Origin of the sequence: Aeromonas sp. 601039 (assembly GCF_049174415.1) — a bacterium.
GTDB lineage: Bacteria > Pseudomonadota > Gammaproteobacteria > Enterobacterales > Aeromonadaceae > Aeromonas > Aeromonas veronii_A.
In genome coordinates, this window is record NZ_JAAKTL010000004.1 from 1 (window position 1) to 57,671 (window position 57,671).

At 59.7% G+C, this 57,671-nt stretch carries 49 protein-coding genes, 2 tRNA genes, 1 pseudogene and 1 riboswitch (1 of these 53 running past the window's edge); of the genes and pseudogenes, 26 read left to right on the forward strand and 26 right to left on the reverse strand.

The genetic code is table 11. The features are described from left to right. Position 1 precedes the first annotated feature (1 nt). From G5195_RS04900 to pncC, 8 genes are all read right to left on the reverse strand, one after another. Positions 2–78 (reverse strand) — tRNA-Arg (locus G5195_RS04900). A 3-nt stretch (positions 79–81) separates the two neighbouring features. Then, a tRNA-Ser gene (locus G5195_RS04905) sits at positions 82–174 on the reverse strand. Positions 175–387: 213 nt separating this feature from the next. Continuing rightward, positions 388–576, reverse strand: a complete 189-nt coding sequence (csrA, locus tag G5195_RS04910; RefSeq protein WP_005336053.1) for a carbon storage regulator CsrA — start codon at positions 574–576, stop codon at positions 388–390. Between the two features lie 103 nt (positions 577–679). Then, complete coding sequence (locus G5195_RS04915) at positions 680–1,918, reverse strand: aspartate kinase (protein WP_421222713.1); 1,239 nt, start codon at positions 1,916–1,918, stop codon at positions 680–682. A 16-nt stretch (positions 1,919–1,934) separates the two neighbouring features. Beyond that, complete coding sequence (gene alaS / locus G5195_RS04920; protein ID WP_421222715.1) at positions 1,935–4,559, reverse strand: alanine--tRNA ligase; 2,625 nt, start codon at positions 4,557–4,559, stop codon at positions 1,935–1,937. Positions 4,560–4,854: 295 nt separating this feature from the next. Next, positions 4,855–5,364: a regulatory protein RecX gene (locus tag G5195_RS04925; RefSeq protein WP_120416317.1), complete on the reverse strand. Its 510-nt coding sequence runs from the start codon at positions 5,362–5,364 to the stop codon at positions 4,855–4,857. Between the two features lie 44 nt (positions 5,365–5,408). Continuing rightward, complete coding sequence (gene recA, locus G5195_RS04930; protein WP_005348744.1) at positions 5,409–6,473, reverse strand: recombinase RecA; 1,065 nt, start codon at positions 6,471–6,473, stop codon at positions 5,409–5,411. Positions 6,474–6,553: 80 nt separating this feature from the next. After that, positions 6,554–7,045, reverse strand: coding sequence for a nicotinamide-nucleotide amidase (gene pncC, locus G5195_RS04935; protein WP_005357800.1), 492 nt, complete (start codon positions 7,043–7,045; stop codon positions 6,554–6,556). 250 nt (positions 7,046–7,295) lie between these two features. Here pncC and mutS point away from each other — a divergent pair, with 250 nt between their 5' ends. Next, positions 7,296–9,887, forward strand: coding sequence for a DNA mismatch repair protein MutS (gene mutS / locus G5195_RS04940; RefSeq protein ID WP_421235903.1), 2,592 nt, complete (start codon positions 7,296–7,298; stop codon positions 9,885–9,887). Between the two features lie 104 nt (positions 9,888–9,991). Here mutS and ydiK read toward each other — a convergent pair whose 3' ends face one another. Further along, complete coding sequence (gene ydiK / locus G5195_RS04945; RefSeq protein ID WP_216952793.1) at positions 9,992–11,083, reverse strand: AI-2E family transporter YdiK; 1,092 nt, start codon at positions 11,081–11,083, stop codon at positions 9,992–9,994. Further along, the gene (locus G5195_RS04950) at positions 11,080–12,468 is read right to left on the reverse strand and encodes a bifunctional NUDIX hydrolase/phosphatase PAP2 family protein (protein ID WP_421222719.1); all 1,389 of its coding nucleotides are present in this window, start codon (positions 12,466–12,468) and stop codon (positions 11,080–11,082) included. Before G5195_RS04950 ends, ydiK begins: the two co-directional genes overlap by 4 nt. Before the next feature lie 185 nt (positions 12,469–12,653). Here G5195_RS04950 and G5195_RS04955 point away from each other — a divergent pair, with 185 nt between their 5' ends. The 9 genes from G5195_RS04955 (at position 12,654) to G5195_RS04995 (ending at position 20,796) form a co-directional block, all read left to right on the forward strand. Continuing rightward, on the forward strand, positions 12,654–13,034 hold the full coding sequence (locus tag G5195_RS04955) for a hypothetical protein (protein ID WP_005340143.1): 381 nt from the start codon (positions 12,654–12,656) through the stop codon (positions 13,032–13,034). 256 nt (positions 13,035–13,290) lie between these two features. Further along, positions 13,291–13,689: a ribosome-associated heat shock protein Hsp15 gene (gene hslR / locus G5195_RS04960; RefSeq protein ID WP_005340141.1), complete on the forward strand. Its 399-nt coding sequence runs from the start codon at positions 13,291–13,293 to the stop codon at positions 13,687–13,689. A gap of 77 nt (positions 13,690–13,766) precedes the next feature. Further along, positions 13,767–14,651, forward strand: coding sequence for an Hsp33 family molecular chaperone HslO (gene hslO / locus G5195_RS04965; RefSeq protein WP_042052605.1), 885 nt, complete (start codon positions 13,767–13,769; stop codon positions 14,649–14,651). A gap of 149 nt (positions 14,652–14,800) precedes the next feature. Continuing rightward, positions 14,801–16,426, forward strand: a complete 1,626-nt coding sequence (pckA, locus tag G5195_RS04970; RefSeq protein WP_005340139.1) for a phosphoenolpyruvate carboxykinase (ATP) — start codon at positions 14,801–14,803, stop codon at positions 16,424–16,426. A 193-nt stretch (positions 16,427–16,619) separates the two neighbouring features. Continuing rightward, positions 16,620–17,285 carry a GntR family transcriptional regulator gene (locus tag G5195_RS04975; protein ID WP_005340138.1) on the forward strand — a complete coding sequence of 222 codons (666 nt, stop codon included), beginning with the start codon at positions 16,620–16,622 and terminating at the stop codon, positions 17,283–17,285. A 33-nt stretch (positions 17,286–17,318) separates the two neighbouring features. Then, positions 17,319–19,121 (forward strand): aminopeptidase P family protein, encoded by a 1,803-nt coding sequence (locus G5195_RS04980; protein ID WP_421222722.1) that lies wholly within the window; start codon positions 17,319–17,321, stop codon positions 19,119–19,121. Between the two features lie 88 nt (positions 19,122–19,209). Next, positions 19,210–19,620: a nitrous oxide-stimulated promoter family protein gene (locus tag G5195_RS04985; protein ID WP_421222724.1), complete on the forward strand. Its 411-nt coding sequence runs from the start codon at positions 19,210–19,212 to the stop codon at positions 19,618–19,620. A 112-nt stretch (positions 19,621–19,732) separates the two neighbouring features. Beyond that, entirely contained in the window at positions 19,733–20,209 is a 477-nt protein-coding gene (locus G5195_RS04990) for a GNAT family N-acetyltransferase (protein ID WP_266134593.1), read from the forward strand. A 119-nt stretch (positions 20,210–20,328) separates the two neighbouring features. Next, positions 20,329–20,796 carry a glycine zipper 2TM domain-containing protein gene (locus G5195_RS04995; RefSeq protein ID WP_266134592.1) on the forward strand — a complete coding sequence of 156 codons (468 nt, stop codon included), beginning with the start codon at positions 20,329–20,331 and terminating at the stop codon, positions 20,794–20,796. Between the two features lie 82 nt (positions 20,797–20,878). Here G5195_RS04995 and amt read toward each other — a convergent pair whose 3' ends face one another. Beyond that, on the reverse strand, positions 20,879–22,306 hold the full coding sequence (gene amt, locus G5195_RS05000) for an ammonium transporter (RefSeq protein ID WP_266134591.1): 1,428 nt from the start codon (positions 22,304–22,306) through the stop codon (positions 20,879–20,881). Positions 22,307–22,811: 505 nt separating this feature from the next. Between amt and G5195_RS05005 the strand changes: the two genes are divergently transcribed. Further along, positions 22,812–23,735 (forward strand): GGDEF domain-containing protein, encoded by a 924-nt coding sequence (locus G5195_RS05005; RefSeq protein WP_216979592.1) that lies wholly within the window; start codon positions 22,812–22,814, stop codon positions 23,733–23,735. A gap of 91 nt (positions 23,736–23,826) precedes the next feature. On the opposite strand, the gene G5195_RS05010 is transcribed toward G5195_RS05005, so the two are convergent. Then, positions 23,827–24,450 carry an outer membrane beta-barrel protein gene (locus G5195_RS05010; protein ID WP_216954511.1) on the reverse strand — a complete coding sequence of 208 codons (624 nt, stop codon included), beginning with the start codon at positions 24,448–24,450 and terminating at the stop codon, positions 23,827–23,829. 251 nt (positions 24,451–24,701) lie between these two features. Between G5195_RS05010 and G5195_RS05015 the strand changes: the two genes are divergently transcribed. Beyond that, on the forward strand, positions 24,702–25,340 hold the full coding sequence (locus G5195_RS05015) for an exopolysaccharide biosynthesis protein (protein WP_257725762.1): 639 nt from the start codon (positions 24,702–24,704) through the stop codon (positions 25,338–25,340). Positions 25,341–25,406: 66 nt separating this feature from the next. Here G5195_RS05015 and G5195_RS05020 read toward each other — a convergent pair whose 3' ends face one another. Then, positions 25,407–26,528, reverse strand: coding sequence for an amino acid permease (locus G5195_RS05020; protein ID WP_421222727.1), 1,122 nt, complete (start codon positions 26,526–26,528; stop codon positions 25,407–25,409). A gap of 217 nt (positions 26,529–26,745) precedes the next feature. Here G5195_RS05020 and G5195_RS05025 point away from each other — a divergent pair, with 217 nt between their 5' ends. Beyond that, positions 26,746–27,000 carry a hypothetical protein gene (locus tag G5195_RS05025; RefSeq protein WP_257725760.1) on the forward strand — a complete coding sequence of 85 codons (255 nt, stop codon included), beginning with the start codon at positions 26,746–26,748 and terminating at the stop codon, positions 26,998–27,000. A 152-nt stretch (positions 27,001–27,152) separates the two neighbouring features. On the opposite strand, the gene G5195_RS05030 is transcribed toward G5195_RS05025, so the two are convergent. Further along, positions 27,153–28,043 carry a sensor domain-containing diguanylate cyclase gene (locus G5195_RS05030; RefSeq protein ID WP_159158084.1) on the reverse strand — a complete coding sequence of 297 codons (891 nt, stop codon included), beginning with the start codon at positions 28,041–28,043 and terminating at the stop codon, positions 27,153–27,155. Positions 28,044–28,392: 349 nt separating this feature from the next. On the opposite strand from G5195_RS05030, the gene G5195_RS05035 reads away from it, so the two are divergent. After that, positions 28,393–28,710, forward strand: coding sequence for a DUF6968 family protein (locus G5195_RS05035; RefSeq protein ID WP_421222729.1), 318 nt, complete (start codon positions 28,393–28,395; stop codon positions 28,708–28,710). 23 nt (positions 28,711–28,733) lie between these two features. Beyond that, positions 28,734–29,369 (forward strand): Vat family streptogramin A O-acetyltransferase, encoded by a 636-nt coding sequence (locus tag G5195_RS05040; protein WP_421222731.1) that lies wholly within the window; start codon positions 28,734–28,736, stop codon positions 29,367–29,369. 89 nt (positions 29,370–29,458) lie between these two features. On the opposite strand, the gene G5195_RS05045 is transcribed toward G5195_RS05040, so the two are convergent. Further along, positions 29,459–30,040, reverse strand: coding sequence for a penicillin-binding protein activator LpoB (locus G5195_RS05045; RefSeq protein ID WP_421222733.1), 582 nt, complete (start codon positions 30,038–30,040; stop codon positions 29,459–29,461). Between the two features lie 286 nt (positions 30,041–30,326). On the opposite strand from G5195_RS05045, the gene G5195_RS05050 reads away from it, so the two are divergent. From G5195_RS05050 to G5195_RS05060, 3 genes and pseudogenes are all read left to right on the forward strand, one after another. Beyond that, the gene (locus G5195_RS05050; protein ID WP_421222735.1) at positions 30,327–30,743 is read left to right on the forward strand and encodes a GNAT family N-acetyltransferase; all 417 of its coding nucleotides are present in this window, start codon (positions 30,327–30,329) and stop codon (positions 30,741–30,743) included. Between the two features lie 65 nt (positions 30,744–30,808). Further along, positions 30,809–31,015, forward strand: a pseudogene (locus G5195_RS05055) (GNAT family N-acetyltransferase); the annotation flags it as partial. A gap of 372 nt (positions 31,016–31,387) precedes the next feature. After that, positions 31,388–33,181 carry a retron Ec67 family RNA-directed DNA polymerase/endonuclease gene (locus G5195_RS05060; RefSeq protein WP_421222736.1) on the forward strand — a complete coding sequence of 598 codons (1,794 nt, stop codon included), beginning with the start codon at positions 31,388–31,390 and terminating at the stop codon, positions 33,179–33,181. A 566-nt stretch (positions 33,182–33,747) separates the two neighbouring features. On the opposite strand, the gene thiH is transcribed toward G5195_RS05060, so the two are convergent. The 9 genes from thiH to G5195_RS05105 form a co-directional block, all read right to left on the reverse strand. Next, a complete protein-coding gene (gene thiH / locus G5195_RS05065) occupies positions 33,748–34,974 on the reverse strand; it encodes a 2-iminoacetate synthase ThiH (protein WP_421222765.1) in 1,227 nt (408 codons plus the stop codon). Positions 34,975–34,991: 17 nt separating this feature from the next. Next, the gene (locus G5195_RS05070; RefSeq protein ID WP_139429564.1) at positions 34,992–35,759 is read right to left on the reverse strand and encodes a thiazole synthase; all 768 of its coding nucleotides are present in this window, start codon (positions 35,757–35,759) and stop codon (positions 34,992–34,994) included. 85 nt (positions 35,760–35,844) lie between these two features. Next, entirely contained in the window at positions 35,845–36,051 is a 207-nt protein-coding gene (gene thiS / locus G5195_RS05075; RefSeq protein ID WP_421222740.1) for a sulfur carrier protein ThiS, read from the reverse strand. Further along, a complete protein-coding gene (locus G5195_RS05080) occupies positions 36,048–36,842 on the reverse strand; it encodes a HesA/MoeB/ThiF family protein (protein WP_159158076.1) in 795 nt (264 codons plus the stop codon). Before G5195_RS05080 ends, thiS begins: the two co-directional genes overlap by 4 nt. Further along, positions 36,832–38,439 (reverse strand): thiamine phosphate synthase, encoded by a 1,608-nt coding sequence (gene thiE, locus G5195_RS05085; protein ID WP_421235904.1) that lies wholly within the window; start codon positions 38,437–38,439, stop codon positions 36,832–36,834. Before thiE ends, G5195_RS05080 begins: the two co-directional genes overlap by 11 nt. Beyond that, positions 38,436–40,427: a phosphomethylpyrimidine synthase ThiC gene (gene thiC, locus G5195_RS05090; RefSeq protein WP_421235905.1), complete on the reverse strand. Its 1,992-nt coding sequence runs from the start codon at positions 40,425–40,427 to the stop codon at positions 38,436–38,438. Before thiC ends, thiE begins: the two co-directional genes overlap by 4 nt. Before the next feature lie 279 nt (positions 40,428–40,706). Continuing rightward, a riboswitch (TPP riboswitch) is annotated at positions 40,707–40,819 on the reverse strand. A 271-nt stretch (positions 40,820–41,090) separates the two neighbouring features. Further along, complete coding sequence (gene aerA / locus G5195_RS05095) at positions 41,091–42,554, reverse strand: aerolysin AerA (protein ID WP_421235906.1); 1,464 nt, start codon at positions 42,552–42,554, stop codon at positions 41,091–41,093. 260 nt (positions 42,555–42,814) lie between these two features. After that, a complete protein-coding gene (locus G5195_RS05100) occupies positions 42,815–43,300 on the reverse strand; it encodes a hypothetical protein (protein WP_421235907.1) in 486 nt (161 codons plus the stop codon). 86 nt (positions 43,301–43,386) lie between these two features. Continuing rightward, on the reverse strand, positions 43,387–43,809 hold the full coding sequence (locus G5195_RS05105; RefSeq protein ID WP_100654676.1) for a hypothetical protein: 423 nt from the start codon (positions 43,807–43,809) through the stop codon (positions 43,387–43,389). 88 nt (positions 43,810–43,897) lie between these two features. Between G5195_RS05105 and G5195_RS05110 the strand changes: the two genes are divergently transcribed. Together G5195_RS05110 and G5195_RS05115 are read left to right on the forward strand one after the other, a co-directional pair. After that, positions 43,898–44,566: a response regulator transcription factor gene (locus tag G5195_RS05110; protein WP_421235908.1), complete on the forward strand. Its 669-nt coding sequence runs from the start codon at positions 43,898–43,900 to the stop codon at positions 44,564–44,566. Next, positions 44,563–45,807: a sensor histidine kinase gene (locus G5195_RS05115; protein WP_421235909.1), complete on the forward strand. Its 1,245-nt coding sequence runs from the start codon at positions 44,563–44,565 to the stop codon at positions 45,805–45,807. Before G5195_RS05110 ends, G5195_RS05115 begins: the two co-directional genes overlap by 4 nt. A gap of 99 nt (positions 45,808–45,906) precedes the next feature. Here the strand turns inward: G5195_RS05115 and rimK are convergent, their stop codons facing one another. Beyond that, positions 45,907–46,803, reverse strand: coding sequence for a 30S ribosomal protein S6--L-glutamate ligase (gene rimK, locus G5195_RS05120; RefSeq protein WP_005340088.1), 897 nt, complete (start codon positions 46,801–46,803; stop codon positions 45,907–45,909). 231 nt (positions 46,804–47,034) lie between these two features. Then, a complete protein-coding gene (gene metH / locus G5195_RS05125) occupies positions 47,035–50,730 on the reverse strand; it encodes a methionine synthase (protein WP_421235939.1) in 3,696 nt (1,231 codons plus the stop codon). A 216-nt stretch (positions 50,731–50,946) separates the two neighbouring features. Between metH and G5195_RS05130 the strand changes: the two genes are divergently transcribed. The 6 genes from G5195_RS05130 to melR form a co-directional block, all read left to right on the forward strand. After that, positions 50,947–52,224, forward strand: coding sequence for a cation:proton antiporter (locus G5195_RS05130; RefSeq protein ID WP_019446508.1), 1,278 nt, complete (start codon positions 50,947–50,949; stop codon positions 52,222–52,224). Positions 52,225–52,730: 506 nt separating this feature from the next. Beyond that, entirely contained in the window at positions 52,731–52,907 is a 177-nt protein-coding gene (locus tag G5195_RS05135; protein ID WP_005340085.1) for a hypothetical protein, read from the forward strand. A 270-nt stretch (positions 52,908–53,177) separates the two neighbouring features. Then, positions 53,178–54,200, forward strand: a complete 1,023-nt coding sequence (locus tag G5195_RS05140; protein ID WP_421235910.1) for a LacI family DNA-binding transcriptional regulator — start codon at positions 53,178–53,180, stop codon at positions 54,198–54,200. Between the two features lie 114 nt (positions 54,201–54,314). Further along, positions 54,315–55,778, forward strand: a complete 1,464-nt coding sequence (nhaC, locus tag G5195_RS05145) for a Na+/H+ antiporter NhaC (RefSeq protein ID WP_421235911.1) — start codon at positions 54,315–54,317, stop codon at positions 55,776–55,778. A 1-nt stretch (position 55,779) separates the two neighbouring features. Further along, on the forward strand, positions 55,780–56,961 hold the full coding sequence (locus tag G5195_RS05150; RefSeq protein ID WP_421172684.1) for a MalY/PatB family protein: 1,182 nt from the start codon (positions 55,780–55,782) through the stop codon (positions 56,959–56,961). A 193-nt stretch (positions 56,962–57,154) separates the two neighbouring features. After that, a protein-coding gene (melR, locus tag G5195_RS05155; protein ID WP_421172683.1) for a transcriptional regulator MelR crosses the window boundary here: on the forward strand, positions 57,155–57,671 show its 5' portion. Its footprint extends 404 nt past the window's final position; 517 of the gene's 921 nt are visible here — the first part of the coding sequence; it begins with the start codon at positions 57,155–57,157; its stop codon lies off the right edge, out of view.

Consider the following 57,671-nt stretch of genomic DNA (forward strand, 5'->3'; position numbering starts at 1 on the left):
ATGGTGCGCCCGAGAGGATTCGAACCTCTGACCACCTGGTTCGTAGCCAGGTACTCTATCCAGCTGAGCTACGGGCGCAAATGGCGGAGAAGGGGGGATTCGAACCCCCGATGCGGGTATAAGCCGCATACTCCCTTAGCAGGGGAGCGCCTTCAGCCTCTCGGCCACCTCTCCGTTTGCGGGGCTGATAATACTTCACAAGGATTTTTAGTCAAACACTTTTTTGGAGAAAAAAGTGCGTTCGCTCAGCATTTGGCCAAAGCGTGGAATATTCAAACAATATTGGCACTTATCCCGCAGTTTCGCGCCCTGCAGGGCGATTTCAGGGGGCCGGAAAAACAAAAGGCGACACATGAGGTGTCGCCTTGTCACAGCCATGAAAGTGGCTTAGAAGCCCGGTTGGCCCGGAACTTTCTCGGCCTGGATGCGCTGGTAGATCTCTTCGCGGTGTACGGAGACCTCTTTCGGCGCGTTAACACCGATACGGACCTGGTTGCCTTTAACGCCCAGTACGGTGACAGTTACTTCATCACCAATCATCAGGGTTTCCCCAACACGACGAGTCAAAATAAGCATTCGCTTGCTCCTGTATCCTGTTTTGTTTTTATATCGATATGCGACATTATCTAACAAAGATACCGATATGGTAAATGGTTGAAACTAAATCAATCAGAGATTGTTAGCCCAAGGGCTGCTCTTGCGGTGCCTGATCCAACCCGAAAGCCGCGTGCAGGGCTCGCACCGCCAGCTCCAGATACTTCTCGTCAATCACCACAGAGATTTTGATTTCAGAGGTCGAGATCAACTGCATGTTGATCCCCTCCTCGCCCAATACCTTGAACATGGTGCGCGCAACACCGGGATGGTTCCACATGCCGACACCGACAATGGAAACCTTGGCAATTTCGCCATTTCCCTGCACGCAGGAGGCGCCAAGTTCGGTGGCGGTCTCCTCCAGCAGTGCCCGGGCACGGCGATAGTCGTCACGATTCACCGTGAAGGTGAAATCAGCGGTGCCATCGCCCAGCGTGTTCTGCACTATCATGTCGACATCAATGTTGGCGTCGCTGATCGGATTCAGGATCTGCGCTGCCACGGTGGGCCGGTCCGGCACACCCAGAATGGTCAGGCTGGCTTCGTTGCGATTGAACGCTATCCCGGATACCAGGGGAGCTTCCATCCTCTCACCTCCATATGTGATTAACGTTCCCTCTCCCTCGACAAAGCTCGACAGCACCCGCAGCGGCACGCGGTACTTGCCCGCGAACTCCACCGAACGGATCTGCAGCACCTTGGCGCCCAGGCTGGCCATCTCCAGCATCTCCTCGAAGGTGATGGTGTCGAGACGACGCGCCTTGGGCTCGATGCGCGGATCCGTGGTATAGACCCCGTCCACGTCGGTAAAGATCTGGCACTCATCGGCCTTGATGGCCGCCGCCACGGCGACCGCCGTGGTGTCGGAGCCACCGCGCCCCAGGGTGGTGATGGCATTGTGCTCGTCACGACCCTGGAAGCCCGCGATCACCACCACCTTGCCCGCGCCCAGTTCAGCCTGAACCCGGTCGGTGTCGATGTGGGTGATGCGCGCCTTGCCATAGGCGGAATCGGTGTGAATGCGAACCTGATCACCGGTCATCGAGACCGCGGGGCAACCGCGTTTGTTCAACGCGATGGCCAGCAGCGCTATGGTGACCTGTTCACCGGTGGAGACCAGTACATCCATCTCGCGCCGGTTGGCATCAGGATCCAGCTGCTGGGCCATGCCCAGCAACCGGTTGGTTTCGCCCGACATGGCGGAAACAACCACCACCACGTCATGTCCCTGGGCGCGGGTCTGTTCGACCCGCTCAGCTACCGCCTCGATCCGCTCCAGCGTGCCGACCGAGGTGCCGCCGTACTTCTGTACATAGAGTGCCACAGATCACCTCGCCCGATTACAGGCGCTCTTCCAGCCAGGAGTGTACGGATTGCAGGGCCGCTGGCACTGCCTCAGGCTGGGTACCACCCGCCTGGGCCATGTCGGGACGACCACCGCCCTTGCCACCCACCTGCTGGGCCACCAGATTGACCAGCTCACCGGCCTTCACCTTGCCGGTCAGGTCGTTGGTGACACCCGCGATGAGGTTGACCTTGCCCTCGCCGGTGGTGGCCAGCAGCACCACGCCAGACTTCATCTGGTTCTTCAGTTCGTCCAGCATGCCGCGCAGGGATTTCGGATCGGCCCCTTCCAGCGCTGCAACCAGCACCTTCTGGCCCTTGATCTCGATGACCTGACCCAGCAGGTCGTTACCGGCCTGGGCGGCCAGCTTGGCCTTGAGCTGCTCCAGCTCGCGTTCCATCATCTTGGCCTTGTCCAGCACCTGGCGAACCTTGTCAGCGATGCTGAACTGATCGCCCTTCACCAGCGCGGCAGCCTCTTCGATCTGCTCACCGACCTGATGCATGAAGTCGATGGCGGCCTTGCCGGTCACCGCTTCGATGCGGCGCACGCCGGCGGCGATGCCGCTCTCGGCGATGATCTTGAAGAAGCCGATGTCACCGGTGCGCTTGGCGTGGGTACCGCCGCACAGCTCGGTGGAGTAATCGCCCATGCGCACCACGCGCACGTCGTCTTCATATTTCTCACCAAACAGCGCCATGGCACCGGCGGACTTGGCCGCTTCCAGATCCATCAGCTGGGTGGTGATTTCGTGGTTGGCGCGGATCTGGTTGTTGACCAGCTCCTCGACCCGGCGAATGGTCGCCATGGTCAGCCCCTCGAAGTGGGAGAAGTCGAAACGCATGCGCTCGGCCCCAACCAGAGAACCTTTCTGGGTGACATGCTCGCCCAGAGCCTGACGCAGGGCAGCGTGCAGCAGGTGAGTCACTGAGTGGTTCAGGGCGATGGCCTGACGACGATCGCCATCAACCACGGCTTCCACTTCGGCGCCCTTCTCCAGAGTGCCCAGCTCCATGTAGCCCTTGTGGATGATCGCCTTGCCTGCTTTCAGGGTGTCGGTCACGGCAAAGATACCGTCGTCCACTTTCAGGGTACCGCTGTCGCCAATCTGGCCGCCGGACTCGGCGTAGAAGGGGGTCTCTTCCAGCACGATGACCGCTTCGTCACCGGCGATAAGACCGCTTACCTCTTCCACACCCTTGTAGATACCGACCACGCGGGTGCGCTCGGTCAGGGTCTTGTAACCGGTGAAGGGGGTCTCGAAGTCGAGCTTGAGCATCTCGTTGTAGTTCACGCCGAAGCTGGAGGCCTCTTTGGCACGAGCACGCTGCTTCTCCATCTCGGCCTTGAAGCCCTCTTCGTCGATGCCGATCTCGCGCTCGCGCACCACGTCGGCAGTCAGGTCGGCCGGGAAGCCGTAAGTGTCATAGAGCTTGAATACCACTTCGCCCGGAATAACCTTGGCATCGCCCAGGTTGGCCAGAGCCTCTTCCAGCAGCAGCAGACCGCGATCCAGAGTGCGGACGAACTGCTCCTCTTCGATACGCAGCACGCGCTCGACCAGCGGCAGCTGGGCGATCAGCTCGGCAGCAACATCCTTCATCTGCACGGCCAGCTCGGCAGCCAGTTTGTAGAAGAAGACATCGGTAGCGCCCAGCTTGCGACCGTGACGCACGGCGCGGCGGATGATGCGACGCAACACATAGCCACGGCCTTCGTTGGACGGCATCACGCCATCTGCCACCAGGAAGGCGCAGGAGCGGATGTGGTCAGCGATGACGCGCAGGGACTGGTTGCTCAGATCGGTGGTACCGACAATCTCGGCCGCTTTCTTGATCAGCGCCTGGAAGATGTCGATTTCGTAGTTGGAGTGGACACCCTGCATGATGGCGGAGATACGCTCCAGACCCATGCCGGTATCCACGGACGGACGGGGCAGCGGCTCCATGGTGCCGTCAGCCTGACGGTTGAACTGCATGAAGACCACGTTCCAGATCTCGATGAAACGGTCGCCATCCTCTTCCGGTGAGCCGGGACGGCCACCCCAGATGTGATCGCCGTGGTCATAGAAGATCTCGGTGCAGGGACCGCACGGGCCGGTATCACCCATCGCCCAGAAGTTGTCGGAAGCGTAAGGGGCACCCTTGTTGTCACCGATACGCACGATGCGATCGGCCGGGACACCGACCTCTTTTTCCCAGATATCGAAAGCTTCATCGTCAGTCGCGTAGACGGTCACCAGCAGGCGATCTTTCGGCAGCTGCAGCACCTCGGTCAGGAAGCCCCATGCAAACTTGATGGCATCCTGTTTGAAGTAGTCACCGAAGCTGAAGTTGCCCAGCATTTCGAAGAAGGTGTGGTGACGAGCGGTATATCCGACGTTTTCCAGATCGTTGTGCTTACCACCGGCACGCACGCAACGCTGGGAAGTCGTCGCGCGATTGTAGGCACGCTTGTCTGCGCCAAGGAACACGTCCTTGAACTGGTTCATACCCGCGTTGGTAAACAACAGGGTCGGGTCGTTATGCGGTACCAGCGAGCTGGAGGAGACAACCTGGTGCCCCTGGGAACGGAAATACTCGAGAAACGCAGCGCGAATCTCTGACGTGGACATATACATGGAAAATCCTGCTTGATTCGAATACGGACTTTTAACCGCATTAATGTAAGTTTTCTGCGGGGTAAAGTAAAACAGACAGGGCCGCCACGGGCGAAAAAGCGCACATAAACGGGCCAGATAAGAGCGCCGCTGCCCACAGTGGCTTTTTTCACTGTCGAGAGGCAAAAAAGCAGCGCAGAAAGAGGGATGAGATAAACAAAAGGTGGCTTTTTCGGAATTGCGCTCGCAACCTACTGAGCCGGCAGGAAAAACCTGCCACCAGGAGAGGTGAAACGACGTTTGCCACGCAGTGGCGTTACTCTTCCTGCTCCTGCAGGGCAGAGATGGCGTAACGTGCCTGATCCTGGGTAAAGCCGCGCCCCAGCAGATATTTGAGCCACTTCATCCTCAGCTTGAAATCGGCCAGATCGGCCACCCGGGCGCGCCGTTCGAGCAGGGCAAACGCCAGTTCGAACCAGTCCAACTCCGGCTGATCGAATGCGGCATCAATCTGCATATCGTCGAGCCCCTTGCGGCGCAGATCGAAACGGATCTTGATGGGGCCATGGCCCTTGGCGGCACCGGCCCGTACAGCCATACCGCCGTAACGTTCGTCATTGACCCAGTTGTAACCGCGGCAGTAGTCGACCACCGCCTCGATCACCTCTTCATTGAAGCCCTGCTGGCGCAGCCGGTTGGCCAGCTCTGACTCGGCACTCTCGCGGCGGGCCAAACTGCGCATGGCAAAGGCGCGGGCGGCGGCAAGCTGCTCGGCAAAGGTCGGTTCGGCAGGCTCGACCGGTTCGGTAACGGATTCATCAACCATCATAAATAACAAGGCCGGGTATCTACCCGGCCTTCCTTTGTTCCTTATTCGAACTCTTGTTCGCTTTCGGCATCGAACTCGTCTGCCTCAACCGGTGCAGCCTTGTCATCGACTGGCACGGCACCGGAGAGCAGCAGCTCGCGCAGGCGGGCTTCCACTTCGCCAGCCATCACTTTGTTCTCGGCGAACAGCTTCATCACGTTGGCCTTGCCCTGACCGATCTTCTCGCCGTTGTAGCTGTACCAGGCGCCGGCCTTGTCGATCAGCTTGTGCTTGACACCGAGATCCACCAGCTCGCCCTCTTTGGAGATACCGGCGCCGTAGAAGATCTGGAATTCAGCCTGCTTGAAGGGCGGGGCCACCTTGTTCTTGACCACTTTGACGCGGGTCTCGTTACCGACCACTTCGTCGCCTTCCTTGATGGCGCCGATACGACGGATATCCAGACGCACGGAGGCGTAGAACTTGAGCGCGTTACCACCGGTAGTGGTCTCCGGGCTACCGAACATGACGCCGATCTTCATCCGGATCTGGTTGATGAAGATGCACAGGCAGTTGGCGTTCTTGATGTTGGCAGTCAGCTTGCGCAGCGCCTGGGACATCAGACGAGCCTGCAGGCCAACGTGGGAGTCACCCATCTCCCCTTCGATTTCCGCTTTCGGCGTCAGGGCAGCCACGGAGTCGACGATGATGACGTCAACGGCGTTGGAGCGAACCAGCATGTCGCAGATCTCCAGCGCCTGTTCGCCGGTATCCGGCTGGGAGATGAGCAGGTCGTCGACGTTGACGCCCAGCTTGGCAGCGTAGATAGGGTCGAGGGCGTGTTCCGCATCAACGAAGGCACAGGTTTTGCCTTTCTTCTGGGCTTCGGCGATCACCTGCAGGGTGAGGGTAGTTTTACCGGAAGATTCCGGGCCGTAGATCTCGACGATACGGCCACACGGCAGACCGCCAATGCCAAGCGCCACGTCCAGCGAGAGGGAACCGGTAGAGATGGCTTCGATATCCATGGTCTTGCTGTCGCCCAGACGCATGATGGAACCTTTACCGAACTGCTTTTCAATCTGACCCAGCGCAGCCGCCAGTGCCTTCTGTTTGTTCTGATCCATGCCAATCTCCGCTGGAAATCGTGAGTAAGAAGTGAAGTTGGGCTAAGTATACTGTCTATTCATACAGTATCAAGCCCAATTTATCTGAGCAGGGCCAACAGACCCGACAAGGCCTGTCTCACCGCCTGCTGGCGCACCTGTCGGCGATCCCCGTCGAAGCGGGCGAGCAGGGAGTGGTGACGGCCGTTGCGGTCGGCCCAGGCGAACCAGACGGTGCCAACCGGCTTGCCCTCGGTGGCGCCGCCGGGGCCGGCGATGCCACTGATAGCAACGCTGATGGAGGCAGACGAGTGCGCCAGCGCGCCGCGGGCCATCTCCAGCACCACGGCTTCGCTCACGGCACCGTGCTGTTCAAGGCTATCGCTGCTCACCCCCAACATCTGCTGCTTGGCCTCGTTGGTGTAGGTGACAAATCCGCGATCGAACCAGCCGGAGCTGCCCGCGATGTCGGTGATGGCGCTGGCCACCCCGCCGCCGGTACAGGATTCGGCGGTCGCAGCCAGCCAGCCCCGCTGGCCAAGGGCCCGTCCCAGCTCGATGGCAAGGTGCTCTATCTCTGCATCCAGTTTCATCACGACTCCTTCTGATCCGCTCAAGAGGCACATTATGCGATCCCGCTAGCGCCGCCCGCAACCACGGCAGACCGCCCTTGCCTGCCGCAATGTGAGGTGCCGCACCTGTGCCATGCCTTCAATAGTGCAGAACAACCGCGCCCGGAACACCCGCTCCCCCGGCGCGGCGCTTATGTGTAGAATGGCGCCATCAAGCTCAAGGCTCATCACCGCAGACACTGGCCCGCAGAGGCCCCTTCTGGAACAGAACATGACCGCACAACACCAAGCCAGCGGCGCCACAGGCTCCGCTCCCGGCGCCAATCTGAGCGCCCACACGCCTATGATGCAGCAGTACCTTGGCCTCAAGGCCGAGAACCCGGAGATCCTGCTGTTCTACCGGATGGGCGACTTCTACGAGCTGTTCTATGACGATGCCCGCAAGGCCTCCCAACTGCTCGACATCTCCCTCACCAAACGCGGCCAGTCGGCGGGCAGCCCCATCCCGATGGCGGGGGTGCCCTATCACGCCATCGAGGGCTATCTGGCCAAGCTGGTGCAGCTCGGCGAATCCGCCGCCATCTGCGAACAGGTGGGGGATCCCGCCACCAGCAAGGGGCCGGTGGAGCGCAAGGTCATTCGCATCATCACCCCGGGCACCGTCTCCGACGAGGCTTTGCTCAGCGAGCGGCAGGACAACCTGATCGCCGCCGTCTACCACGATGGCCGCCGCTTCGGCTACGGCACCATGGACATCGGCTCCGGCCGCTTCTTCATCAACCAGTTCGAGAAAGAAGAGACCCTGCTGGCAGAGCTGCAGCGCACCAATCCGGCCGAACTGCTCTATCCCGAATCGTTCGAGTTCCTGCACCATATCGAGGGGCGCCGCGGCCTGCGCCGCCGTCCGGAGTGGGAGTTTGAGCTGGGCACCGCCCGCAAGCTGCTCTGCCAACAATTCGGCACCCAGGATCTGGTGGGCTTTGGCGTCGACAAGAGCGAGACCGCCCTGTGCGCCGCTGGTTGTCTGATGCAGTACGTCAAGGACACCCAGCGCACCGCCCTGCCCCACATCCGCAACGTGCGCCTCGAGCAGCCAGATCATGCGGTCATCATGGATGCCGCTACCCGCCGCAATCTGGAGCTGACCCAGAATCTGGCCGGTGGCTATGAAAATACCTTGGCCGAGGTGCTGGATCGCACCGCCACTCCCATGGGCAGCCGGCTGCTCAAGCGCTGGATCCACCAGCCGATCCGCGATCGGGTGATCCTGAAAGGTCGCCAGAGCACCATCCATACGCTTATCGAGCAGAACCTCTACGATGAACTGGGCAGCCTGCTGCGTCAGGTCGGGGATGTGGAGCGAGTGCTGGCCCGTCTCGCCCTGCGCTCGGCCCGTCCTCGCGACCTCACCCGCCTGCGTCAGGCCTTCGCCCAGTTGCCCGAGCTACAGCGCCTGCTGGCGGACAACGAGCACGAAGCGGTGCAACAGCTGGCCGAGCGGGCCAGCACCTTCCCCGAGCTGCTCGACCTGCTGGAGCGCGCGGTGATGGAGGTGCCGCCGGTGCTGATCCGCGATGGTGGCGTCATCCGTGACGGCTTCAATCAGGAGCTTGACGAGCTGCGGGATCTCGCCAATGGTGCCACCGCCAGCCTCGCCCGCATCGAAGAGCGGGAAAAACTGCTGACCGGCATCAACACCCTCAAGGTGGGTTACAACAAGGTGCACGGCTTCTATATCGAGGTGAGCCGGGCCAACAGCCATCTGGTGCCGGCCCACTACATCCGCCGCCAGACCCTCAAGAACAACGAACGCTACATCATCGACGAGCTGAAGAAGTACGAGGACAAGGTACTCACCGCCCAGTCCCAGGCGCTGGCGCTGGAGAAACGGCTCTACGAAGAGCTGCTCGACGCCCTGCTGCCCCACCTCGGCGATCTGCAGGATTCCGCCGCCGCACTGGCGGAGCTGGACGTGCTGGCCAACCTGGCCGAGCGGGCCGAGACCCTCGACTATCGCTGCCCCACCCTCATCGACGAAGATCAGATCATCATCGAGGCGGGCCGCCATCCGGTGGTGGAGCAGGTGATGACCGACCCCTTCATCGCCAACCCCATCCGGCTGGAGCGGGAGCGGCGGATGCTGATCATCACCGGCCCCAACATGGGCGGTAAATCGACCTACATGCGCCAGACAGCGCTGATCGTGCTGCTGGCCCATATCGGTGCCTTCGTGCCTGCGGACAGCGCCCGCATCGGCCCCATCGACCGCATCTTCACCCGCATCGGAGCATCGGATGATCTGGCCTCAGGAAGATCCACCTTTATGGTGGAGATGACCGAGACCGCCAATATCCTCAACAACGCCACCGCCCGCAGCCTGGTGCTGATGGACGAGATCGGCCGCGGCACCAGCACCTACGACGGCCTCTCGCTGGCGTGGGCCTGCGCCGAACAGCTGGCGAGCAAGATTGGCGCCTACACCCTGTTTGCCACCCACTACTTCGAGCTAACCCGCTTGCCCGAGCTGATGAGCGGGCTGGCCAACGTCCATCTGGATGCGGTGGAGCACGGCGACACCATCGCCTTTATGCACGCGGTGCAGGAAGGCGCGGCCAGCCGCTCCTACGGTCTGCAAGTGGCAGCGTTGGCCGGGGTGCCGAAATCGGTGATCCAGCAGGCCCGCCACAAACTGCATGAGCTGGAGAGTGCCACTCCGGTCGCCGCTGGTGAAAACCGCCCGGCTCCGGTGACTCTCGCCCCGCAGTCTCATCCGGTGGTGGAAGAGCTGGAAGCGGTGCGCCCGGACGAGCTCACCCCGCGCCAGGCACTGGACCTGCTCTATCGCCTCAAGCAGATGCTGTGAACAACCGCTGCGGCTCAGGTATGAAACAACTGGCCTGACGCTGTCATCATCAACAAAAGAGCCGCCCATCGGGCGGCTCTTTGCATCGTCTTTTTATAGAACCGTCAATCTATACTGGGCGCTGCCGCGATATGGGTCGCCTCTGACTGGTGGTCACCCTCCTTGATCCAGGCATCCAGCAAGGTATAAGCCACAGCCAGCACCACGGGGCCGATAAACAGACCGATGATCCCCATCGCCAGCAGGCCGCCGATAACCCCCACCAGAATGAGAATGAGGGGCAGATTGGCACCGCGCTTGATGAGGAAAGGGCGCAGGAAGTTGTCCATTGTGCCGGCGATCAGCGACCAGACCAGCAGGAAGGTGCCCCAGGTAGTATCACCGCTCCAGTAGAGATAACCGACACAGGAGATCAGCACCGGAAAGGGACCTATCTGGGCGACGATGAGCAGGAACATTACCACCACCAGAACCATGGTGTAGGGGATGCCAGCGATCCACAGCCCCACCCCGGCCACCGAGGATTGCACCAGCGCAGTAACCACCACCCCCATGGCCACGGCGCGGATCGCCTGGGAAGCCAGCACGGTCGCATTGTCACCGCGATCCCCGGCCAGCCGGTGGGCAAAGCGGCGAATGCCGGTCGCCACCACTTCACCGGAGTGATAGAGCAGACCACAGATACCGACCGTCAGCAGGAAGTGGACCAGCAGCATGCCCAGATTACCGGCCTGAGCAGCCAGCCAGCGCGCCGTCTGGCCGAAGTAGGGCGCCAGTTTGGCAAACAGCACCTGACCACCGCTCGCCAGAATTTGCTGCCAGAAGTCATAGAGCTTGCCGCCCACCAGCGGGATCTGCTGCAACCAGAGCAGCTCGGGCGGAGGCGACTGGCTGATATTGGTCCCCAGTTCGATCAGCATGGGGGCTTTCTCCGCCACATTGGCCAGTGTCATAAAGAGCGGAATGACAAACATCAGCAATAGCACCAGGCTCATAAAGAGAGCGGCCAGCGCACGCTTGCCCCACAGCAACCGCTGCACCATCAACATCAGTGGCCAGGTAGCGATGGTGATCATGGTGGCCCACACCAGTGCGGGCAGGAAGGGGCGCAGCACCATAAAGCAGGAGATGATCAGGAGGCTGAGAAACAGCACCCCCAAGGTTATCTTGGCCAAATCCACTTTTTTCATATTCATAGAGTTCCCCTTGCAGGGCGTCCGCCCCTGGGTCGTGAGTCTTGTTTCAAGAGAGAGAGTATCCACCAGAGGCCGACGCTCAACCAGAGCCCCAACCCGAAAAAGAGCACAAACTGTCCGAGCAGTATGATCAACGAGCTACTGGTTAGCAGCGGCAACAGCCACAGGCCGGCACCGATCAGCAAGCCGCCCGCCAGCACAACGCCCCCTGTAAGCAGCGGGGGATAACCAGCACGAACGAGGGCAGCCTTTCCCCCGAGCCAGAGGCCCAGCGCTACCAGCCCGATACCGGTCAGATGGGCCGATTGGGTCATTCCCCCGAGCGCCAGCGCCGCGGCAATCAGCAGCAACCAGCCTGCCCCACCCCCATCGGTACGCCAGCAGGGACAAGCAGCCAGCAGTATGGCGCCCATCAGCAGGCCAACCGCCACATCGGAGATAAAGTGCACCCCGAGCCAAACCCGCGCAAGACCTGTAGTCAGTGCCAGTAGCAGGGCCAGCGAGAGCACCCGCCAACGGTGCGTCGGCCACAGCCAGCCAAGCAGCGCCCCCCAGAACAGCAGGGCCGACGCGGTGTGACCGCTCGGCATGCCAAAGCCCTGGGCACTGTGAGTCGCCAGTTCAGGTTGCAGATGGAAGGGGCGCGGCCAGCCGATCCCCTCCTTGCTCGCCTGCACCAGCAGACCGAGCCAGAGCATGGCAAAGAGCAGCTGGCGCAGTCGCGGCCACCCCAGCAGCGGGAGCAGCAAAGGTATCAGGGCAAGCTGAAAGCCGCCTGAACCAAACAGATTGCTGACCGACAGCCACCAGACATCTGGCCCCAGCCACTGTTGCATGTGCAGCATCAGCGGGATCTCGACCTGATGCAGCGCATTGCCCTGCGCCACAAAATCGGCCTGCCAGTGCACCTCGCTCTCGGGCACCTTATCCAGTCGGGATTGCAGCCAGTCGAGCTGATCCGGGAAACGGCGCTGCTCGCGGGGGAGCTGGTCGATGGCGATCAGCCGGGCGTTAAGGATCTCTCCCCCCAGATTGGGAGCTTTCAGCAGAGAGACAAAATCGGAATCTTGCTGGGCGACGATAGGCTCCAGAGTGCGACAAGCGAAGATAAGCGCCCGCTGCCAGCGGCCCAACTCCTGCACCACCTCCCCCCGCAAGCCGGTCTCTTCATAGAGTTCGCGCAGTGCCGCCTGCTGCGCGCTCTCGCCGCCATCTATATAGCCACCGCTCAGGCTGTAGCGGGAGGAGATGCGATCCTGCACCAGCAGCAGTTGATCCTGATGGCGGATGGCGCAGGCCGCTGCCGTGGGGGCTGCCGGTTCGGCGCTCAGGGCTGGCAGAGCGGCAAACAGCGCCAGCAAGAGTAAAAAGAGGGTTCTCGACATCAATTTGCTTTCCCTATGCACAATGGCGACAAGCCTCCCAGAAATCAGATAGTTGGGCAACGGTAGCGGCCGGATCGCCGCCGTTCCCGCCGCGCTGGCGGTGCACGGAAGATTGCGATGAAGCAGGGCACTCCCTACTATTGGCGGCTATCTTCAATTTCATGCAGCAAACGCTGGAGCCCTCCATGAGACAGTTCGGCTTTTTCCTCGGCATCGCCATCGGTGTCATTTTGATCCTGTTCGGCAGCATCGTCATCTTCCAGGCGCTTCCTGCCGCACTGGATGTACTGGAGATGCCAAGCCGCATCCCGTTCGTGCGCGAGGTCTACACCTGGCTGATGACCAGCGCCAACGGCCTGACCGCCCAGCTGGAGCAGAACTTCCTGGAAGCGTTCCAGACCGTGCTCAAGCTGATCCTGCTCATCACCTTCATGTGGGTCTGCGTCAAGCTGGTCAACATGGGGGTACTGATTATCCGTGCCGGGGTTGACCTCATCCGTACCGCCATCGCCCACAGCGAAGGGCCGCACGACCAGAAGAAGCCGGATCAGCACGATCACTTCTGACTCTGACATGGTCAACGGATTTGAACGCTGCCGCCCCCAACCGGGGCGGCAGCTTTATATGCGCGGTATGAAGGCCCTTCCCAGCCCCCATGGATACCCGATAAAGCAGCGGCTTTCCCTTGTGAATCAGCAAACTGCCCATATGTTGCATCACCTTGACATGGTTTGCGCCCCGCGCGGCGGCGGCCCGGTTTCTATCCCGACCCCGTGCTCTGGTATAATCGACCACCTCTTTTCCCCGTTATGGAGCCTGTTCATGCCCAATCATGCAGAAAGTGCCCTCGAGGTTCGTCTCGACAAGTGGTTGTGGGCGGCCCGTTTCTACAAGACCCGCTCCATTGCGCGGGATCAGATAGACGGGGGCAAGGTGCACTACAATGGTCAGCGCAGCAAACCGGGCAAACAGGTGGAAGTGGGGGCACTGATCCGCTTCTGGCAGGGGCAGGACGAACGCGAAGTGCGGGTGCTGGCCTTGAGCGAGCAGCGCAAATCGGCCCCGCTGGCCCAGCAGCTCTATGAAGAGACCGCCGAGAGCCTGAAAAAACGGGCCGAGAACAGCGAGGCGCGCCGCTTCAATAGCCAGTTTGCCCCCAGCCCCGAGCGCCGCCCCGACAAGCAGGAGCGACGCCAGTTGCTCAAGGTCAAACAGTACTGACCGACCCCGATTTGATACCGGGCTGGCATCAACCCCAGCCCGCCCGATTTACCTCACCGAAAAGCCAGGAATACATGATGAGCAACCAAGATCTGCTGTATCGCTATCTGTTTGAAGAGTACGAAGTGCGTGGCGAGCTGGTCCAGCTGGATCACACCTACCGCCATGTGGTGGAAGCCCAGAACTACCCGGTGCAGGTGCAAAAACTGCTGGGCGAGCTGCTGGTCGCCACCAGCCTGCTGACCGCCACCCTCAAGTTTGAAGGCTCCATCACGGTTCAACTGCAGGGCGATGGCCCGGTGCGTCTGGCCGTGATCAATGGTGACAACAACCAGCAGCTGCGCGGCGTGGCCCGCTATGAAGGCGAGCTGCCGAGCGATGGCAAGCTGCAGAGCCTGATCGGTAATGGCCAGCTGATCATCACCATCACCCCAGAGCAGGGCGAGCGCTATCAGGGCATCATCGCGCTGGACGCCGATACCCTGGCGGGCTGTCTGGAGCACTACTTTGCCCAGTCCGAGCAGCTGGCCACCAAGCTGTGGATCCGCACCGGTTACCACGAGGGCGAACCGCGCGCTGCCGGCATCATGCTGCAGGAGCTGCCCGCCCAGAGCGAAGATCACAGCAACGACTTCGAGCACCTGACCCAGCTCACCAGCACCATCAAGGATGAAGAGCTGTTCGGTCTGGAAGCCGAGGAGATCCTCTACCGTCTCTACCATCAGGACAAGGTGCGGGTGTTCGATCCGCAGGCGGTCGAGTTCCGCTGCACCTGCTCCCGCGAGCGCTGCGAAGGAGCCCTGTTGCAGATAGAAAAGGAAGAGGTCATGGAGATGGTGCAGGAGCTCGGCAAGATCGACATGCACTGTGATTATTGCGGCGCCCAGTACCAATTTAATGGGATCGATGTCGAAACCCTGTTCAGCAGGGCTCCCGGCAATGATGCAAACCAGTTACACTAATTAAAGGCGGGCAAAACCCGCCTTTAACTTTAATAACAAAAAAATACCCTATTTTATAAAGTTTGATGGCGATCGCTAAACTCTACCACCTAAGTGATAGGATGACCGTCAGATAGAACCCTACCAACCTCTGAACCCAGGAGAATACAATGACAATCGTGGCAGAACCCACCCTGGCCCAACAATTAGGACTGGACCAGTACGGCATCAAAAACAGCCAAGAAATCGTTCGCAACCCCTCTTACGAGCAGCTTTTCGCGGAAGAGACACGCCCTGACCTGGAAGGGTTCGAGCGCGGTGTGGTGACCGAGCTGGGCGCCGTCAACGTAAACACCGGTATCTTCACCGGTCGCTCCCCGAAAGATAAATATATCGTCAAAGATGCCACTACCCAGGATACTGTGTGGTGGTCTGACCAGGGTAAAAACGATAACAAAGCCATTACCCCGGAAGTGTGGTCACATCTGAAAGGGCTGGTCACCAAACAGCTCTCCGGCAAGCGCCTGTTTGTGGTCGACGGTTTCTGCGGTGCCAACCCGGATACCCGCCTGGCCGTGCGCATCATCACCGAGGTGGCCTGGCAGGCACACTTCGTGAAAAACATGTTCATCCGTCCGAGCGATGAAGAGCTGAAAACCTTCAAGCCTGACTTCGTGGTGATGAACGGTGCCAAGTGCACCAACCCGAACTGGAAGGAGCAGGGTCTCAACTCCGAGAACTTTGTTGCCTTCAACATGACCGAGAAGATGCAGCTCATCGGTGGCACCTGGTACGGTGGCGAGATGAAGAAGGGCATGTTCTCCATGATGAACTACTTCCTGCCCCTGCGCGGCATTGCCTCCATGCACTGCTCCGCCAACGTGGGTCAGGACGGCGACGTCGCCATCTTCTTCGGCCTCTCCGGCACCGGCAAGACCACCCTCTCCACCGATCCCAAGCGTCAGCTGATCGGCGATGACGAGCACGGCTGGGATGACCACGGCGTGTTCAACTTCGAAGGGGGCTGCTACGCCAAGACCATCAAGCTCTCCGAAGAGGCTGAGCCGGACATCTACCACGCCATCCGTCGCGATGCGCTGCTGGAGAACGTGACCGTTGCTGCCGATGGCACCATCGACTTCGATGATGGATCCAAGACCGAGAACACCCGCGTCTCCTACCCCATCTATCACATCGACAACATCGTCAAGCCGGTCTCCAAGGCAGGTCACGCCACCAAGGTGATCTTCCTGACTGCCGACGCCTTCGGCGTGCTGCCTCCGGTCTCCAAACTGACCAAGGAGCAGACCAAGTACCACTTCCTGTCTGGCTTCACCGCCAAACTGGCCGGTACCGAGCGCGGCATCACAGAGCCGACTCCGACCTTCTCCTCCTGCTTCGGCGCAGCCTTCCTCTCCCTGCACCCGACCAAGTACGGTCAGGAGCTGGTAAAACGGATGGAAGCGGCAGGTGCAGAGGCCTATCTGGTCAACACCGGCTGGAACGGCACCGGCAAGCGCATCTCCATCAAGGATACCCGCGCCATCATCGATGCCATCCTGGATGGCTCCATCGAGAAGGCCGAGACCAAGGTGCTGCCGATCTTCAATCTGGAGATCCCGACCGCGCTGCACGATGTGAACCCGGCGATCCTCGACCCGCGCGACACTTACGCTGACAAGGCCGAGTGGGATGCCAAGGCCGTCGATCTGGCAGGGCGCTTCATCAAGAACTTCGAGCGCTTCACCGATAACGACGAAGGCAAACGTCTGGTTGCGGCAGGCCCGCAGCTGTAACAGGCTCGCTTCGTATCAGTGACATCATGCCGGTCAGCCACGCTGACCGGCATTTTTGTTTTTGTGGAGCCCCGAACGCTGCCATCGGCCCCATTCAAGGGGCCAAAACCTTGCCTTTGCCCATTGTGACAGGTTAGATTCAGCCAAACTTTATACAATATACAATTCTGTAACGCCCAATCGTGACCCGACCATGACCCCACCCTACAAGACCCGAACCCAGATGGTGATGGAAAACCTCCGTGGCCGGATCCTCCGTGGGGAGTTCCCCGCTGGCGCCCCCTTGCGTCAGGATGCCATTGCCAAAGAGCTGGCCGTGAGCCGCATTCCGGTGCGCGAAGCCCTGATGCAACTGGAAGCGCAGGGGCTGGTGAAGTTCGAAGCCCATCGCGGCGCCGTGGTCACCATGCTGGACGCCTCGGCCATCGAAGAGCTCTTTTATTTGCGAGCGCTGCTGGAAGCCGATACCCTGTTTCACGCCGTCGACAAGATGACGGAAGCCACCTTCGCGCAAGCGGAGGCGATCCTCGCCCAGTTTGATCACGCCCTGGAGTCAGGCACCCAGATCGAACATTGGGCCGAGTTGAACCACAGCTTTCACGCCACCCTCTATCAGGCAGCCGGTCGCCCCCAGGCACTTGAACTGATCGCCCAGATCAATCTGAGCTGTGACCGCTATGTCCGCTTCGAGCTGCTCTTTGCCAGCGACGGAGTAGACAAGGCGGAACGTGAACACGCCCAATTGCTGGAACTGTGCCGCGCCCGGCGCAAGCACGAGGCGGTGGTGCTGCTCAGGCAGCATATCGAAGCGGCAGGTCAGTCGATCAAGCGGATCCTGGCCAGCGGCCATAAAAACTGAACACTCATATAGCAACCATCTGGCACTAACGACATGAATAATTTCGAGATAATTGAAACCCGCGTCGCCCAAGTCAGGGCCGAGCTGGCCATGCAGGAGTTGGACGCCTTTATCATCCCCCACGATGATGAGCACCTCGGCGAGTACATCCCCGCCTATGCCGAGCGGCTTGACTGGATCACCGGTTTCAACGGCTCTGCCGGGGTCGCCATCATCATGGCCCAGCAGGCAGCCCTCTTTGTCGATGGTCGCTATACGGTGCAGGCGCGGATGCAAACTCCCGCCGAACTGTTCGAATTGCTCCACCTCATTGAAAATCCTCATGTGCAGTGGCTGGCCGAACAGCTGCCGTCAGGCTCCCGGGTTGGCTTCGATGCCCGCCTGCACAGCCTGACCTGGTACAAGAATGCCAAGGCCGTGCTGGCCGACCGCGGTATCGAGCTGATCCGCGTCGAGCAGAACCCCATCGACCTGAACTGGAGCGATCGCCCGGAGCCGACCAAGAGCCCGGTCATCCTCTACAGCGAGGAGTTGGCGGGCCAGTCCAGCCAGTCCAAACGTGAACAGCTGGCGGCCGACCTGCGCAAGCGCGGGCTGGATGCCGTGCTGCTGACCCAGGCCGAGCCCATCAACTGGCTGCTCAACCTGCGTGGCCGCGATATCGACCGGCTGCCGGTGGTGCTGGGCTTTGCGGTGCTCTACGCCAACACCACCATGGATTTCTTCGTCGATACCGACAAGATCGACTGCTTCGCCTTCAGCCAGCACGTGGGGCAGGATGTCTCCGTCTACCCCATCGACAAGCTGGAAGATGTGCTGCAGCGCATCGGTGAAGATCAACAGAAGGTGCTGGCCGATCCGGACAGCGCCAACGCCTGGACCCAGCTCATCATGGAAGAGGCGGGCGCCATTCTGGTGGCTGGGCAAGACCCCACCATGCTGCCGAAGGCATGCAAGAACGAGATCGAGCTGACCGGCATGCGCGCCGCTCATCTGCGCGATGGCGTGGCCATGACCCGCTTCCTCGCCTGGCTGGATCGGCTGATCGCCTCCGGCGAGTTTGAAGGGGTGGATGAAGGCACCTTGGCCGATCAGGTGGAAGCGTTCCGCCGCGAGCAGGAGCACTACGTCGAGCCGAGCTTCGATACTATTTCTGCGCTTGGCCCCAATGCCGCCATGTGTCACTACCACCACACCAACGGCGCCCCCCGTTCGTTTGGTCAGGACAGCCTCTATCTGCTGGACTCCGGCGCCCAGTATATGGATGGCACCACCGACATCACCCGCACCATCAAGGTGGGTGAGGTGACCGACGAGCAGAAAGCGATGTTTACCCGCGTATTGCAGGGCCATATCGCGCTGGATCAGGCCCGCTTCCCGCGCGGCACCGCCGGTATCCAGCTCGACGTGCTGGCCCGTATGCCGCTGTGGCAAGCCGGTTACAACTACGATCACGGCACCGGTCACGGCGTCGGCCACTTCCTGAGCGTCCACGAAGGGCCCCAGCGCATCGCCCCGAAAGGGAACATGGTGGCACTGCAACCGGGCATGGTGCTCTCCAACGAGCCGGGCTACTACCGCGAAGATGGTTTTGGCATCCGCTGCGAAAACCTGGTGGTGGTGAGCGAGCTGGAGCAGATCGGCGAGTTGCCGATGCTGGGCTTCGAGCGTCTGACCTATGTACCGTTCGATACCCGCCTGATCGACCGCAGCCTGCTGAGCCCGGCCGAATTCCGCTGGATCAACGAATACCACGCCGAAGTGTTCCGCCGCCTGAGCCCGCTGCTCGAGGGTGAGGATCTCGCCTGGCTGGAGCAGGCAACCAGCCTCATCTGATGACACAGGGCCTGCGGGCCCTGTTTTTTTGTCCCCCCTTTTGACCTGTATCAACACCCTGCCCGGGCTGGTCAGGAAAATGGCGACCATGAAAATTCATCAAGCCAACCCAGCAAGGGGCGCGCACGCCAGCACCGGCAAAGCGGCAAGCGTTCACCCCAGACTGGTGCGCGAGCAGCGGACGGTCAGCGCCATGATCCGCCTCTACTGCCAGCACCACCATCAGGATCCCCACTGCCGTCACTGTCGCAAGCTGCGAGATTTCGCCCACCAGCGGCTCGCCCGCTGCCGTTACGGCCACGGCCACGGCCACAAGCCCACCTGCGCCAACTGCAACATCCACTGCTACGCGCCAGCGATGCGCAAACAGATCCAGCAGGTGATGCGCTGGAGTGGCCCCCGCATGCTGCTGCGCCACCCCTGGCTCACCCTTCGCCACCTGCTCGACGGCTTTCGCAAGGCTCCCAAACTGCCCCACAGCAGACCGCTGCCGCCATAACCGCCAATCCCTTGCATCCGGCAGGGGATGACCACTACCCTATGACTCCTTTTCTGCCGTTGGCCCCAAGGTCAGCGGCGTTGCCGATCCGTTTGCTGCCGATGGAGTCCTGATGCACCACAACCCGCCCCTGCTACGCACCGCCACCCACAATGACATGCACGCCATCTGGCAGATCGATGCCAAAGTCTTTGGTGAAGATGTCTATCCCGCCTTCTTCTTCCGTCAGGCGATGGATTTATGGCCCGAGTTGTTGCTGGTGGCCGAATACGAGGGGCAACTGGTGGGTTATGTGCTGGGTGGCTTTGGTCAGGAGCGGTCGCAAGGCTGGGTGCTCTCGCTGGCGGTGCTGCCCGAGGCGCGCGGTTTCGGCCTCGCGGAGCGGATGATGCGCCAGATGGAGGCCAACCAGCAGGCGCTGCAGATAAGCGAACTGCGGCTCACGGTCGATCCGGCCAATCCGGCCCAGCGCCTCTACTACCGTCTTGGCTATCAACTGGTTGAAGAGGTCGCCGACTACTTCGGCCCCGGCGAGGATCGGCTTGTGCTGGTTAAAACCCTCTCAAGTACAGCTGCGATTCAAGGATAAAACCGGTTACAGAACGCATAATTGGTTACATTTTGCCGATTTCATGTCCCGCTTGCTTGGAGTAAAGTTCAATTCATCAAACTGATTGTTTGAATTCTATTCAGCCTTGGAGGCCCATCATGTTGAAACGTATGACCCTTATTGCCCTGCTGGCCGCCACTACCGTCACCGGTTGCGCCAACAGCGATGTCTACTCTGGCGATGTCTACACCAAAGACCGTGCCAAGCAGGTACAAACCGTCAGCTATGGCACCATCATCTCCACCCGCCCGGTGAAGATCCAGGCCGATGAGAACTCCCTGATTGGCACCATTGGCGGCGCCGTAGTCGGCGGCCTGCTGGGCAGCACCATAGGCGGCGGCACCGGCCGTGATATCGCCACAGCAGGTGGTGCCATTGCCGGCGCGGCAGCCGGCAAGGCCGCTGGCGACAAACTCAACCAGGTCGACGGCGTCGAGCTGGAGATCAAGAAAGAGAACGGCGAAGCCATCGTGGTCGTGCAGAAAGCCAGCCCCACCTTCACCCCGGGTGCTCGCGTGCGCATGACCCAGGGCAATGGCAGCATCAACGTGGCCGTCGTGAACTAAGCGTGTGAACTCAGGCTTTGCAGCTTTAGAGTCATAAAAAAACCGCCGGTTCCGGCGGTTTTTTGTTGTCTGGCATTCGGGATTACATGCTGTAAGCCTTCTCGCCGTGGGAGGTGACATCCAGCCCTTCCCGCTCGGCATCGCCGTTCACCCGCAGACCCACCAGCATGTCGACCGCCTTGAAGGCAATCGCCGCCACGGCACCGGACCAGAACAGGGTGACACCGACCCCGATGGCCTGGATCTTCACCTGAGTCAGAATGGAGTAGCCATCGGCAACCTGATTGGTGACATAGTCCCACACCCCGGTGCCGCCCAGATCCGGGCTGGCAAAGACGCCGGTCAGCAGGGCGCCGAGAATGCCGCACACCCCGTGCAGACCGAAGACATCCAGGCTGTCATCGGCCCCCAGCAGACGCTTGAGACCGTGGACGCCCCACAGACCGGCCACACCACTGACAAGACCCATCACCAGCGCGCCACCGACACCGACAAACCCGGCCGCCGGGGTGATCATCACCAGACCGGACACCGCTCCGGACGCCGCACCCAGCAGGGAGGGACGCCCCTTCATCACCCACTCGGCCAACGTCCATGACAGAGCTGCCGCAGCCGGTGCCACCCAGGTGTTGATAAAGGCGAGCGCAGCCACCCCGTTGGCTTCCAGCGCGGAGCCCGCGTTGAAACCGAACCAGCCGAACCAGAGCAGGGAGGCGCCGATCATGGTCATGGTCAGGCTGTGGGGGGTCATGGGATCACGACCGTAGCCCAGACGCTTGCCCACCAGATAGGCCCCCACCAGACCCGCCACGGCGGCGTTGATGTGCACCACGGTGCCGCCAGCAAAGTCCAGCGCACCATGCTGGAACAGATACCCGGCAGTTGCGGTCGCGGTTGCTGCGGCTTCGGCGCTGGTATAGGCATCCGGACCCGCCCAATACCACACCATATGAGCCAGCGGGATATAGGCGAAGGTGAACCAGATCACCGAGAAGAGCAGCACGGCGGCAAACTTGATGCGCTCGGCAAACGCCCCCACGATAAGGCCGCAGGTGATGGCGGCAAAGGCCCCCTGGAACACCACATAGATCAGCTCGCTGATCCCGACACCCTTGCTGAAGGTGGCGGCGATGGAGTCAGGGGTCACCCCCTTGAGCAGCACCTTGCTGAAGGAGCCGTAGAAATTGCCCCCCTCGGTAAAGGCCAGTGAATAACCGTAAATTACCCAGAGCACGCAGATAAGGCAGAACAGGGTAAAGACCTGCATCAGCACGCTCAGCATATTCTTGGCCCGCACCAGACCACCGTAGAAGAGGGCCAGACCGGGGATCGACATCAGGATCACCAGGGCCGCCGAGAGCAGCATCCAGGTGTTGTCACCCTTGTTGATTGTCATGGCGGCAACCGGTGCCACCGCCGCCTGTACCTGAGCGACCTCTTCGGCCCAACTTGGGGTAACCAGCAAGGCAGGCAACATCGTCAGACCCGCCATCATCCATTTTTTGACCATAGAGCACTCTCCTTCCCTGTCGTACCGGTACAAGACCGGCTCCGTTTCCCTGATTGAATCTGTGGCGAACCGCAAGGTGTTGCTGCAACCCGCCAGAATCACACCCGCGCCCGGCACGGGGATGCCTCTTGCCACTTCCTCATCACTGCGTCTGCCGCCGATGAGCGCAAGAGACCGTCTGACATGTAAAAAGCATAAAGTGGGCCATAATTTTAAATCCTTAAAAATCATTAAATTAACTATCTCAGCCATCGTTAACGCACCAAAATGGCGCACGCTCTGCGCTAACCGGTACTGAACCGCCCTGTCACAGGGCAGGCGATACGTCGCGCACCAGAAGTGCGCAAACCCTGAGCCAGCCCACAAGCTGACGTCATCGATATCGCGCGCTGCGGGCCCGCTCGTTTACACTGACAGACCAGCCGTTTCCTGTTATCCGACCACGGCATGCCATTACACAGCCCCTTGTTTGCAAGCTGATGGCGGGCCCAATCCGAGGAACACCATGCAGTTTGATCGTCTCGATATCAGCCTCTCCCACTACCATCAGCTCGATCGGGAGCATCGTTCCCACATCTTGTTGCTGGGGGGATTGATGCTGGCCATCATGACCCTTCATCTGTTGCTGCTGCCCCACTTCCCCTACGAGCGCTTTTACGCCGTCAGCTTTGGCTTCGAGGTGATCAACTGGCTCACCATGCTGTTCCTGTTCTGGGTGGTGCAGTGCGCCCACCTGCCCACCCACACCTACCGCATGCTCTCCTGCGGTCTGATGCTGTGGATCATGGGGGCCACCGCCGACATCATGGATGAGCTGGTGGCGCAGCCGCTCTGGCTCGCCATCTATGCCGAGGATCTGCTGCGCTCCAGCGGCATCCTGCTCAGCAGCATCGGCATCCTGAGCACCATGCACCACCTCTTTCATATCAATACCCGGCTCAGAGAGCAGGCGCTGTTTGACGATCTGACCAAGCTGCCAAACCGGCGCTACTTTCATCAGCAGCTGTTTCTGGAGCAAGGGGTTTGCCATGCCCTCATCCTGCTGGACCTGGATCACTTCAAGCGGATCAATGACAACTACGGCCACGATATCGGGGATCGGGTGCTGCAGCAGTTTGGCGAGCTGTTGCAACAGCACTGCCCACCGGGTGCGCTGGCGGCCCGTGTCGGTGGTGAAGAGTTTGCCCTGCTGCTGCCCGTCGCTCACGAAGCCGATTTGCAGCAACTGACCAACACCCTGCTCACTGCGACCCGCACCATAGCCCCCGACCCGACCCATACCATGACGGTCAGTCTGGGGATGGGGATCCGCGAGCCCGGGGAGCCGGCCGTCTCGCTGTTCAAACGGGTGGATCAGGCGCTTTATGGCGCCAAGGAGGCGGGTAGAAACTGCGCGGTATGGGCGACGCCGACTAATAAAGAGGCGTGAAGAGCTGCCGGTTGATTGCCGGTCACTGCGGAACATTGCTGCTGAAACAGGGGCCCAGGGGCCCCTGTTTTATGGGGGGAAATCCCCCCACCTAAAAGCGGAAGGTAAGACCGATATTGGCCTGCCACTGGGTCACCAGCTCCCCGCGCACCTTGAACACGCACTGCTCCGGGTTGCAGAGAAACTGGTTGTTGTCGTTGACCAGCGAGCCATAACCGCGCACCTCGGCCCGCAGGGCCAGATGCTCGGCGAGGCGCGGTTGCACCCCGAGCGCCAGCGACATGGAAGGGGTCACCTCGCTGTCGTAAGCGGCAAAGCGGGTCACCCCGATCCCGGCGCCGATATAGGGCGCCATCAGGTTGTCAGAGAGGGTCAAAGCACCGGCAAAGTGCAGGATGTCCACCGTCAGGCGATCCGGCTGGTCGGGAGAGAGGGTGGTGGACTGATGGCTGTAGAGCAGCTCGATCATGCCCGGATCATCCACCTCCTTGCTGATAAAGAGACCCCAGCTGCCGGAACTCTGCCCCTGCAGTGAATCAAGCGATGCAGAAAGCGGCACCGGCTGCACCACCTCGTCACCCTTCTCGAAGTCGATGGCTGAGCTGTAGCCGAAAAACGGCGTCACCTGCCAACCAGATGTGGTCGCAGCCTCGCTACTCCAGGCCTGCCCCAGTGGCAGCAACAGCCCCATCATCGCTATCCCGGCTCTCTTCATCATCGTCCCCTGCTCCCTGTGTGATTGTGCAGAAAGCATACCAGAGGCATCCTGCGCCCATCCTAAATGGCGGCTGTACCGGATCACTTTCATCGCGGGATTTCCCTCTCGCCGGAACCTCTGCCGAGCCGCCCCACTGGCGCCGCTATGCGCCCCTGCCACCATTCATCGACGGTTAACCTCTGCCACGTATGCTGGCGCCAAATCGGGTCATCGGGGCCCGTTATCACTACTCAAAAGGACATCAGGGAATGGTTGCCGCGCAACTTCACGACCCCCAAACCACCCTCGCGGATACCCTGCGGGCCACCGCGCATGCCATCGACGAGAGCCACATCAGCCTGCGCCAGATGCTGGAGCTGGTGGGCGAACAGGGCATGCTGCTGTTTTGCGTGCTGCTCACCGTCCCCTTTCTGCTGCCGGTCTCCATTCCCGGGGTAAGCACCCCGTTTGGCCTGTTGATCCTCTTTATCGGGATCGGCATCACCCTCAATCGGGTGCCCTGGCTGCCTGCCATGCTGATGGAGCGCCGCTTCGCCGCCGACCAGCTCAAGCCGACCCTGCACAAAGGGGCGGATCTGCTGGCCCGGGTCGATCGCGTTATCCGCCCGCGCCTGCTGGTGCTGACCGGCAGCAGCACGGTCAACCGCTGCAACGGTCTGCTGATCATGCTGGCCGCCCTGCTGCTGATGCTACCCCTGGGCGCCATCCCCTTCACCAATGCCATGCCCGCCTGGGCCATCCTGCTGCTCTGCACCGGCATGTTGCAGCGGGACGGTCTGTTCGTTGCCAGCGGCTATCTGCTGGTAAGTGCGACCCTGGTCTGGTTCAGCGTGCTGGCCATCGGCTTGCTGATGGCGGGCCAGAGTGCCACCGGCCTGCTCGGCTAACCCCGATGCACAGAAAAAGGGCGACCAGATGGTCGCCCTTTTGGATTTGTGCGGGATACTGCCCGGTCAAAGCAGATCGTAGATAAGGGCCGAGATGGCAAGCAGCCCCATCACCAACACAAAAAGGGTACTCGGCCCGCGATAACGCTTGAGTGCGGGTAAGCGATAGATGGAGCAGGCCGGCAGCAGAAACAGGATCACCGCGATCAGCGGGCCACTGACGCGCTCGATGATGTCGAGCACATTGGGGTTCAGATAGGTGATGAGGGCGGTCACCATAAACAGGATCACCGACGACACCCGGACGATGGTCGACTCCTTGAGAGAGAGCCCCAGCCCCTGACAGGCACCGCTCACCATGCTCACCGTCCCCTCGCTAACCCCCATGGAGGTGCCGAGGAAGGATTTGGACATGGCCAGAATGGCGATAAGCGGCCCCACATAGGCGATCAGCGGATTGGAAAACTTGTTCGCCAGCGCCGACAGCACGGAGATATTGTCGGTGCGGGCCAGCGCCATCTCGGCCTGACTCAGGCTCATCACGCAGCTCACCACGAAGAAGAGCACGCTGCCGCAAATCAGCATGCTGCTGTACTTGATGATCCGCTTGGCACGCAGGTCGGCACTCTCCTGACAGCGCTTTTTCTGCGCCGCGCTGAAGGAGGAGATAATGGGCGCATGACTGAAGGAGAAGACCATCACCGGCACGATCAGCCAGAGGGATTTCCAGAACGCCGGGTCACGCCACTCCACTGCCTGACTCTCTGTGAAATAGGAGAGGCTCCACTGGGGCAGCAGATAGATCGAGAGGCCAATCAGAAAGGCGACCATGGGCAGCGCCAGCACGCTGATGGCCGACACCACGATCTGTTTGCCGGCCAGCAGCACCAGATGCAGGCCCAGCATCACCCCCAGCACCAGCAAGCCGCGGGGAAGCTCGGCATCCCCCAGCTGATGTACCACGAAGCTCTGGATCGCATTGGTGATGGAGATGCTGTAAACCAGAATGATGGGGTAGAAGGCCATCAGATAGACCAGCATCAGCAGCTTGCCCGCCCTGGCACCGAAGTGCTCCTCCACCACATGGGTGATATCCCCTTCCTTATGGGAGCTGGAGAGCACAAAGCGGCTCAATGCCCGGTGGGAATAATAAGAGAGCGGGAAAGCCAGCAATAATATAAACAGCAAAATAACCGGGGAATTACTGCCAACAGTAATAGGGAGAAATAACGTACCGGCACCAACAGCAGTGGCATATAAGCCCATGGTCCATACCGAATCGCTTTTCTCCCATTTCAATTTTGAAACAGGGTGACTCTTTTCAGCAATAGAAACACTCATTGCAATATATACCTTATTAGTCTGTCATCATTATTTTTATTGGCCCGAATAACAGGCTGGCGATATGTCATGGCAGATCGCCCTGCACATGAAAAAACAACGCCGCCAGTGGCCAACAGGGCCACCGGAAGGAAACGGAGCTGCCACGCTACCATCGTTGAAATCGCCAACCTGGTCAAGGTTAATAATTCATGACCGTTTGAATCGGATTGTTTCAAAAGACAATGAAATGTGTCACATTCGTCATCCAGAACCAGATCCAAACCCTTTTGATAACATACCGATAAAACCTCATGCTGTTGCCCAACAACACAAATAAGACCAGCGATCAGGCCGATAATATTAACACCTTAAGCTGTGGAATATGAGTGAAATAATTCGGCCAACTTTTCGACTAATTGACAGTGATGTCAGCCAATTTATTTATGGCAAAAGGAAAGGTGATGTCTGCCAATAACAGGACCAATAAGCTCAGCGTGCCGGGCAGTGTGCCACCCGGTTGCGCCCTGCCCGCTTGGCCTGATAGAGCCACTCGTCGGCCCGGGCCAGCGCCTGATTGATCTCCTCCTCCGGCTGCACCAGGGTTGTGCCCAGACTGACCGTGATGGCGACCGGATCGGCAGGCAATGCTTCGACAGCAGCACGGATCTGCTCCGCCATCTGCAGCAAACCGGCCTCATCGATCCGTGGCAACAGGATAAGAAACTCCTCGCCGCCGCTGCGCACAAAGAGATCGTCCGCACGCAACAGGGCATCGATGCAGCCACTGAATCGCTGCAAGGCCCGATCTCCCTGCTGATGGCCGTAGTGATCGTTGATCTGCTTGAAGTGATCGATGTCGAGCATGATAAGGCCACAGGGCGCCTCCCCTGTCCGCAGCGGCTGGCAGTGCTCGAAGAAGAAGCGGCGGTTGTAGAGACCGGTCAGCTGATCGGTCTCGCTCTGGCGCTGCAGTCGCTGCTGCAACTCGTACTGGCGGGTAATATTGCGAGTCACCCAGGCCACCGCCCGCTTGCCGTCATAGAGGGAGGGCAGCGGGGCAATCTTGCCCTCGAAGCGTTGTACCCCCTGCGGCCCGACGGCGGCATTGATCCCCCCCACCTCGGCTGCTGATAGCTCATACTCCACCACCCGCACCTGACCGCTCGCCAGTGACTCGGCAACCTGTGCCTTGACCCACATGGCCATCTCGGGTGGCAGCACATCGGCCAGTTGCTTGCCCGCCAGCGGATTGCCATCGTGATAGGATTGCTGCTCCATGCCGCCGATATATTCCACGTAATAACCATCTTCACTGAGGATGAAGATGGGATCTGGCAGTTGGGCCATCACTTCATAAAGCTGGGTTACCGAAAGCGCCACGGAGACTCCTGTACGTTAGGGTCAAACAGGGGGGAGATATTCTGCCTTAAAAGGACTCACTCGCCCTCATCGGCAACGGAGAAAAATCTGCCGTCATAGCCAACAATCCTTTACATCTAGCAGCATGCAGACGTCTCGGCCAGCAAGGATTGCCTGCGCCCACCGCCGCTCTGACTTGCGACCGTTCGCAGTGGCGGATGGCCCCTCCCTCGCTCAATGATATCTCATTGTTTCAACTCACAAGTTCATTTACGCTGGCCGTCACGAGTCCAGTTTTCAGCTCATCAGCCATCAGGAACGCCAGCCCCCCGCAACCGCAGGGGCTGTACCAGGGAAAAGGAATAGCCAGATGAAAAACGCCATCGTCACCGCCCGCTTCGACGCCATCAGCACCGAAGGGGAACAGCTCGTCCTCAAGATCGCCATAAAGGCCCCCGAGCCAGACCCCGAGTCCGCCAGCGGTGACTGGCGCTGCAAGGTGAAGCTGGCGGGGCTGAGCGACAAAACCTTTATCTACGGCATCGACAGCCTGCAGGCCCTGAGCCTCGCCATCAAGTTTGTCGAAACCGAACTGCGCGCCTTCTCCGATGCGGGCTGGCAATTCTATCTGCCTGGCTGCCCCGATCACCCCATCGACATGAGCGCCTGCTACTTCCCGGCGCTCTAGCCCGGCCAACCCAAGGAGCCCGGATGCACGGACCCGATCCCGCCAATCCCCACCCCATGGCCGGCTTCCCCCAGGTGTGTTTTATCAAGAACACCATCAAGGGGCCCAATATCGAGGTGGGTGACTACACCTATTACGACGACCCGGAGGATTCGGCGGGCTTCGAGCGCAACGTCCTCTACCACTTCCCCTTTGTCGGCGACAAGATCATCATCGGCAAGTTCTGCGCCATCGCCCGCGGGGTGAAGTTCATCATGAACGGCGCCAACCACCAGACCTCCGGCTTCTCCACCTACCCTTTCTTTATCTTCGGCAACGGCTGGGAGCATGCCGCACCCGCCCCGGGCAGCCTCCCCTACAAGGGGGATACCGTCATCGGCAACGATGTCTGGATTGGCTATGAGGCTCTGATCATGCCGGGGGTAAAGGTCGGCAACGGCGCCATTATCGCCGCCCGCTCCGTGGTCACCGGTGACGTGCCCGCCTACGCCGTGGTCGGCGGCAATCCCGCCAGGATGATCCGCTACCGCTTCGACGACGACACCATAGCCCGTCTCAACGCCATCGCCTGGTGGGACTGGCCTGTGGAGCAGATCAGCCGCAACCTGCCGCTCATCAGCGGCGGCGAGATAGCCGCGCTGGAAGCGGCAATCCGCTAGAGACAAGCCCCATCAGGCATAGGGCCAGAAATGAGAAGAGGGTTGAGCGCACAGGCACTCAACCCTCTTTTTGATTGGTCGCAGACCGCTCAGTGGCTGGCGGAGCGACTACCGCTCCAGATCATCTCGCCGCTGCGCAGCTCCATCAGGGTCATCGACAACCGATAACGGCTCCCCTCGGCCACCAGATCCCCGTACAGCATGTAGCCGGCGCCGGTCTGACGGCCAAGCCGCACCAGGGAGGCCGGGTTCATCCTGCCCTGCTGATACTCAAGCTGGCCGGTGATGGCTGCCACCTGCCCTTGGTCGACAAAGTGAAAACCGCTCTTGCTCTGGATGAGCTTGCTCATGGCCGCCGCCATGGCGCGGGTGTCCACCGGCTCGCCGGTGCCGTTCTGGGGCGGGGTGAGCAGCAGCACCGGCTGACCGGTTTGCGCCAGCTCCCGCACCTCGGGGGCCTGCACAAAGAGATCGGCCATGGCCTGCGCCAGTCCGGTCGGCGCCACCGGCTTGGGCTGAACGTCCCCGCTATCCGGTTTGGTCACCGGCTTGTCCGGCTGGCTCACTGGCTGATCGGGCTCACTGACAGGAGCCTGAGTGCCACCGTAGGGATTGACCGCACAACCGCCCAGCAGCAGGGCCCCCACCATCAACAAGGAACGCAGCTTCATCTTTTCTCTCCGCCAAAAGTCCGTAAACGGGCATCAACACATGCCCGCATGGCGGAGCCCCTGCCCCGCATCCTCCTTATGCTAGGGACAAACCCCGGCGGGGTCGATACGCCCACCACCACAGGGCGACAGAGACTGGCGAACCTGGGCCCATAAAAAGCTGGCACGGCTCCACCCGATTCCGTTAGGGTAGTGCCGGTAAAACATCAACAGTAACGCAGCGGTAAGCCCGGCGCACAACACGCCGGAACCCGACAGAGATCATCACACTCAAGCAGGAAGCACTATGCAACTCACCCCACCCCAACCGCCTCAGGACGATGAGATCGAAGCGCTGCGCATTGGTCTCTCGGGCTACAACAAGGAACACGCCGGTACCCATCTGCGCGAGCGGATCGCCAGCTTTATCAAGGATAAAGAGGGCAAGGTACACGGCGGCATCATCGCCGACATCAAGTGGGGCTGGCTGCATGTCGACTGGCTCTGGATCGATGAAAGCATCCGCCGCGATGGCTGGGGCGGCCGCCTGCTCGGCGCCATGGAGCAGTACGCCCAAAGCAAGGGCATCACCAACTACCATCTGGAAACCACCAGTTTTCAGGCCCTCCCCTTCTATCAGAAGCAGGGTTACGAGGTCTTTGGCCAGCTGCCCGATATGCCGCCGGGGCATATCAGTTACTTTCTGAAAAAGCAGGACAAGTGATGACACTCCCGCGCCTTGCCAACACCAGACTCGTGATCCGCCCGTTCGAACCGGGCGTTTCCGTGCGGCGGGCGGTCGCTCTGCAGCGTGACTCTGGCTTTGAACAGTTGGGTCTATTTCGGCTGGAGATCGTAATGGGGATTGGCAACAGCGCCAGCAAGGAGGTGGCCATCGCCGCTGGGGCTACCTTTGAGTGTCGGGCTAGAAATCGCATCTTTCTTCATGGACAGCATCTTGATGCGCATATCTACTCCCTTATTACAACAAGCTAAATCCAGTAATAAAAACGCTAAAACATGAACATCTACAAATAACAAATCCACACCAGTAATATGATGGGGAAACAACATTCCACTCTTTATTTTAACTAACTTACACCAAGAATAAGACGTGCATATTTCATTATTCCCACCAAGACACAACATATAAAAACATGATCTTCGTCACGTATAGGAAGTCTCTTATTTATCACATCCCTCCTTTACGGTATGCTCCTGCTTGGCTTATGGGCAGATTTTTGACTTTGTTTCGGAGTCTGTGAAAATAATGTCCGCTGGACTGCCCCCTAAGCGATATCAGCACCACGCTGAGATGTCGCGCGCTTGCGTAGGAGTGCCCATAAGCCACTATCTACGGAGGAATCGGTGTCCATTCTTATAAATCTCCAAAATGCCAAAACAAAAAAAGACTTGGCAGAAATTTTAGATATAAACACATCCACACTAACCAACGCATTGTATAGAAAGAAAGTTTCCAGCTTATACTCTGAATTTAAAATCCCTAAAAAGAAAGGTGGGGAAAGGACAATTTTCGCGCCTCAACGAGAATTAAAGATAATACAAAAGAAACTATCTTTAATATTGCAAGATTGCCTAGAGGAAATGACAAGTGAAGATGAACGCACGTCTAACCTCTCCCATGGATTTATTAGAGAGAAATCTATATATACAAATGCGTCATGTCATAAAAACAAAAAGAATGTTTTAAATATAGACTTAAAAGATTTTTTTGATTGCTTTAACTTTGGCAGAGTTAGGGGCTTTTTTATTAAAAATAAAAAATTTGAACTTCATCCGGATATTGCAACCGTAATAGCTCAAATAGCTTGCTATAATAACTCTTTGCCTCAGGGTAGTCCTTGCTCACCAATTATAAGTAATTTAATAACACACTCCTTAGATATTAGACTTTCTCAACTAGCTAGCAGACATTCGTGTTTTTACACCCGATATGCTGATGACATAACATTTTCAACAAGAGAATATATTTTTCCAACGTCGCTAGCCAGAATTGAGAACGATGATTATGTGATAGGGAAAAAACTACGACAAGAAATTCGCCGTTCTGGCTTTGAGATAAATTCAATAAAAACAAGAATTCAATATCATACATCACGTCAAGATGTCACCGGCCTAATAGTTAACAAAAAAGTAAATGTAAGAAAAGAGTATTGGAAAGGCGTTAGAGCAAAATGTGAATCTCTATTTAGGACTGGGACTTACTACATACTTGATGACAATGAGAAAGCAAAACCAGGCACATTATCTCAGTTATATGGACAACTAAACTTTATTGACCAAATCGACTATTCAAACAAAATAAGAAAACCTATAAAAACAAATCCATTATATGTGCTAGCAAAACATGGAAGTAATAAGGCGCCACTATTCAGTAGCAGAGAGAAAACTTTCAGCCGGTTTTTATTCTACAAGAATTTTTATGGCAATGAAAAGACAACTATTATTTGTGAGGGTAAAACCGATATCATATATCTTCGTTGTGCGATAAAGTCATTACATAACTTACATCCATCACTAGTTGACAAAGATGGCCTAGCTAACTTTGAGTTTTTCAAATACACAAGAAGAACAAAATATCTTTTATCACTAAATGGAGGAACCCCATACTTATCTGACTTTATAAAAAACTATCGAGAGAATTACTCTAGCTATCAAGCACCCGAGCCAAAACGACCAACAATAATCATCCTTGATAACGATGATGGCCTTCCAAAAATAATCGGTAGCCTTCAAAAAGAAGGCCAATGTCGACTAGTAAATTCAGATGGTGAAACAACTTTAAATGGCATACCATCATTGAAAAAAGCACTCTATGTGCACGTCTGTTGTAACTTATATCTTCTTATCATTCCAAACAAAAAGAAAAATGATACATCGATAGAAGATCTATTCGATGACTCAGTTCTCTCGGTAAAACTTGGAGGAAAAAGCTTTACTACTGAAAATGATTACTCAAATGAAAAGTTTTATGGCAAAAACATATTTGCAACTGCTGTTATCGAGAAGAAAAAAGAAACTATAGACTTCTCTGGCTTCAATGTTATTTTCAACGTCATTGAGGCAATTCAAAAAGATTATTTGAAGCTCTATAAGCAACAGCAAATTAAACGACTAAAAGCTCGTTTAAAAAAAGCTTAAACGTTTAATGTATTATTTTCATAATGTATTTATCAAGCGCCAAAATTTTTACTGCACTACCGAGGAGCCACACAACATAGGCTCCATAACATTATGTTTGTACCAGTTGCTTGTTCAAATCCACCGCGTGGAATAAACCAAGGGAGTGACTTTGGGTCTTTCCAAAATCACGATCCCCGGCCCGAAGGGCGGGCTAACCACCTTCGAGGCCAGCGGCCTCGCGTCGTGCACGGCGTAGCCGTGCCGTTTCACTCATCACATATCACACGGAGCGGACGATTACGCCTGACGGCTAATCGACCCTACGACTGTTCGCATAAACATGTTCTGCATAGTAGCAACCGGCACAAATCTTACCCCAAATCGGCCATTGCTAATGGTCGCAATGACCCACTCGATAAGCTGACCCGCACTCACGATTTTTGCACTGGCGAAACGATATCAAGAATCATCGTCGCACCAACGAAACAATCGTGTTGGAGCAAACAAAACAAAGCGGCAAGCAGTGGCGGGGTCTGCCCCTCCGATCTGCTTGCCGCTGTCTGTTAACACTGGTGTAAACGTCGTTAACGACCCAAAAACGGTTCCCAATCTTTAAACACCGGCTGCAACCCGGCCTGTCGCACGGCGGCGGCCACTTCCCCCACCGGGCGGTCGTCGTGGATGGCGAACTGCTCCAGCTCCTCCGCATCCCCTTCGGCATAGCCCCCCGGCTGGGTGCGCGACTCGGCCGACATCTGGGTGATGCCAAGGCGCACCGCGCCGTTGCGAAAGGTGGCCGACTCGCGGGTGGAGAGGGACAAGTCCAGCGTGGGCGAGAAGAGGCGCCAGGCACAGATAAGCTGGGCCAGCTGGCGATCCGACATGACCACGGCAGGCTCCAGCCCACCGGTGCAGGGGCGCAGGCGCGGGAAGGAGAGCGAATAGCGGCTCTGCCAGTGGTGGCGCTCAAGCCAGGCGAGGTGCTCGGCGACAAAGTAGCTGTCGGCGCGCCAATCCGCAGAGAGACCGATCAGCGCCCCCAGACCTATCTTGTCGATACCGGCGCGGCCGAGCCGATCCGGCGTGGCGAGGCGCCATGCGATGTCCCGCTTGTTGCCGCGCAGATGGTGGCGGGCGTAGGTGGGGGCGTGGTAGGTCTCCTGATAGACCATGACGGCGTCGAGGCCAAGGCTTTTCAGCTCCGCATATTCGGCCTGCGAGAGGGGCTGCACCTCCATCCCCACCGTGCTGAAGTGGCGGCGGATGATGGGCATCACCTCGCGAAAATAGGCGAGCCCCACCTTGTTCTCGTGCTCGCCGGTCACCAGCAGCACGCTGTCAAAACCGCGCGCCTTGATGGCGAGGCACTCGCGCTCAATCTCCTCGCTATTCAGGGTCTTGCGCTTGAGGCGGTTGCTCATGGAGAAGCCGCAGTAGGTGCAGTCGTTGGCACAGAGGTTCGACAGATAGAGCGGCACATAGAAGCCGATGGTGTTGCCAAAGCGCTGGCGGGTCAGCCGCTCGGCCTCGGCCGCCATCTGCGGCAGATACGCCTCGGCGGCTGGCGAGATCAGCGCCATAAAATCGCTCAGGGTGCGGCGTGGTGCGCTCAGGGCGCGTGCCACATCGGCGGCCGTCTTGGCACGGATCTGCATGCCGATATCGTCCCAATCCAGCTCCTGCCATCGGTCGATAAAGGAAGGCTCCTTAGCCCTCACCCCCAGCCCCTCTCCCTTATTTTGTGAAGAGCCGAGAGGGGGGCTATCACTCGGGCGCACCTGAGGTTGTGCAAAAGGCTCGGAGCGACCCATCGCACCAGCATCATGACTCATAACGCCCCCAGAAAATCGGTAAGCGGGCTGGAGGCTTGGGCCTGCAGGGCGCGGGCGCCAAGGCCAGCTTCATAGGCGCTGCGACCGGCAGTGCAGGCCAGTGCAAAGGCGCGGCCCATGGCAATCGGGTCGCCGCTCACCGCGATGGCGGTGTTGACCAGCACGGCATCGGCGCCCAGCTCAAAGGCGGCAGCGGCATGGCTCGGCGCACCGATCCCCGCATCCACCACCACAGGCACATTGGCCTGCTCGACGATGATGGAGAGAAACTCCCGGGTCACCAGCCCCTGATTGGAACCGATGGGGGCGCCGAGCGGCATCACGGCGGCGCAGCCCACCTCTTCCAGCCGCTTGCAGAGCACGGGGTCGGCCCCGCAGTAGGGCAGCACCACAAAGCCCTCTTTCACCAGCTGCTCGGCGGCTTTCAGCGTCTCGATGGGATCGGGCAGCAGATAGCGCGGATCGGGGTGGATCTCCAGCTTGAGCCAGTTCGTCCCCAGCGCCTCGCGGGCGAGATGGGCGGCAAACACCGCCTCGGCGGCAGTCTTGGCGCCGGAGGTGTTGGGCAAGAGCTTGACCCCGAGTTGCAGCAAGGGGCTCAGGATATCGTCGTGGGCCTTGCCCGGTTCGAGCCGCTTGATGGCCATGGTGACCAGTTGGGAGCCGCTCGCCTCGATGGCAGCGGCCATCAGTTCCGGGCGGGCAAACTTGCCGGTGCCGGTAAAGAGGCGCGATGAGAAGGTGTGATCGGCAATCTTGAGCATGTCAGCCTCCTGCCACTGCGATAAGAAGAGATGAGGTTCCACCGCAAGGCAGAGCACGCGAAGATGGGACTGTGAGCATCATGGGTCAGCCTCCCGCAATGGCGGTGAAGAGGTGAATTTCATCCCCGTCATTAAGACGGGTCTCGGCCCAGCGGCCACGGGGCAGCACGGCGCCGTTAAGGGCCACCGCTACCCCTTGGGGATTGACCCCTTGCGCCGCCAGCAGGTCAGCCACGCTCTGCCCTGCCGCCAGCTGCTGGGCTTTATCGTTGAGTCGAATGGTGAGGGTCATGGGGTGATCTCCTTATCGTGTGTCGGGCATCGGCGCTGTCCGCAAACCGGGCAATCGGGATCGGGGGCCAGAGTGAGGGTCTGCCACTGATGGGTCAAAGCATCGAAGCGGCGCAGTGTGCCGGCGACCGGGCTTGGCATCCCGAGCAGCAGTTTCAGTGCCTCCAGCGCCTGCAAAGAGCCCATCACCCCGACCAGCGGGCCGGTGACGCCGCTGGTCTCGCAGCTCTGACTCACCTTGGTATCCAGCGGATAGAGGCAGGCGTAGCAGGCGTGCTCACTGCTGGTGCGCACCATCAGCTGCCCCTGCCAACCCACTGCGGCGGCGGAGATCCAGGGCTTGCCCTGCGCCACGCAGGCGGCGTTGATGGCTTGCCGGGTGGCGAGGTTGTCGCAGCAGTCGATCACCAGATCTACCTCGGCCACAAACTCCGGCAGGCTAGCGGCATCGAGCCGCTGGTTGATGGCGATCAGCTCCACCAGCGGGTTGTGGGCGGCCAAGCGCTCGCGGGCCAGCTCCGCCTTGGAGTGGTTGACCGCCTCGCTATCGAACAGGATCTGGCGCGGCAAGTTGCTGGAGTCCACCGTGTCGCCATCGGCCAGCCACAAGGTGCCCACCCCGGCCCCGGCGAGATAGAGGGCGAGCGGCGAGCCGATCCCTCCCAAGCCCACGATCAGCACAGACTTATCTTTCAGCCGCGCCTGACCCGCCTCCCCCACTTCCGCCAGCATCAGCTGGCGGCCGTATCTCAGATACTCTTTGTCACTAAGAGAAGCGGCATCAGAGCGCATGTTCAGCCTCCCGTATAACAGTGGCCGAACGCGGCTCATCCCCCGCCCCCACGGCGGCAAGCAGCCGTTCGGTCACCCCCTGCCAGTCGTCACTGGCGGTAATGGCCGAGACCAGCGCGATGCTGCCGACTCCGCTTGCCTTGACCGCCGCCACCCGCTCCTCGCTGATGCCGCCGATGGCCACCGTCGGCCACTCCGCCATCAGGGCGCGGTAGCGGTGCAGCCGCTCCAGCCCCTGTGGGCGCGAAGGCATCGCCTTGGTATTGGTCGGGAAGATATGACCCAGCGCCATATAGGAGGGGGCCAGCTCGCGGGCCCGCATCAGCTCGAAGTAGCCGTGGGTGGAGATGCCAAGGCGCAGCCCGGCCGCCTGAATGGCGGCGAGATCGGCGGTCTCCATATCCTCCTGCCCCAGATGCACGCCCCAGGCACCCACCTCGATGGCCTGCTGCCAGTAGTCGTTGATAAAGAGCCGCGCCCCATGACGGCGACCGAGCGCTACCGCATCGCGAATGACCGGTGCTACCTGAGCGGCGGGCAGATTCTTGATCCGCAGCTGGATGGTCTTGACCCCCAGCCCCAGCAGGCGGCGCAGCCACTTGACCGAATCCACCACCGGATAGAGGCCGAGGTTGTGTTCGGTGGCGGCAAAGGGGCCATCCGGCAGGCGGGCACTGCTTGTTTCATAAAGCCCGAAGCGGCGATCGATTGTTGAGCCCGCCAATACGGCTCGGGGGAAGTGAGCCAGATCGGCGGGCCAGCCGAGATGGGCGATGGGACCCGGGCCTGCCCCCACTCCCTGCGCCGCCGCCAACCCCTGTTGCAGGTAGGCTCGCGCCAGGGTGATGGCGTCCTCCACCGGATAATCCTGCGCCACCACGGCGGCGATGGCGCTGGCGTAGCAGCAGCCGGTGCCGTGGCCATGGCGGGTATTCAGGCGCGGCGCCGCCAGCCAGAATTCGCGGGTCTCGTCCTGGTAGTAGTCCAGACACAGCTCCCCGCTCCACTCCAGATGACCCCCCTTGACCAGCACGGCGCGGGCGCCGAGTTCGCGCAGCCGCTGGGCGGCGAAGCGCACCAGCACAGGGCTGGTCGCGGGAATGCCGGTCAGGGCTTCCAGTTCGGGGCCGTTGGGGGTGATGAGCGAGAGACGTGGCAGCAGCTGTTCGCGCACCGCCTCCAGCATATTGGGCTCCGCCATCGGGGTGCCGGTGCTGGCGATGGCCACCGGGTCGTAGACCACGAAGGGAGCCGGGGTGGCTGCCAGTCGGCGGGCCAGCACCTCGACGTGAAGCCGGGTCGGCAGCAGGCCAATCTTGATGGCGGCCGGCGGCAGATCGACACCGAGGGCGTCGATCTGGGCGGTAAAAGTCTGCATCAGCACAGGGTCGACCATCTTCACCGCCACCGAGTTCTGGGCGGTAATGGCGGAGATGACCGAGCAACCGTGCACGCCGAGGTCGTGCAATGTATGCAAGTCGGCCTGAATGCCGGCACCGCCACCGGAGTCTGAACCGGCGATGGTCCAGACAACTGGGCGGGAGTCCGTCACAGGCAGCAGATCGGCGGGGCTGACAGCCCCGCTTGCGCTGCTCACGCCTCCTCCCCTGCGGCCTGTTTCAGCGCCGCAGCCTGATGGTAGATCTCGCCACCGGTCTCCTTGAAGGTTTCCGCCATGCGGGCCATGCCGCTCTCCACCTGAGCCACTACCTGCTCCTGCTGGCCATCCATACCGACCAGCTTGATCTCAACGGCCTCCAGCTTTGCTGCGTAGTCACGCACATCCTGAGTGATCTTCATGGAGCAGAACTTGGGCCCGCACATGGAGCAGAAGTGAGCCACCTTGCCGGACTCCTGCGGCAGGGTCTCGTCGTGGTAGGCGCGAGCGGTGTCGGGGTCGAGGGCCAGATTGAACTGATCCTCCCAGCGAAACTCGAAGCGCGCCTTGGACATGGCGTTGTCGCGGATCTGGGCACCCGGATGACCCTTGGCCAGATCGGCGGCGTGGGCGGCGATCTTGTAGGTAATCAGCCCCTGCTTCACATCCTCCTTGTTGGGCAGCCCCAGATGCTCCTTGGGGGTGACGTAGCAGAGCATGGCGCAGCCGTACCAGCCGATGAGCGCGGCACCGATGCCGGAGGTGAAGTGATCGTAACCGGGGGCGATGTCGGTGGTGAGCGGGCCCAGCGTATAGAACGGCGCCTCGTGGCAGTGATCCAGCTGCTCGGTCATGTTGCGCTCGATCATGTGCATCGGCACATGACCCGGCCCCTCGATCATCACCTGCACGTCGTACTCCCACGCAATTTTGGTCAGCTCGCCCAGGGTGCGCAGCTCGGCGAACTGGGCCTCGTCGTTGGCATCATAGACGGAGCCCGGACGCAGACCATCGCCCAGCGACAGGGCCACATCATAGGCGGCGCAGATCTCGCAAATTTCTCGGAAGTGCTGGTAGAGGAAGTTCTCTTTATGGTGGGAGAGGCACCACTTGGCCATGATGCTGCCGCCGCGCGACACGATGCCGGTGAGGCGCTTGGCGGTCATCGGCACAAAGCGCAGCAAGACACCGGCATGGATGGTGAAGTAGTCCACCCCCTGCTCGGCCTGCTCCAGCAGGGTGTCGCGGAACAGCTCCCAGGTAAGGTCTTCGGCGATGCCGTTGGTCTTTTCCAGCGCCTGATAGATGGGCACGGTACCGATGGGCACCGGGCTGTTGCGCAGGATCCACTCGCGGGTCTCGTGGATATAGCGGCCGGTGGAGAGATCCATCACGGTGTCGGCGCCCCAGCGGGTCGACCAGACCAGCTTCTCCACCTCCTCTTCGATGCTGGAGGTGACCGCCGAGTTGCCGATGTTGGCGTTGATCTTCACCAGAAAATTGCGGCCGATGATCATCGGTTCCGCTTCCGGGTGGTTGATGTTGCTGGGGATGATGGCGCGACCGGCGGCCACCTCATCACGCACGAATTCGGGGGTGATATTTTCCGGCAGGCGGGCACCAAAATCACGGCCCGGATGCTGGGTACGCAACAGTTCAGAGCGCACCCGCTCGCGACCCATGTTCTCGCGAATGGCGATAAATTCCATCTCGGGAGTGACGATACCGGCGCGGGCGTAGTGGAGCTGGGTGACCCGGCGGCCCGGCTTGGCACGGCGCGGCTTGGGCAGATGCTCGAAGCGCAGATGATCCAGCCCCTCATCGGCCAGACGCTCCTGAGTGAAGGTGGAGCTGAGCCCCGGCAGCTCGTCGGTATCATCCCGCTCCAGCACCCAGTTTTCCCGCAGGCGCGGCAGGCCGCGGCGCACGTCGATGGCGACCCCCTCCTCCCCGTAACGGCCCGAGGTGTCGTAGACCGGCACCGGCTCGTTGGGCTCGAATTGGGGATCATCTTTGGTGCCGCCGACGAAGGTGTCAGCCAGCTGGATCTCCCGCAGCGGGACACGGATATCGGGGCGGGAGCCCTCGATAAAGATGCGGCGGGAGTTGGGATGAGCCATCCCCTTGAGGCTGTCGATAAAAGCTTGGGCGCTGGAGCGCTGCTCGCGGCGGCTGGATTTGGTGGTATCAGATACAGAAGTAGACATAGCAAAACTCACATTAACTGGTTGAAGTTATGGGTGTTTGCTTGTCTGGAGTTCGAGGAGAAGATGAACTTGCGGCGGGGTCTTTATCTCGGGAGGGAGTGCGCGCGGGATGGATCTCCGCGCTGCTGTTCTGCCGCTTCCCGCTCTCTGCATGCTTTGGGCAAGGCGCCCCACGTGCTGGACAACCGGACGGGACAGACTCCCTCCTGTGCGCCCTGACCCATCAGGGTTACCCCTTCGATGAGCGGAAGAGGCTTGTTCCTCCTCCGGCGCGGTAACCCGCAAGTTACCCTTGTTCCCTTCGCAGGTTTTAACCTGATCAGGTTCCACGGATCCCGAATTAACGGTCTCAGCTTCGCGTCGTTCGACGGTCAGCACTCCGACAAGATGGCGCCAGTATAAGGGGGAAAATCTAAAGCACAAGCCGTTAACAATCTGGCCAACACGCCTCTTTCAACAAATGAGTGAACAATGCCTCGCTCACGGGGCCACCCCAAACAGAGGTCAAACCTGCCTTGGCATCACCTTGGCAAGCCATAGCTTCCCGCAGTGATCATTCAGGGAGAAGAGGAGAAAAAGAGGGAAAATCGAGGGACGCAGGGCAAATGCATCGTCTTGCGCGGAACAGAAACAGGCCCCTGTGAAAGGGGCCTGCGAGTGAGGTTATTGAACCGGAACTATGGTCAGGGATACGTTGCCAAACCCTTCGTTGGCAAGGGCCTCCTGATCCAGATCCACACCAGTCAGAGCCACACCTTCAGCAGAGGCGTTACGCAACTGAGCAGAGGCCGCGGAACGGGTCTGGGGCTGACCGATTTCGATATCGCCGGCAAACTGGCTCTCGGCATAGAAGTCACCGGTCACTGCCGAACGGATCGGGCGCAGCACACGACCCAGGTTATTCTGCATGGTCGACAAACCATACTCGCTGATGGTCCAGTTCCAGTCCCACCACTTCACTTCACCCGGGATATAACGCTTGTCCCACTGGTAGCGGATGCTGCTCGCCTTGTCGCGGAACGGGCCGACGGCAAAGGTGTGCTCCCAGGTGGGGCGATTCTCCGGATGGGTATACCAGGCATTGCCGCCCCAACGCAGGAAGCCCCTCATGGTCAGGTCATAATTGACCTCGGCCTTGAACTCGTAGGGGTAGGAGATGTTGGACTTGTAGAGGGCAACCCGCACCGGCAGGCTGGAGTGAGGCGGCACCGTGGGGCGCGCTTCAACCGAGACGGTCTCGGTCGTCGAGCCCCCTTTCTGGGAAGCCCAGCTCTGACTCGCAGCGATCTCGATGGCCAGTTCGGTTTCACCTACCAACGGCCATTGAAACTTGTTCTTGGTGGTCACCTTCTCGCTCAGGCTGTAGGTGTCGGTCTTCGACCAGTTGGTGGCCTTGTCGTACTTCAGGGTCACCACCACCTGCTGAGGCAGATCCGTGTAGTTGGTCGCATTGGCCGTGATGGTCTTCACCAGCTGCTTGCCGCTCTCGGTGACCTGGCCGTGACTAAAGGAGTCGGGTTCCAGGGTATATGAGAAGTTGCTTACCTTGATGGAGCTCTTCTCCCCGCAACGATATCCGGAGCAGCCGCCGTCATTATTTCCCTTTATCAACCAGCCATCGCCAACCCGGGTAACATCCATATCCTCCCCGACATAGGGGCTATGATTTCCACCCACCCATGCGTATCCCAAATAATGGGCGAGATAACTGACCGGCTTGATAAAATAATCATTGTCGTGGACAAGACGCCATTGTACATCGACCTCATCATCCGCCGGAATATTCCAGACAGAGAGTGTTGGTATTTCTCCGGAAACCGGTGAGTTGGGATAACACCAGGTTTCTCCGGCAGTGCCCTGTTTGATTTCGCCATTATATCCAGGCCCCATAATCACCCAGCGATCAGCCAGCCCGGTGATCTGCCACTGCCCCATGCGGCTGACCAGATTACCCTTGATACTCATGGCTTCATCACGGGTCAGAGGACGGTAACCACTGGCACAGACGCCCGTCCCAAGACCCGCCCACTTGACCTGATCAGGGTAGACAGGTTCAGCCGCCTGCACCTGAGCGAGCATCAATGAAGACGCCAAAAGCGCCAGATTGGCGGTAATTATTCTATTCATCATTTATCCCTCTTTCAGACATACGATAATTGTTATTGTGTAGAAATATCCTTTTTCATTTGACAGGTATGGACTCCGACAAAACCTGACACAAATAAAATAAACCACCAAAAAACATCCATGACAAACAAAATAATGGTGATACAGGAAAATAATTAGAGCGATGACTTTATTGAGGGATAAATCATAAATATTGTGACAGTCATTATTTAATGGCTGCCACAATATGGTGAAACCATATTAAATAAGAAGGTGCTGAATTACTCTTCCGGATTGATCACTTCAATTCCCTGCAATATTCCATCCGCCGAACGGATCAATACCAGCTCGCTCCCGGCATGCAGATCGGCGGCCGAACCGTTGACCCAGCGCACCTGCGGATTGAGTGGCACAGTGCCCAAGGTTGCCAGCGTGAGCTGCCGGTCATCGAAGGATTGCAGGCGATCTTGCGCCCGCTGCCAGGGCTGACGGACCAGCGGGGCTCTGGCGGCCAGCAGCTCAATCCGGGTGGCAACGCCATCGGCGACCAGCAGAGCGAGCTGGTCGCCGGGTTTGAGTGGCTGCGGCCAAATCTCCCCCTGCCGCCAGGCGGCGGCACTGCCCTGCTCCACCTCGGCCCCCTGAAATTGCAGGCGGATGCCGTCGCTGTGCTCCAGCTCCACCAGCCACAATTCGTCGGCTCCCGCCTGCGCCGCCCAGAGCGGCACACCCAGCATCCATGCACACCACTTTCTCGATTGTTCCATCTTCGTTCGTCCCTGAACAAAAAGCCCATGCTGGACAAGCATGGGCTTCATTCGGGAGCATTTCTAATCGGAACGCAGAGATCGGATCAGTCATCCTCGCGGCAGCGGCTCAGGCGCATGCCGTCAAACTTGCACTCCAGCTCGAGCCAGCGCCCTTCAAACGGCACCAGACTGTTGTCCGAGGTGGTGTAGCCCCAGATCCGCCCCCCTTCGACCGGCCCCTCCAGATCCATTTCGTCCTTGTCATCTTCGTCGAGGGCCTCGACCTTGCGTACATAGCGCACGCCATTCTCCACCACCCCCTTCATCTCGACCCAAGTACCGCCGAGATCATCCTCGTTGAGCCAATCCTTGAAGCGGGTCTGGTCGTCGATCACGAACGGCATGCCGTTGACCATCAACTGGCCAAGCTGCCAGGTGGTGCGGCCGGTCAGTTTGAATTCGGTCGCCTGTGCGGTGCCAAGTGGCAACAAGATCAACAGCAGGAGGGCGCAGAGAGACTTCTTCATCAGGGATCCTCGGGGTTACACTGGCAAACAGGATGCCGAATCCGGTGTGAAAAGAGCGTGAAACGCTCGCCAACCAGGAGAGCAAAGCATGAAGATTTTGGTAGTGGAAGACAATCCTCAGGTGGCGGAAACCATCATGGATTATCTGGAGCTGGCCGGTCACCGCCTCGATTGTGCCTATCACGGTCAGGCGGCGCTGCAACTGCTGGAGGATCAGCGTTTCGACGTCATCATCATGGATGTGATGATGCCGCGCCTCGATGGCCTCAGCACGGTGGCGCGCCTGCGCGAGCAGGGGATTGCCACTCCCGTACTGTTTCTCACCGCCCGCGACAGCCTGGAAGACAAGCTGGCAGGCTTCAAGGCGGGAGGGGATGACTATCTGGTCAAGCCGTTCGCCATGGAGGAGCTGGAGGTGCGGCTGCAAGCCCTCAGTCTGCGCGGCCCGCGCGGCGATGTGGGGGTCATCAGCTTTGGCGATCTGACGGTCGATGTCGCCAGCGGCCTCGCCACCCGCGCCGGTGAGCCCCTCAAGCTCGGCAAGATCCCGTTTCAAATCCTCGCGCTGCTGGCCCGCCGCGCCCCCGCCATCGTCAGCCGTCAGGAGGTGCTCGACACCGTCTGGGGGGATGAGGAGCCCGACTCCGATGCCCTGCGCAGCCACATCTACGCCCTGCGCAACGCGCTGGACAAACCCTTCCCCACTCCCATGCTGGAGACCCTGCACGGCCAGGGCTACCGACTGGTGAGCGCATGAGCCTGCCGAGCCTGCGCCGCCGCCTGATCATGGCACTCGGCGGCGCCGGGGTGGTGCTGCTGATCCTGCTCTCCGGCCTGATGATGGTGGCCGAGGACAAGATGGAGGAGCTGAGCCTGCGCCACTGGCTGGAAGCCGAAGTGACCCGCTACAGCGATGACTGGCTGCGACTCGGCCCGGCCGCCGCAGCCCCGAGCCCCAGACAGTTCTCCAGCTACTGGACCGAGTCGGGCCGTCTGCCGAAATGGCTGAAGCCCTACCAGACTCCCGGCTTTTTCGAGCATCAGCTGGGCAAGGAGGACAAACACTTTCTGGTGGCCCGTCACCCCTCCGGTGAGGGACTGCTCTATCTGGTGTTCAATGACGACGCCGATGACTACCTCGACCCCTACGAGGACAAGCTGCATCTGGCCACCCGGCTGATCGGGGTGACCCTGCTGCTCGCCTGCCTCGGCTTCGGCATCTGGCTGGTACGCCATATCACAGGGCCGCTGCAACGGCTGCAACAGAGGGTCGCCCACCTCACCCCGGATCAGGCTGATTTCGAACCCGACGCCCCCTGGCAGGAGCTGCGGGATATCGAGCTGGCACTGTTGGCCGGTAAACAGGAGGTGAGCGCGGTATTCGCCCGCGAGCAGGAGTTCAGCCGCTTCGCCAGCCACGAGCTGCGCACCCCCAACATGGTGATCCAGGGCTCGGCGGCCCTGCTCGGCAAGGTGACGGATCTGCCCGCACCGGCTGCACGCGCCACCACCCGCATCCGCGCCGCCGCCGACGAGATGGCACTGCTCACCGAGACCTTCCTGCTGCTGGGCCGCAAGGAGGCAGTGGAGCGACCGCTGCAGCAGGTGACCCCGCTGATCCGTCAGGAACTGGCCCGCCTCGCTCCGCTGTTGCAGCGGGAGGCACTCGATATCCGGCTGAACCTGGACGAGAGCAGCGAAGTAAACGCCCCCCTCTCCCTGCTCGCCATTGCCCTCGGCAACCTGCTGAAAAATGCCCTGAGCTATGCCGAAGGACATATCGACATCGAGCTGTGTGGCCCGGTGCTCACCATCAGCAACCCGACGGCGGCGGCGCCGGATCAGATCCTCGGCTACGGCTGTGGCCTCACCATCATCCAGCGCATCTGCGAGAAGCTGGGCTGGCAGATCGACACCCGGCTCGAGGATGGCGTATTTAGCGCAAGGCTGGCGATGATCGCCGCCGGAGAGTTCCCTCTCCCTTTGGGAGAGGGCTAGGGTGAGGGCGCAGTGGCACCGCCAACCCACCAGCCAGCCAGATAGCAACAAGGCGCCCGAGGGCGCCCTGTTTCTATCTGACGGATGCAAGCCCGCGGCTCACTCCGCCGGTTTGTTCTTGCGGCTCGCCTTGAGTTCGAGGAACTCGATGATCTTGCCAGCCACATCCTTGCCGGAGGCGGCTTCCACCCCTTGCAGGCCAGGGGAGGAGTTGACCTCCAGCACCAGCGGGCCGCGGGCGCTGCGCAGGATATCGACCCCCGCCACATCCAGCCCCATGATCTTGGCGGCCTGTACGGCGGTCGCGCGCTCTTCCGGGGTGATCTTGATCGCCTCGGCGGTGCCGCCACGGTGCAGGTTGGAGCGAAACTCCCCCGGCTGGGCCTGGCGGCGCATGGCGGCAACCACCTTGCCGTTGACCACCAGACAGCGGATATCGGCGCCATTGGCCTCGCGGATATACTCCTGCACCAGAATGTTGTTGTTGGTCTGGATAAAGGCCTCGATCACGCTCTCGGCGGCTTTCTGGGTCTCGCAGAGCACCACGCCAATCCCCTGGGTTCCCTCCAGCAGTTTCACCACCAGCGGCGCCCCGCCCACCATGGTGATGAGGTCGGGCACGTCGTGGGTGCTGTGGGCATAGCCGGTGATGGGCAGGCCGATGCCGTGGCGGGAGAGCAGTTGCATCGCCCGCAGCTTGTCGCGGGAACGGCTGATGGCCACCGAGCTGTTGAGGGCCATGGTGTTCATCATCTCGAACTGGCGCAGCACGGCGGTGCCGTAGGCGGTAATGCTGGCCCCGATCCGCGGGATCACGGCGTCATAACTTCCCAGCTCCCCACCCTCGTAGTGAATGGAGGGGTTGTGGGAAGCGATATTCATATAGCAGCGCAGGGTGTCGAGCACCTCTACCTGATGACCGCGCGCCTGTGCCACCTCGACCAGACGGCGGGTGGAGTAGTTTTTCGGCTCACGGGATAAAATGGCGATCTTCATGACAATTCCGCTAGAAGGCTGTGCCTGGGCAGGATGGGGCGGGAGAGTATAAGGTGCCACAGCGCCAAGACAACGCCAATTGTTTATCCTGACAACAAGACAAACCACACCAAACCGCACGCTACCACATCACTGTGACCAACAGGTTAAACGGCGGCTCTGCGCAGGTTGTTCAACCCGTGCAAGGATGCCGCCGTTTCTCGTTAAAGATCAACCGGTGTCACGCGGGAGTCAGCTCAGGTTTGGCCCCAGCCAGCGCTCGGCCTCTGCCAGCGTCATCCCCTTGCGAACGGCGTAATCTTCCACCTGATCTTGCTGGATCTGCGCCACCGCGAAGTATTTGCTCTCGGGATGGGAGAAGTACCAGCCCGACACCGCCGCCCCCGGCCACATGGCGTAGGATTCGGTGAGCTGCATGCCGATGGCCTGCTCCACCTCCAGCAGTTCCCAGATGCTCCCCTTCTCGGTGTGCTCCGGGCAGGCCGGATAACCGGGGGCCGGGCGGATGCCCTGATAGTTCTCGCGAATGAGCTCCTCGTTGCTGAGGGCCTCGTCGGGAGCATAACCCCAGTGCCGCTTTCGCACCTGCTCGTGCAGATACTCGGCAAAGGCTTCGGCCAGACGGTCGCACACCGCCTGAATAAGGATGGCGTTGTAGTCATCGTGCTGCGCCTTGTAGGCCTTGGCGATGGCCTCCTCACCGATGCCGCCGGTCACCGCGAAGGCGCCGATCCAGTCGGGCTTGCCGCTCTCTTTCGGCGCCACATAGTCCGCCAGACAGTAGTTGGGGAAGCCCTGCTTCTCGCTCTGCTGGCGCAGGTGGTGCAGCACCTTGATGACCTCGGTGCGCGATTCGTCGCTGTAGACCTCGATGCTGTCCCCTACCGCGTTGGCCGGGAACAGACCGATCACCCCGGCGCAGCGCACGCTCTGATCCTTTTCCAGCTGATCCAGCATGGCGTTGGCATCGGCAAACAACCTGGTCGCCTCCTCGCCAATGATCTCGTCCTCAAGGATGCGTGGATACTTGCCCGCCAGCTCCCAGCTGAGGAAGAACGGCGTCCAGTCGATGTAGGGGCGCAGTACCGAAATGGCCACATCTTCGAACTTCTGCACCCCGAGCTCGCGGGGCTTGGGTGGCTGGTAGCCAACCCAATCCAGCTGATGCCGGTTGGCACGGGCATGGGCCAGACTGACCGGGCGGGAGCGCGGCTGCTTGCGGGCATGCTGATCCCGGGCGATCTCGTACTCCTTGTCGATGCGGGCGACAAACGCCTCCTTGAGATCCGGGCTGAGCAGGCTCTGGGCCACCCCCACCGCGCGGGAGGCGTTGGAGACATAGACCACAGGCTCCGAGTAGTTCTGCTCGATCTTCACCGCAGTGTGCGCCTTGGAGGTGGTGGCACCGCCGATCAAGAGCGGCAGCTTGAAGCCCTGACGCTCCATCTCCTTGGCCACGTGCACCATCTCGTCCAGCGACGGGGTGATGAGACCCGACAACCCGATGATATCGGCGCCGACCTCCCGCGCAGTCTTGAGAATGGTCTCGCAGGAGACCATGACCCCGAGGTCGACAATCTCGAAGTTGTTGCACTGCAGCACTACCCCGACGATGTTCTTGCCGATGTCGTGCACATCCCCCTTCACGGTCGCCAGCACGATTTTGCCGTTGCTGGAGCCACCCGACTTTTCTGCCTCGATATAGGGTTGCAGATAGGCCACCGCCCGCTTCATCACCCGCGCCGATTTCACCACCTGCGGCAGGAACATCTTGCCCGCGCCGAACAGGTCGCCGACCACGTTCATACCATCCATCAACGGCCCTTCGATGACGTGCAGCGGCTTCTCGGCGCCAGCGCGCGCCTCTTCGGTATCCTCTTCGATAAAGTCGGTGATCCCCTTGACCAGCGCGTGCTCCAGCCGCTTGCCCACCGGCCAGCTGCGCCACTCCTGATCCCGCGGATCCTCGGCCTGGGCACCGGCACCGCGATACTTCTCGGCGATGGCCAGCAGCTCCTCGGTGGCGTTGTCATTGAGGTTGAGCACCACCGCCTCGACCTTCTCTTTCAGCTCCGCCGGAATGTCTTCATAGATGGCGAGCTGACCGGCGTTGACGATCCCCATGTCCATGCCGTTCTTGATGGCGTGGTAGAGGAAGACGGCGTGAATGGCTTCGCGCACCGGCTCGTTGCCGCGAAACGAAAACGAGACATTGGAGACGCCGCCGGAGATCATGGCGTGGGGCAGGTGCGTCTTGATGTCCTTCACCGCCTCGATGAAGTCCACCGCGTAGTTGTTGTGCTCGTCGATGCCGGTCGCTACCGCGAAGATATTGGGGTCGAAGATGATGTCTTCCGGCGGGAAACCGACCTGATCCACCAGGATCCGGTAGGCACGTTGGCAAATCTCGAACTTGCGGGCACGGGTATCGGCCTGCCCCGCCTCATCGAACGCCATCACAATAACGGCGGCACCGTAGCGGCGCAGCAGTTTCGCCTGCTGAATGAACTTCTCCTCCCCCTCTTTCATGGAGATGGAGTTGACCACCGGCTTGCCCTGCACGCATTTGAGGCCCGCTTCCAGCACCTCCCACTTGGAGGAGTCGATCATCACGGGCACCCGGGCGATATCGGGCTCACCGGCGATGAGGTTGAGGAAGCGCACCATGGCCGCTTCGGCGTCCAGCATCCCCTCGTCCATGTTGATGTCGATGATCTGGGCGCCGTTCTCCACCTGCTGTTTGGCAACATCGAGCGCCTCGTCGTAGAGCCCCTCTTTGATCAGCCGTTTGAACTTGGCCGAACCGGTGACGTTAGTACGCTCCCCCACGTTCACGAACATGGATTCAGGGGTGATGATCAGCGGCTCGAGGCCCGACAACCGGCAAGCTACCGGCAGCTTGGGCAGCACACGCGGCTTGATGCCCGCCACGGCGTCGGCCATGGCGCTGATATGGGTCGGGGTGGTACCGCAGCAACCGCCGACCAGGTTAAGAAAGCCGCTTTGGGCCCACTCGCGGATATGCTCCGCCATCTCGACGGCATCGAGGTCGTACTCACCGAACGCATTGGGCAGACCGGCGTTGGGGTGGGCACTGACATGGGTCTCGCTGATGCGCGACAGCTCTTCCACATACTGGCGCAGCTCGTCTGGCCCGAGCGCACAGTTGAGACCGAACGAGACCGGTTTGACGTGGCGCAGCGAATGGTAGAAGGCTTCGGTGGTCTGGCCGGAGAGGGTACGACCGGAGGCATCGGTAATGGTACCGGAGATCATCACCGGCAGGCTGTAGCCCAGCGCCTCGAACACCCCTTCCACCGCGAAGGCGGCAGCCTTGGCGTTGAGGGTATCGAAGATGGTCTCGATCAGGATGATGTCGGCGCCGCCCTCGATCAGGGCATGGGTCGATTCGGTGTAGGCGGCCACCAGCTGGTCATAGGTGACGTTACGCTTGCCGGGATCGTTCACATCCGGCGAGATGGAGGCGGTACGGTTGGTAGGGCCCAACACCCCTGCTACGAAGCGCGGCTTGGCGGGATCTTTTGCCGTCCACTCGTCTGCCACGGCGCGGGCCAGACGGGCGGCTTCCCGGTTGATCTCGGCGGAAAACTCTTCCATCTCGTAATCGGCCATGGCGATACGAGTGGCGTTGAAGGTGTTGGTCTCGAGAATGTCGGCCCCGGCAGCGCAATACTGCTCGTGGATCTCGCGGATCACCGCCGGACGGGTCAGCACCAGCAGATCGTTGTTGCCCTTGATGTCGGTATGCCAGTCGGCAAACCGCTCACCCCGATAATCCGCCTCCCCGAGTTTGTAGCCCTGGATCATGGTGCCCATGGCCCCGTCGATGATCAGGATCCGCTCCCTGAGGCAGGCTTCCAGCTTCTTTGTTATGTCCGACTGCTTGCTCGGCTCTCTGCTCGACATTACGTTCGACACCGCGTGTTCCTCTTACATCCATGCAACTGCGTAAACAGCATCCTAACAGCAAACAAATAAAATGGAAATCTAGCCGTCTATCAGTCCAAACGTGCCACCATATACTCATTTATGGGTAATGAGTAACATAGGGCCCGAGAGTAACCTATGCCCGTCCTGCATAGGGATACGTGCTTGCTGTCTACCAACGAGAAAAAAATAACTATGAGCGTCTACTACACACTCTGTTTTCTGGCAGCGTTGGCGATTTTTATCGCCTTTGCCAACCAGTATGTTGTGAAGATCCAGACCACCATCGCCATTACTGCGGGCTCCATGCTGATCTCCGCACTGCTGGTGCTGTTTGGCAAACTGGGTTGGTTCAATCTGGAACCTCTTGCCGTCAAGACCATGGAGAGCATCGACTTCCAGAACTTCCTGCTGAAGGGGATTCTGGGCTTCCTGCTGTTCGCCGGTGGCCTTGGCATCAACCTCAAGGCGCTGCGTAGCCAGAAGTGGGAGATCACCATTCTGGCCATCATTGCCACCCTGCTCTCCACCTTCCTCATCGGCTACGGCTTCTGGTTTATCGCCAAGCTGCTGGGCTGGGAGTTGCCGCTGGTCTACTGCATGCTGTTCGGCGCGCTGATCTCCCCCACTGACCCGATTGCCGTCCTGGCCATCGTCAAGAAGATGAAGGCGCCACCCCAGATCGCCATCCAGATCGAAGGGGAATCCCTGTTCAACGACGGTGTTGGCCTCGTCATCTTCGCTACCGTGTTTGCCGTCGCCTTTGGCGGGGTCGAGCCCACCTTCGGTAGCGTGGCCGGTCTGTTCCTGCACGAAGCCCTCGGTGGCATCCTGTTCGGTGCCGTGCTGGGCCTCATCGCCCACGTGATGATCAGTGCCACCGACGACGGTTCATTGGAGCTGCTGCTGACCCTCTGCATCCCGACCGCCGGCTTTGCCTTTGCCAACATGATCGGCGTCTCCGGCGCACTGGCCATGGTGGTCACCGGCATCATGATCGGCAACTGGACCCGTCACTCCGGCTTCTCCGAGCAGAGCAGCCATCACCTGGATCATTTCTGGGAGTTGATGGACCAGTTCCTCAACGCCCTGCTGTTCCTGCTGATCGGTCTGGCGCTGGTACTGCTGGATCTCGCCTGGCGTGACTGGATCCTGCTGGTCATTGCGGTACCGCTCTGCCTGGGTGCCCGCTTTATCAGCGTGTCGCTGCCCTATGTGGCTTTCCGCCGATTCCGCAATTACAACACCTTCTCGGTACGGATCCTCACTTGGGGTGGCCTGCGCGGTGGTCTGGCCATGGCGATGGCGCTGGCACTCCCCTCCGGCGTCATGATGATCCCGGAACATGGCGTCGACCTGCGGGAGGTCATCCTAGTGATGACCTACTCGGTGGTGATGTTCTCCATCGTGGTGCAAGGCATGACCATCACCCCGATGATCACGGCCGCCAAGAAGGCCTGTGGCGACTACTGAGTCGGCCCACTGTGCTGGTTGCAGAATGAGAGAGGGCTCCCGTCGGGAGCCCTCTTTTTATGGCGGATAGATGCGAATATTTGCTGCTCATAGCCCCTTGATTACACAGAGGAAAAGCGTACTGACTTCAACATTGGCAAATTATTGTTTGCTTTTTATTCATTTCGAGGAGAGAATGCGCGTCGGCTAGTTAATCAGCCCTGTTTATGTTTATCCTGCAATGCTTCACCTCACGATGAATCCTGCCAGTACCCGCATAACCTTCTTCTGATTTACTCGCCTTGAGAACCGTCAGGCTGTCTGCCTGCGTTGCCCGGCTCTCACGGTGCAGACCCGATCTGCCCACCCAATTTGATTTATGCATCAGCATATTCCTTGAAAGTGCAGACGCCCTTTAACCGGGCTGGGTATTCCTGCGCGCTTGTCGTTCACCCAATCGACCGCGCCCATTGACCTGACATTTGCCAATACAAGGAGCAAACACCTAATTTATATAGAGAAATACCATGATGAAAGCAGTACAAACACACAAGCCCCTGCGTCGCAGCAAGCCCATCAACCTGCCTGTGCAAGAGCACGACAATGATGCGTTTCTGATCCAGTTCAGCACCCGCTTCAGCGGCGGTTTCGCCATCTCCTGTGATGGTATCGCTGGCGAGTTCTCCATCGAAGACCTCAACTGATCCTGCCTGCCCTCCGGCAGCGCCCGATGCAGACAGGCCGCAACTCACGGCGGCCTCTTTGCTTATCCCCCTCCGCCATCATCTGGTGATAGTACACCCCGCATCGTCTCTGCTCCTTCCCTTAGCCTCTTTATCTCATTCGCCTTGCAAACCACCAATGTGCCACTCCGATCACAAATCGCAGTAAAGCGAACCGCAAGAGGTAGCTGACATACCGAGTTGTCGTTATAAGAGAGCCCCTTATCTCCGGAGTATGAACAAGGCAATCAGATGGCCACCATCAGACAGGTCGCAACCCTCGCCAAGGTCTCGACGGCAACCGTCTCAAGAGTGATCAATAACTCTGCCCATGTTGAACCGGCGACCAGGGAACGGGTAGAGAAAGCAATGCGTGCGCTCGACTATCGACGCGACATGGCGGCAGTGGCTCTGGCAAAACGCAGCGGCAATATGCTCGGCCTGTTGACCGGCAATCTGGCCGATCCCTTCTTTGCCAGACTGGCCCGCGGAGTAGAAGCCATCAGCCGGCAGCACGGCTTTCGGTTGATGGTCTGTAGCGGGTCCCATCAAAGCGAGCAGGAGCAGTATGGGCTCGAGTTTCTGATCAATCAGGGCTGCGAAGCCATCGTTGCCCATACCACTCGCCTCTCTGACGAACTGCTGCTCCGTTACGCCTCACACATGCCAGCACTCATTCCCATCAATCGCTATCTGCCCGAGCTGGCTCACCGCAGTGTCTGGCTGGACAACCGGGCAGGCACCCGAGCCGCCGTCGACCATCTGGTGGCTCAAGGTCATCGCCGGATCGGCTTCATCACCTGTGATTTGCCCATCGCCGATCGGCAGCTCCGCCTGGAGGGATATGAGCAAGGAATGGCTCACTATCATCTGGCACTCAAACCACAGTGGGTTATCAGCCAGCCCTTTACCGAGGAGGGGGGCGAACAGGCGGCGGCGCGCTTGCTTGCTGAGTGCCCCGAGGTAACCGCCGTGCTCACTTTCAACGATGTGATGGCGGCAGGCATGATGTCGCACCTGAGAAAATGCGGGCGACGGATCCCTGAAGACCTGTCGATTATCGGGTTCGATGACATCATGCTGGCCCGCTACCTCTACCCGACACTGACCACTCTGCACTACCCCATTGAGACCATGGCCAAACGGGCTGCCGAGCTGGCCATCACCCGACTGCAACAGCAGGCCCCGGGCCCGGAGATCCATGAGTTCACCCCTGCACTGGTCATTCGTGAGTCGGTTATGCCCCTGACGCAACCTCCCCTTCTGCGACCATGATCACGTTCCAGAACACCATGTAACCGGTTACATGGCTGGCGTGCAAGGCTCACATTTCCACCAGGCTGCTCGCCCCACAATGGCGCCATGTTCTGAAGCGATGGATCAACTGTGATGAAACAAGAGAGAAAGACCCTGACCCTGGGGCTTGCCACATTACCCATTCTGGTGATGCTGGGGCTCCTGATCGTTGGCTATGTTCTGATGGGATTGCGCATTGAGCCACTGCTCCTGCTGTCCGCCATCTTCACAGCACTGCTCGCCTGCTGGCAGGGATATAGCTGGGACGAGATCATCCAGTCCATCGTCCAGAAGCTGGCCAAGGCGATGCCGGTCATTCTGATCCTGGTCTGTGTGGGTGGATTGATTGGCTGCTGGATGTTCAGCGGCACCATCCCTTACATGGTCTATTGGGGGCTCAAGCTGATCAGCCCGCAATACATTCTCATTGCGGCCTTCTTCATCACCAGCCTGGTCTCGGTCTGTACCGGTACCTCCTGGGGATCAGCGGGCACCGTCGGGGTAGCCCTGATGGGGGTTGCGCACGGTCTGGATGTTTCGCTGGCAGCGGCAGCCGGGGCGGTGGTGTCAGGCGCCTATTTCGGCGACAAGATCTCTCCTCTCTCCGATTCGACCAACTTCGCCGCCATTGTGGCCGATACCACCCTCTACGCCCATATCCAGCACCTGCTCTGGACCACGCTGCCCAGCTTCCTGCTGGCTGCCGGCGTTTTCTTCGTCGCCGGTTTTTCAGTCATCGGTGAAGAGGTGGCCACACCGGAGAAGGTCATCACCATCCTGTCCACACTGGAGCAGCTCTACCACTTCAATCCTCTCCTGCTGCTGCCCCCGCTGATTGTGCTGTGGGGGGCGATCGCCAAGAAGCCCACTATTCCCTTGATGCTGCTGGCCAGCGCCATCGCCATTATCCTCGGGATTACGTTGCAGGGATTGCCGCTACAGTCCGGTTTCAATGCCCTGATCGACGGCTTCAACCTCACCATGTTCACCCCGCTGGGTCATGACGTCAGCCAGCTGCTCCCCGATATCCCCCGCCTACTCAATCGCGGTGGCATGTTCTCGATGATGAGCACCATTCTGCTGGTCTTCTGCGCCTTCTCCTTTGCCGGTGTACTGACCCTGACGGGGGCACTCAACCTCATCATCAATCGCCTGCTGACCCTTATTCACTCCACTGGCCAGTTGATCGCCTCGACCATTGCCACCACCCTGCTGGTCACCGGTGCCACCAGTGACGGCAAGCTGGCCCTGCTCATCCCGGGCGAGCTGTTTCAGGACGCCTACCGTCGCATGGGGCTGGATACCAAGAACCTCTCCCGCACCATAGAGGATGCGGGCACCGTGATTGAGCCCCTGATCCCCTGGACGGCTGCTGGTGTCTATATGGCGGGCACCCTTGGCATCCCGACGCTCGATTACCTCCCCTGGGCCATCCAGTGCTATGCCGCCCTTTTCTTTGCCCTGGGCTACGGCTTTACCGGTATTGGCATCGCCCATGCAGACCGGAAAGAGGTGACAGGGGAGCCGCGGACCATGACAGTGGCGGAGGAGCGATAAGATGCCGGAGCACAACTTTGACCAAGTGATTGATCGCCACAATACCAACTCCATCAAATGGGACTGTATGCCCCAGTACCTTGGCATCGACGGCAGCGATCTGCTACCCATGTGGGTATCCGATTTCGACTTTGCCTGTCCACCAACCGTGCAGCAGGCACTGCAACGGCGGGTCGCCCACGGCGTATTCGGATACAGCGAGCGACGGGATGACTACTTCAGCGCCATACAACAGTGGTTTGCCCGGCGCCATCAGATCACCATAGAACGGGAGTGGATCCACTCCGTCGAGGGGGTGATCCCCGGCATCTCGCTGCTACTGCAAATGCTGACACAACCCGGAGAAGGGATTGTTGTCCAGGGCCCCTGTTATGGTTCCTTTGCCAAGATCATCGCGCTGAACGAGCGACGACTGCTAGATAACCCGTTGCTGCGAAAAGGGAATCGCTACGAGATGGATCTGCCGCAGCTGGCACGTCTCTTCATGGTGGAGCGCCCCGCCATGATGATCCTCTGCAATCCCCACAACCCGACCGGCAGGAGCTGGACGTTCACCGAGCTCTATGAACTGGCGACCCTGTGCCAGCAGCACGGCGTGACGCTGGTATCAGACGAGATCTGGGCCGATCTGCAACTGGCTGGCCATCGGCACACCTCGGTGCTCTCCCTGCCGCCCCATTTGCTGCCCAACATGGTGGTGGCGACCTCTGCCAGCAAGAGCTTCGGTCTCTCCTCGCTGCGCATCTCCAACTTCATCATCCCGGATCCTGCGCTGCGCCAGCGCTTCAAACAGCGTCTCGATGCCCATGGTCTGGATGTATTCAATGCGCTCTCCATGGAGGCTGCCACTGCGGCCTATCAGCACGGCGAGGCATGGCTAAACGGGCTGCTCGCCTATCTGACAGATAATCGCCACTGGTTTGCCGAGCAACTGGCAACCCGGTTGCCCCGTCTGCAACTGATGGAGGCCGATGCCACCTATCTGGCCTGGATCGATTGCCGCCAGCTGGAGCTGGATGACGATGAGCTGAAACAGCGGCTTATCGAAGAGGCGAGAGTTGTCCCGTCGATGGGGATCGGCTTTGGCAAAGGGGGGCAGGGCTTTATTCGCCTCAATCTGGGCTGCCCGCGCAGCTATCTGGAACAAGCACTCACCGGACTGGAGCGGCTGGTGTCCAGATAAAATCGCAGAGCAGGGGACAACAGGGGTAGAGCATGCCGCCCCGCTGTCTCCTGCATCCCCCAACTGTGAGTTCACCGGCAGTTTCCCGCTCTGGTGCACCACAAGATGCAATAACGGAACGACCGCCACAGGCAGAGACTCGGAATGGTGATACAAACAGGGTCTCTTCAATCCACCTGATAACGATGCCTGCATGATGACGAAGCTTGAACGCCCCTACTTTTCCAGCGTGCACGAGACCGATGAGGGGCTAAGCAGCCCCCTCTCGCTCTACTCCGTTTATGAGGCGATCGATGTGGAACTGCGGGCTCCCCACGAGATGGCCGGTTACCACTGGCATGGCCAGGTGGAAGTCAACATCCCGTTCGACGGTGATGTGGAGTACACCATGAATGGCCAATCCTTTACCCTGGCGGCAGGGCATGCAGGGTTGTTCTGGGCGGCCATCCCCCATCAGCTGACCCGTATCGGCCACTGCTCGCAGATGGGCCTCATCAATATACCGATCCATCTGTTTCTCTCCTGGCCCATCAATCGGGAGCTGCTGAATCAGGTCACCCATGGCGGCGTACTGCAGTCGCGATCAGCCATGCTGGTGAGCGAGTTTGAACTGACCCGCTGGGTCACGGAGAGCCGGATGGATGACCCTGGCCGTCAGCAACTGGTTGCCGACGAGATCTGCCTGATGTTGCGGCGCCTAGGGCTGGATG

Bases quoted from the DNA above. Each gene is read 5' to 3' on its own strand.
- csrA (WP_005336053.1), bottom strand. From the start codon at position 576: ATGCTTATTTTGACTCGTCGTGTTGGGGAAACCCTGATGATTGGTGAT.
- alaS (WP_421222715.1), bottom strand. From the start codon at position 4,559: ATGTATATGTCCACGTCAGAGATTCGCGCTGCGTTTCTCGAGTATTTC.
- G5195_RS04925 (WP_120416317.1), bottom strand. From the start codon at position 5,364: ATGGTTGATGAATCCGTTACCGAACCGGTCGAGCCTGCCGAACCGACC.
- recA (WP_005348744.1), bottom strand. From the start codon at position 6,473: ATGGATCAGAACAAACAGAAGGCACTGGCGGCTGCGCTGGGTCAGATT.
- pncC (WP_005357800.1), bottom strand. From the start codon at position 7,045: ATGAAACTGGATGCAGAGATAGAGCACCTTGCCATCGAGCTGGGACGG.
- mutS (WP_421235903.1), top strand. From the start codon at position 7,296: ATGACCGCACAACACCAAGCCAGCGGCGCCACAGGCTCCGCTCCCGGC.
- ydiK (WP_216952793.1), bottom strand. From the start codon at position 11,083: ATGAATATGAAAAAAGTGGATTTGGCCAAGATAACCTTGGGGGTGCTG.
- G5195_RS04950 (WP_421222719.1), bottom strand. From the start codon at position 12,468: ATGTCGAGAACCCTCTTTTTACTCTTGCTGGCGCTGTTTGCCGCTCTG.
- G5195_RS04955 (WP_005340143.1), top strand. From the start codon at position 12,654: ATGAGACAGTTCGGCTTTTTCCTCGGCATCGCCATCGGTGTCATTTTG.
- hslR (WP_005340141.1), top strand. From the start codon at position 13,291: ATGCCCAATCATGCAGAAAGTGCCCTCGAGGTTCGTCTCGACAAGTGG.
- hslO (WP_042052605.1), top strand. From the start codon at position 13,767: ATGAGCAACCAAGATCTGCTGTATCGCTATCTGTTTGAAGAGTACGAA.
- pckA (WP_005340139.1), top strand. From the start codon at position 14,801: ATGACAATCGTGGCAGAACCCACCCTGGCCCAACAATTAGGACTGGAC.
- G5195_RS04975 (WP_005340138.1), top strand. From the start codon at position 16,620: ATGACCCCACCCTACAAGACCCGAACCCAGATGGTGATGGAAAACCTC.
- G5195_RS04980 (WP_421222722.1), top strand. From the start codon at position 17,319: ATGAATAATTTCGAGATAATTGAAACCCGCGTCGCCCAAGTCAGGGCC.
- G5195_RS04985 (WP_421222724.1), top strand. From the start codon at position 19,210: ATGAAAATTCATCAAGCCAACCCAGCAAGGGGCGCGCACGCCAGCACC.
- G5195_RS04990 (WP_266134593.1), top strand. From the start codon at position 19,733: ATGCACCACAACCCGCCCCTGCTACGCACCGCCACCCACAATGACATG.
- G5195_RS04995 (WP_266134592.1), top strand. From the start codon at position 20,329: ATGTTGAAACGTATGACCCTTATTGCCCTGCTGGCCGCCACTACCGTC.
- amt (WP_266134591.1), bottom strand. From the start codon at position 22,306: ATGGTCAAAAAATGGATGATGGCGGGTCTGACGATGTTGCCTGCCTTG.
- G5195_RS05005 (WP_216979592.1), top strand. From the start codon at position 22,812: ATGCAGTTTGATCGTCTCGATATCAGCCTCTCCCACTACCATCAGCTC.
- G5195_RS05010 (WP_216954511.1), bottom strand. From the start codon at position 24,450: ATGAAGAGAGCCGGGATAGCGATGATGGGGCTGTTGCTGCCACTGGGG.
- G5195_RS05015 (WP_257725762.1), top strand. From the start codon at position 24,702: ATGGTTGCCGCGCAACTTCACGACCCCCAAACCACCCTCGCGGATACC.
- G5195_RS05025 (WP_257725760.1), top strand. From the start codon at position 26,746: ATGTCATGGCAGATCGCCCTGCACATGAAAAAACAACGCCGCCAGTGG.
- G5195_RS05035 (WP_421222729.1), top strand. From the start codon at position 28,393: ATGAAAAACGCCATCGTCACCGCCCGCTTCGACGCCATCAGCACCGAA.
- G5195_RS05040 (WP_421222731.1), top strand. From the start codon at position 28,734: ATGCACGGACCCGATCCCGCCAATCCCCACCCCATGGCCGGCTTCCCC.
- G5195_RS05045 (WP_421222733.1), bottom strand. From the start codon at position 30,040: ATGAAGCTGCGTTCCTTGTTGATGGTGGGGGCCCTGCTGCTGGGCGGT.
- G5195_RS05050 (WP_421222735.1), top strand. From the start codon at position 30,327: ATGCAACTCACCCCACCCCAACCGCCTCAGGACGATGAGATCGAAGCG.
- thiH (WP_421222765.1), bottom strand. From the start codon at position 34,974: ATGGGTCGCTCCGAGCCTTTTGCACAACCTCAGGTGCGCCCGAGTGAT.
- G5195_RS05070 (WP_139429564.1), bottom strand. From the start codon at position 35,759: ATGCTCAAGATTGCCGATCACACCTTCTCATCGCGCCTCTTTACCGGC.
- thiS (WP_421222740.1), bottom strand. From the start codon at position 36,051: ATGACCCTCACCATTCGACTCAACGATAAAGCCCAGCAGCTGGCGGCA.
- G5195_RS05080 (WP_159158076.1), bottom strand. From the start codon at position 36,842: ATGCGCTCTGATGCCGCTTCTCTTAGTGACAAAGAGTATCTGAGATAC.
- thiC (WP_421235905.1), bottom strand. From the start codon at position 40,427: ATGTCTACTTCTGTATCTGATACCACCAAATCCAGCCGCCGCGAGCAG.
- aerA (WP_421235906.1), bottom strand. From the start codon at position 42,554: ATGAATAGAATAATTACCGCCAATCTGGCGCTTTTGGCGTCTTCATTG.
- G5195_RS05100 (WP_421235907.1), bottom strand. From the start codon at position 43,300: ATGGAACAATCGAGAAAGTGGTGTGCATGGATGCTGGGTGTGCCGCTC.
- G5195_RS05105 (WP_100654676.1), bottom strand. From the start codon at position 43,809: ATGAAGAAGTCTCTCTGCGCCCTCCTGCTGTTGATCTTGTTGCCACTT.
- G5195_RS05110 (WP_421235908.1), top strand. From the start codon at position 43,898: ATGAAGATTTTGGTAGTGGAAGACAATCCTCAGGTGGCGGAAACCATC.
- G5195_RS05115 (WP_421235909.1), top strand. From the start codon at position 44,563: ATGAGCCTGCCGAGCCTGCGCCGCCGCCTGATCATGGCACTCGGCGGC.
- rimK (WP_005340088.1), bottom strand. From the start codon at position 46,803: ATGAAGATCGCCATTTTATCCCGTGAGCCGAAAAACTACTCCACCCGC.
- metH (WP_421235939.1), bottom strand. From the start codon at position 50,730: ATGTCGAGCAGAGAGCCGAGCAAGCAGTCGGACATAACAAAGAAGCTG.
- G5195_RS05130 (WP_019446508.1), top strand. From the start codon at position 50,947: ATGAGCGTCTACTACACACTCTGTTTTCTGGCAGCGTTGGCGATTTTT.
- G5195_RS05135 (WP_005340085.1), top strand. From the start codon at position 52,731: ATGATGAAAGCAGTACAAACACACAAGCCCCTGCGTCGCAGCAAGCCC.
- G5195_RS05140 (WP_421235910.1), top strand. From the start codon at position 53,178: ATGGCCACCATCAGACAGGTCGCAACCCTCGCCAAGGTCTCGACGGCA.
- nhaC (WP_421235911.1), top strand. From the start codon at position 54,315: ATGAAACAAGAGAGAAAGACCCTGACCCTGGGGCTTGCCACATTACCC.
- G5195_RS05150 (WP_421172684.1), top strand. From the start codon at position 55,780: ATGCCGGAGCACAACTTTGACCAAGTGATTGATCGCCACAATACCAAC.